The sequence below is a fragment of the Pedobacter sp. ISL-64 genome, assembly GCF_018613605.1.
Lineage (GTDB): Bacteria > Bacteroidota > Bacteroidia > Sphingobacteriales > Sphingobacteriaceae > Pedobacter.
Map to the genome: position 1 here is coordinate 115,343 of NZ_JAGGPU010000005.1, position 57,671 is coordinate 173,013.

Genomic DNA, 57,671 nt, shown 5'->3' on the forward strand with positions numbered 1-57,671 from the left:
AGTACGGCGCCACAGGTTACCGGGATTGCGCCTGCCTGGGTTAAGCGGAGCATAGCCAGGTTATGTGCTTCAGGCGTAATATCTCCACTGGCATCTGCAACTGCATAAACGGTATAGCCTTCTCCAAGGGCAGACAAGGCAGGATAGACTACACACACGCTAGTCCACATACCGGAGATAATGAGGGTCTTTTTACCTGTAGCTTTAACTGCATTAACGAATTCTTTGCTATCCCAAGCATTAATTTCTCCCTGTCGGATAACATACTTAGCATTTGGGGCATTGTCTTTTACCTCAGGCAGTGTAGGACCATTTGGTCCTGTCGGAACGGATGCAGTATAAATGGCAGGGATATGCAACAATTGGGATGCTTTTGCAAGAGCGGTAAGATTTCTTCTTAAATCACCAACCGGCATACTGTGAATGGTTTGAACCAAGCCACTCTGATGGTCGACAAATAAGAAAACAGCATCATCTGGATTGATCAGCGTCGTTTTTTTCTGCTGAGCGCTCACTACTGTAAAATTCAGGCCTAAAACGAATATGATCGATAGTACCTTTAGAACTGACGAATTCATTAATTTTTTCATAAAATTTATTTTTTAAAGTTATTGTCGTTTAATAAGTCAAAATTAGAACTTTGCATGCGTCAGTGAAATAATGTACCTTATTGAATTGACTTAACCTAGATTAAGAAATGCCTAAACTTACTCAGATGACTGGCCCCAAATTTGACACTTCTTCACTCGAAAACCATATCAAAACCTATGTGAGTTTGAGCGAGGATGAAATCTTGGCACTAAATTCCTTGGTTCAGTACAGGAAGGTAAAAAAGAATCAATACCTTCTCCATGAGGGTGGAGTAACAGCCATGAGTTGCTATATATTAAGCGGGTGCCTGAGGACTTACATTTTAGACAATAAAGGTATAGAGCATATTCTTGGATTTTCAACGCCTGGCTGGTGGACAGGAAATTTGCAGAACTTTTACAATGACAAACCAAGCCAGCTGAACATCCAGGCCATAGTTGATACTGAAATCATATTCTTTACAAAAGAGACTAAAGAAAAGTTGTTATTATCAGGTGCAGTTTTCGAAAAATACTTCCGGATTTTGACCGAACGTTCATTAATTGATTTTCAGGTACGCACGATGGAAATTCTCAGCCTCAGTGCAGAAGAGCGCTATTGGAATTTCTATAACAAATATCCAGACCTGATGCTCAAATTGCCACAAAAGTACATCGCTGGTTATATAGGCGTTACACCTGAATTCTTAAGCAAGATGAAAAGCAGTGGCTTACGAAAGCCGTAATTTTGAAATCCGGGATAAAAAAGAGGTTGTCTCACCACAGTATACTTCAAATTTAATCTTTTGATCTCTTTGGTGATTTAGCCAGTGATCCAAAAAATAAACCATAGTGTTCCTAATGGCTGCAATTAACGGTTTTCGAAAAACACAAATGTACCTAAATCACCAACAGTTAAATGGTCTAATATTCCCTGATCGATGCATAAACACCATAGGATGTTTTACTTATGCCATAAAAAGGACGTAATGTATAAACATGTTTACCATCCTTCAATTGAAACGATGCAGAATCAATTATGGATAGGTTTGTTAATAACTGCTCAGGTTTGCTCCTCAATGCGAGTTCGGTATCAGTAACGAAAGCCAACAATGTAGGCCCATAAAAAAAAGCAACTTTGTTCATGTCATCCTGCATGCGCTCGATTCTAAAACGATAGTCAAATACCAATTTAATCTGATCCTTGTTTCTCCATACCCTATCCAGTCGCACAAAAGAATTTGCAACAGCAGTTTGGGATTGCAAACGCCCATTCACATAAATCTTCAACTCATTTGCCCATGAGGGAACAAATAAGTTAACGGTTAGCCGGATATCCTTTTCAGCTGAAAAAGAAAATAAAACTTCCTTGTCTTTTGGAAAATTACCCGTTTGGTTAAGGGTAAGCTTTTTTTCACGCCAATTGAGCCTGGAAGGGATATATTGATTGATCCAAAGGCTTGATGAATCCTTGAAATAAATATTGGCATTAAGACCTGCAAATGCTTCTATTGCCGTTCCATTACAGCAGCGAAAATCGTTTTCCTTTAAAAAAAACTTTGTTCTTGGTGAACCAAGGGGAAGATGATAGACGCAGGTTCCATTCTGGTCATTCTGGGTAGGCAGTACTGCATTATAAAAAGCATTCATATAAGCATCGGCATACGTTGGCTTCCCTGTCCACGTGAACAGTTCCGCGGTAAGCTTTTGGGTATTATGGGTAACACATGATTCAGCAATCTCTTTCGTCATCGTGTTGCTCAAGTGTCCTGGAAGTCCCCAATGCTCTGCAGAGAGCGAAGTTGGCGTAGTTACATTTGGGCGTGGACCACTGCTTGATCCATTGACATAAGTATGGTCATGCTCAAGAATATTCCAAAAATTCAGTACCGCATCATGGTATGCTTGCTCACCGCTGAGCCTATATCGTTGAGCAAAGCCATTAACCAAAACCAAATGGGTATTGGCATGCAGGTCGCTAAGAATGTCATGATTTTTAGAAAGAGGCTGCAGAAACCAATCTCTGTCAAATAGCTTTGCAAGCTCAAAATGCATTGGATTCTTTGTAATTCTATATAACTTGTACAATACCTCGTTCATTGCCCCAGGTTCATTCTCGGGGTTTGCCGCTACGGTATAAAGCATTCTTTCAATGGTTTGATTATCAAGCCTTGACATCCTTAATTTTACGTATCCTGCCATACCATTAACAATCTCCAGTGCCTTTTGGTTACCAGTGTGCGTGTAAACATCTAAAAGCCCCTGCATCACTTTATGATAAGTATAATAAGGAGCCCAGACTCCAGTAAATTTTGTCTCCAGTTTCTCAAAATCAGACTCGGGAAATGCGCTGAGATACCCCTTACCAAGGGCTTGCTGGCATTTGGCAAGCTCAGTGACCATATATTCGAGCCTTTTGGAGAGAACGGGCTCATGATACCGTTCAATCACCATCGAGACAGCCGAAAGGTAGTGACCAACAAAATGACCACGTAAACCGATACTGGGACTTTCCCAACCCTCTAATGCCTTTGCCGTAGATGGAAGTCTGGCATTTATCCTAAAATTATGAAGCAACCGATCGGCATCCAGAGAACCGATATAAGTGGTATTTAAGGCTTCCCTTTCAAGGATCCAAGACGCATTTAATTTTACATCGTTTGCCTGAAAAGCAATGAGCTTAGCCGTACTTTGGGCATTTGCCAGCGTGCAGTTTACCACAAACAAAAACAGGATGGTTAAGCTTTTACCATTTAAATAGCTGTAGCCATGGGGATTATTCCTACGCAAACTATCCTTAAACAGACAACCTAAAGTTCTGCCAGCCATTATTTTCCTTAATATTTGATTCATAAAAATTATTCGTGTTCTATTATTACAATTTTAAGCATTAAGCAGCTTAGTCCTATAAAAAAATCTGCCATGTCTTTTCTGTTCGTAAAATTGCATTCTGCCTTAAATAAACCTGCAATCGGAATTAACGAATGAATTTCCATTCATCAAATAAAAAACCCGCTCCATTAAACACGAAATAGATATTCTCTACTCCTTTATCTATTTTCAGGTCTATTTTCTTTGAAAGTGTAGTCCATTCCTTCTCATCACATGTAAGGGAAACAAGAGGAGTACCTTTAAGATTATTGACATAGACATCAATTCTGCCTTTTCCTTTTACCCTGGCTTCGAATTTGGAAGGGATCTGTTTGCTAAAATCGGCTCCCCTCACCATAAGACATTGTTGATCTGCTTTTCCTTTGGCAACCATATTGCCTGGATTATCAAGAGCTTCGAACTGAACTTGCCCCGAAGTGCCTGCAGTAGTTTCTGCCTGCTGAAGAACGAACGGATTTAATGGGTTAAGTTGTGACGTACCTTTAAAAGTTGCTTTGCCCATTTGGAAATTCACATTCTTTTCATCAACCTGCATTTCTTCGATACCCACATTACGAAAACCGCCCTTGGTGCCAAAATAATCCTGTAAATACATGGCATGGTAAGCAATATAATATTTACCTTTAAACTTGAACAGGTGAGTGTGATTGTTTGTCCATGGGCCTATATTATCATCGCCAGTATTCTTAAAATAATTATCGCGATACTTCCAACTGTCCGGACTTAAGGGTGTTTTACTGGTCATATAAGACATGTTGCATTTCGTTGGTTTGTCGATATTGCTATAAGGCCATTCTGTGCGTTCTTCCCAATTTGTATTATAGGTATAAACCCAGGTTCCGTTGATGAAATTAAGATCGCTTGCCTCAAAAAAATAAGGGGCGGGTATTTTAGCAACATCGCTGGCCAAACTGATCATATCTTTTCCCAATTTAACGATTCTGGCATTATCCGGCATATATTTCGTTTTAGGCGATCCGCCTCCAAAAGTAAGCCAGCCTGTACCCTGGTCATCAATCACAACTCCGGGATCAAATGGAGCATCAACATCCACACCGGGAACAGAACGGTCAACTATATTCTTCCCTAGTGGGTCTTTCCATGGGCCAACCGGAGAGGTGGAAGTAAGCATGGCTGTGCCAATACCACTATTGGAGTAATACAGATAGAAGTGTGTCTTGCCATCTGCTTCCTTTCTGGATGTAATGGAAGGCGCCCAGGAATTCTGGCTCCATGGTGCCAGTTCGGCAGTATTGATAAGACCATGATAGGTCCAGTTAACCATATCATCGGAAGACATCATCACCAGTGTACGGATACGCTCGTATGAATTTTTCCCATCCTTTCCTACATGCTCATACTGTTGATGATCATTAGTGGCATACACATAAATTCTTCCATTGTATTCTACGGCTGTTGGATCGGCCGTAAACATAAAATCTAATAAAGGATTGGCATTATTGGAGGTAAGTTTTGGCGAAACATTTGCGAATTTTTCTGCCAGTTTTTCTCTAACCATTTTCGGTTTCGTCTGCGCTTTTGCGAATTCTCTGCCTCCTACAAAAGCCATAACAATGACTGTACTTAACAATACTTTTTTTCTAAACATGTTTTTATTTTATCTAATAAATACCCGTTAAGGGTTAATTTTCAGTTGATTAATTATTCTTTAAGGAAGATTTTATTTATCGAATCTCCACCAGTTGAAATTGAACAGATCGCCTTGACTGCCTTTAAAAACAAAGTACATATCGTGAACACCCTTTGTCTTCTTTACTTTAGTTGAAACGGTGGTCCAACTTTGCAAGCCTCCAGTCTTTTTAATCTCACAGCCCCCCAATAGTTCTCCGTCGAGGCTGTCCATATGTATTTCGATAAAACCACCTGATGCCGATGAAACATTTGCCTGAAATATTCCTGCTCCGTTCTTAAAATCAACACTTCGGACTTTGATAAAATCGCCATTGTTGATTTCGGTTACATAAACTCCCGCATTGTTGCTGCGTTCGGTTTCAATTCCCTGCTCCCAGGCTATAGTTTCCGCTTCCTGGCGGATGAATGGATTTAAATGTTCAACAGGTTTTACACCTTCGGTTGTTGGAGTTATCCTCGGAATGCTCCCATCTTTATTATACTGAAACTCATCCACACAAACGGAACGGGTAAAACCACCACCACCTGGCAATGCACCGTTATGATAAAACAAATACGATTTGCCTTTATAATCGATCACACCTGGATGATTGGTAAAAGCACCTCCCTTGCCAATTACCCGCATAGTGGTACCCCGGTAAACCCATGGTCCGGTAGGACTTGTACTGGTTGAGTAAGCCAAATGTTCAGGCACACCTCCTGCAGCATAATGCATATAGTACAGGTTTTTGCGTTTGTAAAACCATGGAGCTTCTTCGTATGCTGAAGGTCTTTTATCAACATCTTTATATCGTACATTAAAACCTTCTTTATTCAACGGCACCGTAACTACCTCTTCAGCGTAAGAAATCATATCCGGATTCAATTTTACGTATTTAAGATAAGGGTTCCCCCAATAGAGATATGCCTGACCATCGTCATCAATAAATACTGTGGGGTCGATATCTCCGTAACCGCTGTGAACCAGTGGTTTTCCAAGTGCATCTTTAAACGGACCTGTAGGACTATCAGAAACAGCCACCCCGATTGACATTCCCATCGTTTCATGGGTCATGGGTACATACCAGTAAAACTTTCCATTTCTGGCAATGCATTGCCCAGCCCAGGCATCTTGCTTCGCCCAGATGAACGTTTTAACAGACAGGGGCGATCCACGGTCTGTCCAGTTCACCATATCGGTAGATGTGAAACAGTGCCAGTTTTTCATCACAAACGTAGTCGATTTATCTTCATCGTGCCCGGTGTACAGGTAAACGGTATCTTTATGTACCATCGGCGCCGGATCGGCTGTATAAATGGTTTGTATAACCGGGTTTTGAGCCTGCGCCCCCGCTGCTGCAAAAAGAGCGGTTACCTGTAAAACTATCTTTTTGATATTCATTGTTGATCTAAATCTGTGTGTGTATTATAATTGCAATTAATTTTAGAATTATTTAATGATATAGATCGGCAGTTGTCCTGGTGCTGCAAGAGAAGGCTTCGGCACAGGAGCATTTTTGCCCTTGATCAGTAAATTATCGTAAAAAGGTATACTGAGTTTTTCCCGCCACCAGCAATCAGTCCTGCCATTCCCTGGATGTACAAACTATCTGTCACTTGTAATACCTGCTTTTCATCAACGAATGCGCTTCCATTAGATAAATGAGAGGCATATAAAGCCTCTTTGCTTATAAATCGACTGAGGTTAAGAGTCTTGTCCTACTATTTAACCGGCGTAAATTTGTACAGCGCCACTCCGTGCATCGGAACCTTCACCGAAAGAGCCTCTTTGTCTGCATAGATTGTTATAATATCTTTCTGACGCCAAAGATCACGCACCTTTTGCTTTCCTGAAATACCAAGCTTTTCCAGATCCTTGTAAGAGATATCCACTTTCTCCAGACCGAAGTTGCAAAAGCCTACTGCACGACTGCCATCCTCCAATTCTTTTACATAAATGCGCAAATCTCCGATAGTCTGAACACAGGTAGCCTGTTTGCCAAGCGCATCCTGATTAACAGCAATCACTTCATTGTTTGTCAATAAATTCAGGGTAAAGGCATCGAGCTTTTCCATATCGCAACCAATTAGCAGAGGAGCTGAGAAAAGGCTCCAAAGGCTTACGTGAAGATACTGCTCATCTGGTCTAAGCAAGCTCGGATGCGGGCTACCCCAGCCTACTGTTCCTACAACCAGCATGTCCGGATCGTTCCAGTTACCGGGTTTGGCCCAGGCTGCAGCCTGATCCTGTGCTAATGCAATCCCTTTAACGTTGGACCAGTTGTCTGTTATATCATTCGTTGTACGCCAAGAGTTTCCACCTACCGAATCGCCCCATTTCCAAACATCCGACATCCCGTACTGACACAAGCTGAAAACAATGTCGCGGGGTTGCTGACGGATATAATCTCCCATTAGTTTGTATGGCTTGACGGCGGTAGACAATTGATAACCTCCATTGTAAGATATTAAGACTACTTTGTTTGGGTCGTTATCAGGTATTCCATTTATAACTCCCCCATAGCTGCACCAATCGTATTTCAGATAATCGAAACCCCATTTGGTATAAGTTTCGATATCTTGCCGCTCATAACCATAGCTGCCGGCACCGCCATCACAGGTCCAGGGACCAGGACTGGTATAGATGCCGATCTTCAAACCGAGACCATGCACATAGTCTGTCAGGGCTTTCATATCTCCAAACCTTTTATTAGGAACTATATTACCAGCTTCGTCCCGGTACTTACCTTGCTGGGAAGGATCTTTCGAATCGCGGTTATTTTGCCAGTAGTCGTCAATATTTACGTAATTCCATCCGTAATTTACAAGTCCGCTTTTCACCATTACTTCCGCAGCACGCTTGACTTTCTTAGCAGAAACCTCTCCCGCGAAACAATTCCAACTATTCCAACCCATTGGCGGGGTAAGTGCAATTTTATCACCACAGATAATGCGTAAACTTTTTTCGGCTATCCCTTTCCCATTCTTTGCCTTCAATTGAACAACGTAAGTGCCGGCTTTTTCAAGCTTACCAGTGATAAGTCCTGTTTTTTGATTCAGCTTTAGTCCCTGAGGCAAGCCGGTAACCTGAAAGGTCATTGGGCGGTTTCCGGTGGCAGGTATCCTGAACTGAAACGGCGAGCCCGGGCGGACACCGAAAACGCTTGCGCTATTAATCTTCGGTTTTGCCGATGGCTTAGGGGTAAGAATGTAGGGCTCACTTGGGACAGGATAATAAGTAACAAAACTTGCCACACCAACCGCCTCAAATTTTGCATCTACCCAGTCTGCATGATCGCTGCTGTTACTGTTTCCTCCGTCTGTTACCCGAAGCTCAAGTTTTTTCACACCCGAAAGTTTCACATTACATAGCCGGGCAGTATCACCATCATGCATTACACCGCTCGACCAAAGCTTCGCTCCATCGCCGAATACAATAAACTCTACGGCGGGCTGACGTCCTTTCACCTCATCATCAATGCCAACCTGCGCGGTAAACGAATTTGTCTTACCATCGAGCTGAATAAAAAGAGCGCTTTCTGCGTGTGTGCCGAAGCCACGCTGAAAGGTTTTGCCTGCGATGGTCATGATGTTGCCATCAACCGTCCTGTTTTTTTTAGGTATGCCCCAGCCCTGTGTAGCTGGGCTGAGATCCAGTTGATCTAACCAAACAGTTTGTGCGGAAAGAGTGCCTATGCTTACTAAACTTAAGACAATAGCGAAGACAAGCGTAAATATGCTTTTACTTGCTGCATTCATTTTTAATTTATAATTGATAGGATGCGCTGGATCGGCTGTATAAATGGTTTGTATAGTCGGGTTTTGAGCCTGTGCCCCCGCTGCAAAAAGAGCTGTTACCTGTAAAACTATCTTTCTGATATTCATTGTTAATCTAAATCTGTGTGTGTAAGTTTCAATTTTCGTTTTTTTTTAGAACATAAGTTTAATACTAAACTTGTTTCCTTTTTTAAGAATTAGTAATTCCTGCTTAGTTTCATTGTACTTCCATTCATCTGCGTTAATCACTTTAATGGGTTTTTTAGCAACTTGTTGAATTAAAAATGCATATGGAAGTTTATTTTTACCTTCTACAATTAATTCATTTAATTGACCATCATGAGTAATCCGTATAGAATCAAACTCAATACCCTCTCCTAACGGTCGATAATATTGATATACAGTTTTCTCTCTGTTTGGAACAATGTATATAGCTTGTTTGCCAGTTAAAGTTGAATCGCCGATACCCGAATAGCTATTTGTGATATTCATTGGAATAATTGACCCTTGCTTAATAAATAAAGGAAATTGGTTAAGTGGATATGTTTTACTAATATTTGTACCTCCGTCAATAATAGTTCTTGCCCAAAAATCCATCCATTTACCTTCCTTTGGAAGACTAAAATTTACAGAATCGTTTGCCGATGTAATAGCTTTTGTAAATAAATAATTACCAACCGTGTGGCTTTCTTGTTTGTACGATACATTTTTAATTAACGAACCACTTGTTTTATGTACATCTACTATGGTGCTGAATAAATAAGGAATTAACTGACTATGCAACCACACCGCCTGTTGGTAACATAAAGTTGCCTCATTGCCATGATACCAGGGTAAATGATTTGTAAACGCACCATTTTCGCCTCCATTTATCATGCTGGCAGTTAAAGCACCAAACTGGGCATAACGTATCAGTTCTTTTTTATCGGCACGGGCTCCAAAAAAGCCACCTATTTCGCATCCGGGAGCACCGTATCCGAGTTCTGCACTTTTATATATATTGTTTATCTGAAGTTTTAAACCTGCCCAAGAACCTTCGAAATCGCCACACCATCCAAGGCTTAATTTTTCTACCGATGCTTCTACACCTCCCTGATGTGAGAATGGTCGTCCAACTATTGCTCCTTCAGCTTTGCGACTAGTAATGTATTGAAACATACTATTGTAATAATATGGACGAAATTCAGTGTTCGTTAACTTCCCAATTGATGTTTGAATGGTATCGCCAAAATATATTTCACCTTGATCCACTTTAAATCCATACACTCCATCAATTAAAACTTTATCAAGTTGCGAATTCCACCATTTTACGGCATCCTTGTTTGTAAAATCTATGTGCAAGCCATCACCTTTCCACCAATGTGATATTTTGCCATTGTTTACTGCATATTTTTTTTCAACAACCTCATCAAATGAAGGGTGTTTTTGAATCGGCATATCTGTAGCTGTACTATTTACACATCCGGTTAACCACAGTATCACTTTTACATTGCGTTTATTGAAGCCATGGATCATCTCTGTTGAATTTGGATAACGTTTTGTATTCCAATCAAAGTTATTATATGCTGTTGACCACGGACTATCAATAATAATAGCCCCCACGGGCATTTTATGCGCTAAATATAAGTTTACAAGTCTTTCCGAGGAAACTTGGTTGTTGGCACTATCCTCCCAAACAATATGTTCCAATGCCCACCTTGGAGTAATAGGCGCAAATTTTAAGTTTTGAGAAAATAAATTTGTTTGGATAAAAAGACAAATACTAAAACACAAGATGATTTTTTTCATAAAATAGTTAAGTAAGAAATTATTTATTACAATTAATTTTAAGTTTAAATTCATGGTTTCAGTAACATTACCTATATGTAGTAAATCTGTGACTCCTAAAAGTCACAGATTTTTTAAATTCAATCCTATACATAAACCTCTACAAAACTGTATTCTATTTAGTTATAACCTGAGTTCGATAATTATTTGCTGAAAATCATATCTTATGTACGCCTAATCTTGCTTTATCGTCCTGCTGAATTTATTTCAGCATCTTTTTAGTGTGAAAGACCCTGAAATAAATTCAGGGTGACGCCCCCTTAACAGAAAACTTGATTAAAACGTCACAAAATGAGATTTAATAATCGAACTCAGGTTTATAGTATCTCTTACTATTTACTTACCTCCTGCAATAAGGGCATCTAACATAGGTTGGTCCTTTACCACATTATTAGCTCTGTCTAACATAAAACCTATCTCCCAATAGAATGGCAGAATACCATTCGCTTTAGCCTGTTTGGTTAGATAATATGTCCAGTCATTTACAGACTTGTTGTGCATAGCCAGATCTTTAGGAAGATAATTCGGGTTGTTAATCGCATTCCTTCTCCAGGCTGCATATTCACCCAACATCACAGGGATTCCTTTATCAACAAACTTCTGTTTAATATTTTTGAATTCAGTATCGATCACATCCTCTTCTCCATAGGTAGCGTTGCGTTCTGGCTCAATAGTAGAGTGATTCCCTTTCCCCCAGTAGTAAACCATTTTGCCCCAACTTACATCTCCATCTGTTAGTATCGTAAATGTAGAAGGCGTGTAGTCATGCACCTCGACCATCAACTTATTAGGAATTTCGTCTTTTGGCATCGTATTCATCAAAGTAAAAGTTTTGGTAGGGTCAGTGCTGGGGCCCTGCACAACCAGCACCCGGTAACTGTTCCTGCCTCCTGTAGAACGAACCGCCTTGATGAATGTTTCGTGATAACTATTGAGTATGGCCATCTGCTCAGCATTTTCAACCGCAGGTTCATTCGTGCCGGCAAAAATAAGGTGCTCGTCAAAATCACGCATGGTTGTAGCAATCTGCTCCCAAAGTGCTTTTAGTCTCGCATTAATTTCCTCTTGCTTGGCCGCATTGACATTATTTTCGAGCCAGCCATTATCTCCGTGCGTATTTAGCATCACATACATATCGTTAGCTACACACCATCCAACTACTTCTTTCACACGGTTAAGCCATGCGGGGTCAATTTCTACTTTATCGGGATTACTTAAATGAGTCCAATTCCAGTTACAGGGAATCCGCACCGTATTGAATCCCTTTTGCTTTACAAATTTCACATACGATTCGGTCAGTTTACTATTCTGCCACTCACCTTCTTTTGGGGATTCCATGGTATTGCCAAAATTTATTCCCAAATGCATTTTTGCCGCCAGTTGTACAGCCGTACTGCTCATCCCGGTTGCATCGGGTGCTTTTGGCGATAAATTATATGTTGGATATAAATTACCTACTTGTGTAATCTTAATTCTCCTGGCCTGGCCATTACCGGATGTAACCGTAACCACACCATAGCGCGATGCACCTGTACCATTACCGGAAAATTTTAGCTGTAACTGTGTAGCACCTGCTCCGCCCGCTGTGCGACCTATCTCTATCCAAGGCACCGCATCATTGATAGCTGCTGTCCATGCGTCGTTGCTGGTAATCGTCACTTCTGTACGCTCGCCATCTGCCTGCGCTTTAATATCCAATGCAGAAACTTCCAGTTCTGCTGCAACCTCCGACTTCTTACAGGATGAGGAGAATAAGGCGATAACGATCAGGAAACCTAAAAATATCCCGTAACTTCTATTTTTCATATTTATAATATTGTTCATTTTGGTTAGATTATAATTTATTTTTTCACGACCCTCAAATTGTCGAAGGCTTTTTTTATTACCAGTCTTTTGAAAATTTATTTCAACTCACGTATTGTCAAAAACCTGATTTCTTTTCACTTCATGCTGAAGCGCTGCCGTATTGCTGTTGGCCATATAGATCCCAGGAGCAAGGAATTCGAATGGTGTTGAAACCACTTTCTTTAGCCAGATTGACATATGCCTGGGTAACCAGCATTCACTGCTTTTGCAATAGATTGTTTCCCGGCCGGACTTCCGAGTTCTTGTTTTTGGCACCTCGTAAACATAGGGATGACTACGATGCCGAAAGGATAATTTACTATTCTCATATAGGTATATAATTGGTTTCTATTAAAAAATCGATCAACAGAGGGGTACTTGCTACAATTTTCTTAACCAGATATTGCGATAGCTGATCGGTTCACTTTTATCTCCATGACTCTGTAATTTAATTGGTGAGGCGCCATGTTTTCTGTAGGTTGGCTGGCCAATATAAGGGGTGTCCCCTTTGAGTATGGTCGCATTCTGCACGAGAATGCCATTTTGAAAAACTGTTGCTACAGCTGGTGACTTTACAGAACCGTCCTCATTAAAACGGGGAGCTGTCCAGGCTACATCATAGGTTTGCCACTCTCCTGGTTTTAAACAGGCATTTACCATCGGCGGCGATTGTTTGTAGAGACTACCAGCCTGCCCGTTTACATAGGTTTTATTGTCGTAATTGTCCAGCACCTGCAATTCGTATCCGCCAGCACCCCAGGGAAGAGCAGCCAGAAAAATACCGCTGTTACCTCGGCCCTGACCACTTCCGCTTATATTTTCTGGTATCCTGTATTCAATGTGAAGCTGAAAATCCATGAACTTCTCTTTTGTCTGGATATCACCCACGGATTTATCTACTGTCATGATCCCATCAGATAACTTCCATTTTTTTGCTGAAGCAGTATCGCCGGAATTTACCCACTGATCCAAATCTTTTCCGTCAAAAAGAAGTATGGCATCTGAAGGTGCTCCTCCAGACACTTTAGCCGGACTTACCTTTGCGGGTACCGGGGTCCATACTTCCGTATCTTCTGGCTTAGCAGGTTGCTGTGCCTGAACGAGCAGTGCATTTGTTATGAGTATCCCAACAATTAATATTGATCGTTTCATATTATTGATTGATTTTCTTTAGCTATTGATGTATTATTTATTTAATGATTTGATCCAGTTCGCAATTTTTGCAACCTCATCTTTTGGAACATTGGTCATTGGCGGCATCGGTGTGGAATAACCCGGCCAATGCTCTGGTTTAGGCGTATAAATCAGGCTTATTAGTTCCCCAACCGTATACTTTTTGGTGGAAATCTCTTTAAAAGAGGGGCCAACTTGTCGTTTATCCGGATTGTGGCAGGCCAGACAAGTATTTTTAGTTAGCAGCCCTTTCACCTGCTCATAAGTTGGAATTTTCACTACCGATGTTTTTCCACCTGATGAAGACTTTTTGCTTTGTGCCAAAGGCAGCGTTTTAGTTGAGGCCGAATTTTTGGTACTTACTTCTGCAAGGCTAAGCGCTTTGCCTTCCGGAATATTATTTAAAGTATAATATGCTGTTGGATGTACCAGACTATAGTAGTTCTCTTGTGATCGAATACCATCCAAAGTAATGTTGTGAATATATCCTTTGCGCAGGTTGGCTACGATAATTCGGGCAGTGAGGCCATCAGCTGAAACGCGAACGCCCTTTACATTGCATTTTTGACTATTTACCGGCGGACTTCCATACACACTATGGTATTTATAAATAAAGCTTTCCACTGAATAAGAAGCAAGATCTAAGGCGTATTTCTTATCAACAGGTTTGGTGAACGCTATTTCAAACCCATCAGGCATGGCTTTGATGCTGCGCATTTCAAAAGGAATTTTATTGTTCCACACCAGCCGCTGAATCCCTTCTGTGGCCTCACCGGCCGAACCCCATCCCCTGTTGGTCTCGCCGGCGAACAATGATCCATCCTTCCCCCAAGCCAGACGCACAATACCCGACTGAAATCCGCTTCTGAAGGGCCATGCGGCCCCTTGATATTCTCCGTTTATCTTTTCCATAAACAAGCGGCTAACCATACTCTGTCCCTGATCACCCACCAGAAGCTGGCCAGCAAAAGGGCCAAAGGAGCCTTGAGGAATTTTTACTATCTCAGAATTTGAAATACCCAGAATTCCGTGAGGCAGCCACACCGCGGGTATTTGCAGTTCAGGAAAGTTCTTCTTCATATCCATCTCAGTTACCACCTTTGCATTCACATCGTTCTCTGGCTTTACACTGTTTCCCTTGCTGTCGTAAATCATCTTTGTCTCATTCTTAGCAAAGAACTGTTCTGTGGTCAATTTTATTGGAGACTGTGGCAGATTAGCCCACACCAAGCTGGCCGGATGCCCCATAAATGCGCCCTTTTTCACTTGCATAATACTTCCAGAGCCAACCCAATCGCCTTGATTATCAGTATAAAAAAGCTGATCATCAATCATACTAATTCCGCAGGGTGAGCGCATACCTGCAGCCCAAGGCTCTACTCTTCCATCTTCAAAAATATGGAGTGCCCAGCCTCTCCATGGAACCATACTTGTCGGGTTCCACCAGGTTGGCGGAAATCCAAGATTCAGGGTTACAAAAAAAGATCCATCTGCAGCTAGCTTAGGGCCAAAACTATACTCATGGTAATTTCCAGACAACGGCCAGGCATAAACGGTCTCAAAATCGTCAGCCATGCCGTCGTTGTCCGTATCTGTCATTTTGGTCAGCTCCCCACGCTGAACACAGTACAGTGATCCGTCTTTATAGGCAAGTCCCAGTACTTCATGAAGGCCCGAAGCAAACTTTTGAAATGTTGGTTTCAGTGAAGACGGATTTTTCACAATGAAAACATCTCCCCTCCTGGTGGTGACACCCAGATCGCCGTTAGGCAACGTACAGAGTCCGCCCACTTCGAGGATTGCTCCTTCGGGTGCGGGGACTTTCATGATCTTAAAATAATCTTCTTCCTTTGGCGATTCTGCCTGGGCAAAGCAGCATATTGACATCAATATAGCTGTCATTGTCAACAGGCACGAAATACCGTTTTTATAATAATTGAAATAAATACTCATCTGGCTATTGGTTAAAAAGAATGGAGTAGATGATTTTACGTTGAAATGGAACCAGGAGTTCCTGAGTTCCCTGTACGGTTCTGATGACAGGTTTCAATGCTGTTTCCTCCTCAACTGTAATGGAATAAGCTTTATCTACAATAACATATTTACCATTCTCCTTCGGCTCGATTCTATCTGCCTTGGCGAGACATAGGTATAAATCATTGGCATTTCCCCCTAGCTCAATTTCACGTCGAATGCCCTGGCCACCATCAATGACCCTCGTCGCATCCTTAACAGTCAATCCATAGGTGCGGTATTTAAATACTGGCAGACCCGACGCATCAAGCGTATAACCCTTCGGTTTGAAGCCTGACCCGGTTGTGTCTTTTTTAAACTCACTTTGTAGTGTTGCCAACTGCTGAATCTGGGGCATGGCATCGCCGACCTGGATTGCCTTTCCGAGTGGCCGCGAAGAACCGTCGCCCCTATCATGCCACATTGGTGTCGCATCCAGAAATCCTCCTTTCCACAATAGCACCAATTGGCCATTGTCGGCATCGTAGGTATAGTGCACTTGCAACGGACTACCTATGCTAATGGCATGCGTAACCCGTTTACCACCATTAAGATCAATAAAGCTCCTGAGCAGGATATTGCGTTCAGCCTTAATGATTATTGGCTCAACTTTGGTCTCCTGTGCAATAGCCGACCCGCCCGTCAAACAAAAGGCCGATGCACAGGCAATAAAAAAATAAGAATATAAATTCATGCTTATCTGTATAATATTTGGTTAATTAAGTGTGTTGTGTTGGTTTCGCATTATCTTTAAAATTGGGCTACTGACTGGTTCATAACTTATCAACAGTATACCCGTTTCTTTCCTTTTATCGCCATGCACTATTTAACAGCGATCTTCGGCTTTTGAGAAATATGGCCTGCGGAGTTTCACTGTCGAAACATAAAGTCTCCTGCCTAGATGTTCCAGTCTTTTCCCCGTCATCATATAAGCAAAATCAGCAACTTTTACGTCTAACTCAACCGTCTTCGTTTCTTCTGGCTTGGCCATTACCGGATTTAACCGTAACCACACCATAACGCGATGCACCTGTACCATTACCGGAAAATTTTAGCCTTTTGTGTGGATATCACCTTACTCCTTTTCTTTGTATTTCTCATATAAATAAGAGGCCTGAATGAGCTTCTTTTGGATAATTGGTTATTAACATCGAAGTTAAGTCAGAGATACGTTTTAGAATAGATCAGATCTTTCAATTTCCGCTAAAAATGTTGCAAAAGCTTTATATCGGCAGCTCAAAACCCTTTTTTGCTAAATAATAGCATTGAATTGGAAATATTTGTATCCGATTTTTTTCCTTGATCCGTAAAATTGGTAAGCACTAATTGGCGCGTTTTTTTATGGTAAACCCAGACAGATGCAGGCCTACAAAACAATGTGAAGTTGTAAAAAAATACTGGGCAGAATGCAATACCGGTAGGCGACATTAGACAACCATCGGGCATAGGTAAAATAGCGGTTTTTCTGGCTTCTGAGGATGCTCAGTTGATGATTGGTATAATCTTATTGTCGTCAGCTAAATAATTGACTCTACGCTGGCGCAAGTCGTAACAAAAACATGTGTCTTTCGAGAGGCTATCAATGATAGATATTAAAGGGATCGTCATTGCGAGGAGGAACGACGAAGCAATCTTTCATGCTAGTGATCCTTGCCATAAAGATTGCTTCGTCGGCTGAAAAAGCCTTCTCGCAATGACGATTCCTACCATTGACAGATTCCTAAAGAAAGGTCGTCATCTCGACTGGAGCACAGCGAAACGGAGAGATCTTTGGACTAAAGATTTCTCCACTACGGTCGAAAGGACGATACTTCGAGACCATTTATTATACTTAAAATACCCTGTCATTTATATTGTTTTTTATACAATAAATTAACCTTACCATTGACAGGTTCCAATACAAGCGTCGTCATCTCGACTGAAGTGCAATCCCGAACTTTCGGGAGAGAGATCTTTGAAGCAAATTATTGAAACCAAATTTAAAAGATCTCTCCACTAAGGTCGAGATGACGATACTTCGAGATCATTTAACGTGCTTTTATTTGGTTTTACAGTTCAAATACGGTAAAGGAATAAGGTTTTAGTTCGAGAGATTTAAGATTCGAAAAATCCATAGCTGTTTTTATAGGTTGGATTTTGTAATCGCCTGGAAGACCTGATATTTCTTTTTTAATTACTTGTTTGTTTACTGAACTTAACTTGGACAGATCAATATTAGTCTTAACTGCGACTGGAAGCATATTTACAATTTTGATGAATAATTTTCCTGATTTTTGGTCGCGGGTAATTGAGTACGCCACCCGCTTAATTACATCTTCTCTCTTCACTGAAAAATCAACTTGTGCAGGAATGAATTCATCTCCAACGTTTTGACCGTAAAGCTGTTGCACGTAATATCCAATGGTGGGCTTAACTTCTGTATTATTAAAATAGATCAGATCAGGATTCCATTGTGTATGTTTTTCCTTTGCCAACAATGGCGCATAAGAGGCCATAGATACTACATCTCCATTGCGCTCCAGGGAGGTGAGATACAGCGCTTCAGATAAAGCGGTTTCCAGGTTTGTCCTATTTCCCACAGGGAGGCTTGCCGCATACTCTCCCAGATATACCTTTGATTTACTGCGGTCATATTTGTCATAAAAATCCTGATTGTTTATAAACCAGCCTGGTGGACGATAATAATGTTCGTCTATCATGTCAATCTTCATTTCGTTGGCAAAGGCCCAACCTTCTTCATAATCTGTGCCTTCAAAAAATGGCCCTGAAGTTCCAATAATGGTTATTTCAGGATGCGCTTTTTTAAGCGCTTTATAGATCATGGCGAAATGCTCACGAAAGACGTCTGTTATCTGGTCTTCATTGCCGATACCGATATATTTTAAATTAAATGGTTTCGGATGCCCTGCTGCCGCACGTTCCTTACCCCATTTTGTATTTGTGGCTCCATTACAGTATTCAACTAAATCAATAATATCCTGAATATATGCAGGCATATCTGCCATCGGGATTCCACCCTGTTGCCCTCCCCCATTGGCTCCTGAGTTTTGGCAGGGCACCCCAGCGGCGATAACAGGCACTGGTGCTGCGCCAATATCTTCACAAAACTGAAGGTACTCAAAGTATCCCAAGCCCATACTCTGGTGATAGCCCCACAAATTGCGGTCAGGAACCCGGGCCTGTAAGGCCCCAATTGTATTTTTCCATCTGTAAATGTTATGGATTCCATCTCCGTGGGCCACACATCCCCCGGGAAAACGCACAAAACGCGGTTTTATCGCTGCAATTGTATCTGCAAGATCTGCTCTAAGGCCATTTCGGCGATTTTTGAAGGTATTTTGGGGAAATAGTGAAATCATGTCGAGATCGATACGGCCATTTTGTAATGGCCACAATTGCAAGCTCACATCCGAGGCTGAAACCGATGATTTGAGCGTTGTTTTTATTTCCTTCCAGGATTTTGAACTGCAACTGATCAATCCTTTCGAAAGCAAGCCATATTTTTCACTAACAAGCCTTACTTCAAACGATTTCTTTCCTTCTGGAACCCGGACAAAAGTGGAGAACAGGTAGTTTTCCCCCTTTTTTAGTGCAATGCCGTCATAACCAGAATTCGATAATGAACTACCATCGACCGTTAAATTTAGTGCCGCATAATGTGGGTTGTTCGGATGTAGTGGCTGCGCTGTTCGAATTGCAAAATCCCCTTCTTTGCCTTTGAATGTCCAGGAATGATTGCTGTTCCATTTTGTATCATGGTTTTCTTTATCTGATGGCTGATATTCGAAGTCACGATTTTGGATCAGTTCACCATAAAGTCCGCCATCTGCTGCATAGTTGATATCTTCGAAAAATATCCCTGTTAACAGCTTACTGATTGCTTTAGCTTTTTCAGGCTCGGCCGAAATATACAGCTCCGGCTTTGTTAAGTTTGCAAAACGTACCGGATCTTCTTTGGTTGTCTCCGCATCTTGCCGCGCCTTGAAATTCCTGAGCTCTGCAGTTTTATTCAACTCTTCAACCACCGCCCATTTAACACGATGTAACTGCCCACTCACCGGATTGTTTTGAATGGTAGTGGTGATGGTATTGCTTTTGTAGGCAGAGCGGGGTACCTCCTTTGCCGGACTATAGGTTTTGAAGTCTTTTGTTTCTGTCTGAAAATAGGCGCCCTCACTATCTGTGTATACAATCTGATAAATGTCGAGATCTTTACGGTAACTAATCACAGGACGAAGGATATTCTTGCCTTTTTCAAAAAAGGGATAACCTTGCGGTCCCCAGTCAATCAGATTTCTTGTTTGAGCATGGGCAAACTGCCTTACCCGATCATTTAAGCTCCATACACATTGCCAAACTCCTCCACGCCCCTGAATCACATATGGAGCAAACATTTTTTTATCTGATCCCCAGCGGCCAAAGTCCGAGCGAAGATAAACCTGTCCTGTTCCAACAGGTGTCCAATTATTTCGGTCATCGCTCCATGCAAACCGTAATCCATCAGTCGCGTATGAAAACAGGTAAACAGAATCTGTTGCAGCATGTTGCGTTGGTTCTGTTGCAAATGAGTTTCTGCTAAACAACAGAAACACCAGCACTATAGATAGCTTACTTAATTTCATACAAAACGCAGCTATGAGGTTTAAGATTTACGGTTATTTGTTTTCCATCATTCTGAACAATTTTCCCTGTCCAGCTATCTGTAACTTTAGCTATTTTAGTTATTCCTAAATCTGAGCATTTTACAGAAATTTCCTTTAGATCTGGTTCATCAGAAAGATTGAACAGGGCGAGATAGTGTTGTCCGGTTTTAGCATTCGTTGAGGTTACCGCAACTTTCTTGCGATCGTTAAAAAGAAATTTTACATCCGTACTTTCTCTATGCATCTTAAGCACAGCTTTATTGGTAAGCAGCGAAGTGGTAAAGGGATCCAAACTCGGCATATCACCACCAAACATCAAGGGCGAGCGGAATATGGTGAAGAAGGTCATCAGCACTTGCTGCTCATCCTTGGTCAATCTGCTCGCACGGTCGCCGCCTCTTTCTCCGCGAATGGAAATTCTACCCAAAGGAATCATATCGCAATCAGGCCAGGTTCCGGGCTTAATATAAGGCGCCCATGGTTGGGCAACATTAATCAGGTGAGTAATATGTGGCCAGGTATCCCATACATCATCCACCATTCTCCACATATTTGCATGTTGTTGAACGTGTTCTGCTTTTTCTATCGGCGTTTCGCCTGGTGAGGTGCTCAGCACAATCGGGCGACCGGTTTTATCGATTGCTTTTCTGATGAGCTCTATTTCTCCCTGATGATAAGGACGGGAGAGATCATCTATTTTAATAAAGTCGACACCCCAACTGGCGTAAAGTTCCATTATTGAATCATAATATTCCTGTGCACCGGGTTTTGTAGCATCTATCGTATAATTATCAGTAAGCCATTTGCATTGCAAAGCAGTGCTATAGATCTGATCGGCAGTGTATTTTGTACCCTTAATTGGCATCTTTTCTTTAACGGCAAGCGTAGGGATGCCGCGCATAATATGAATACCAAATTTTAATCCCTTAGCATGTATATATTTTGCCAGGTTTTTAAAGCCCTGTCCGTCTGCTGCCGACGGGAACCGGTTCAAAGCAGGCAGATAACGGCCAAATTTATCAATTACATATTTTGGATCCGTTTGGTTATACCCTCCTGCTTTATCATTTTCCACAAACCAGCGGATATCTACAACGATATATTCCCATCCGAAAGATTTCAATTTGGAAGCCATGTAATCTGTATTGGCTTTTACTTCGGCTTCTGTAACTGAAGAGCCGTAACAGTCCCAGCTATTCCAACCCATTGGAGGAGTCTTCGCCCAATTCTTAAAATTCTGTTGTGCGTAAGTTTGATCAATTGTGAACATTGAACAAAGTAAAAGCAACACTAATGCTATTCTTTTCATGCGTTTTATATTTGGTCTTTCACAAATATAAATAATAAACGTTAAAACAACGATTATCATCGGGTCATTTAGAGCGTATCAAGAATAATATTACTCAAGTCGCAACACCGATATCGTTAAGTTAAGGCTTTTAACTACAGATGCACAGAGATAAACACGGATCTTCATACCTGTGTGCATCCTTTCTACCTGTGATTAAATTATTTTTGCTTGTGCCGAATGGCTTAACTTAATGACATTTTGGTAACGCTACAACCGGGGCTAAGCAGCTCAAACAATGTTTCTTTTTTTGGCTTGCAGGGTGCACCTGCCTTTGTGCTTAAACCCGACAGCAGCGGCAGTCCCGATTTAAGCACTTTTTTTTTATTTTTTTATGGTGTGCTTGCTTGTTTCACAGGTTCTATCGGGGCTATAGCGAATGGCGGGACTGAGAGCCCCCAAGAACCACTGGTCATTCATTTCCTAATAAGAATATCTTTTATTTCGGTCGGTAAGACACCAACCAATAGGATAAATGTCGTTAAGTTAAGGGCTTTTAACCACAGATGCACACAGATAACGGATTTTCATATCTGTGTACATCCTTTCTATCTCCCGAAAATCGGGACAAGTCGTGGTTAAATTATTTTGCTTGTACCTAATGAATTAACTTAATAACATTGAGCAGCAACACAGCTGTGTTTTTATTTAATTCAACACCATCAATCAATTATCCTTTCCGAAAGGCACAAAGAGCTGTTTTTAATCCGAATCCTTTTTTTTCGCTCTATATTCTGAAGGAAGTAACTGGTATTTTTCCCTGAATGCCTTTGCAAAATAGTTAGGGGTGCTAAAACCGACCATATAACAGATTTCAGAAATGGTTTTACTACTTTTCTCCAATAAAACCGCGGCTTTCTCGAGCTTAACAGACCTGATAAAATCAACAGGGGTTTTACCGGTAACCCGTAAACACCTTCTGTACAACGATACCCTACTGATCATCATATGTTTGCTTAGATCTTCCACTGATAATTGAGGCTTATGGAGATTGTCTTCAATGTAAAGCAATGCGGTATTCAGGAATTTCACATCATCGGATTCTATTTCCATTTCTGGCGACGCCATGCTCACCTGCCTGGAATAGGTTTTTTTAAAGGTTTGGTGCAGCGTGAGGAGATTTTTGATCTTTGAATGTAAAATTTCGAAATTGAAAGGCTTGGTCATATAATCGTTTGCTCCCGTTTCCAATCCTTTCAGTTGCTCCTCCTCGGCAGTTAAAGCTGTTAACAGGATAATCGGAATATGTTTTGTCCGCTCGTCTGATTTTAATTTCGTGCACAGTTCTGTACCGCTCATTTCGGGCATACTGATATCGGAAACGATCAAATGCGGATGCAACGCCAGTGCTTTTTGCCAACCTTCCTTGCCGTTTGAGGCCTCTACTATCTTATAATAAATGCTCAGGTTATCTTTAAGATAAAATCTAAAATCCTCATTATCTTCTACCAACAAAATCACAGGTACATTTTTTGTCGTCACATGTTTATCGGCTGGCTCTTTTCCTGTTTTTTCTTTGTCATCAATATCGTATTGAACAGACAGATCTTCAGCACTGCTCCGAACCAGATCTTCTTCTACAACAGGCGATAACAGGAGTTGTAGTGTAAAACAGGTTCCCTGACCAGGTTCACTTTCTACAGCTATTTCACCACCCTGCATTTTCACAAATTCTTTGGTAATTGAAAGACCAATTCCAGATCCCTGATTAAGAATGGATGCGGAAGTTTCATGTTGAAAAAAGCGATCAAAAATTTGTGCCTGTTTATCTGCCGGAATGCCTATTCCGGAATCCTGAATCTTTAATTCCAATAAAATTTTACCATCTTCAGTTTTGTTTAACCGCTTATGTAGCATAACATCTACTTTTCCGCCAGGTGGAGTAAATTTAAATGCGTTCGAGAGTAGATTAAATATGATACGCTCCACTTTATCCTGATCGAAATAAGCATACAAACTTTCGATCGGGCTGGCGAAAGTCAGTTTTATCTGTTTACGTTCGGCCAGGTCATAGAAAGAATCTGTGGCATCCTTAATAAAAGATACCACTTCGCCCTCGGTATTGTTTAATCGCAATTCCTGTTCCTCCATTTTACGGAAATCGAGTAACTGATTTACCATGTTTAATAAACGCCTTGCATTTCTTTTAATCATCGCCAACTGCCCATACCGCTCATTTTCTTTAGCAGCAATTAACAGCTTATCAACCGGGGCAAGAATTAAGGAAATGGGCGTCCTGAATTCATGACTGAGGTTGGTTAAAAATTTAATCTTTAGTAAATCAAGTTCCCGTAATCTTTCTGCCTCTTTACGGTCTTGCTCCCGCAGTTGTTTTGCCTCAGCCCTTTCCTGTGCCAATGCAAACTCCTGTTTAAGTTTATTAATGCCTCGGCTACGTATATACAGTAATGCAAATCCTATTATTGCCAGGTATAGGATGTATGCCCAGATGGTTCTCCAGAAAGGGGGAGAAATGGTGATATTTAACTGCGACTCTGCGATGGGAGCCGAATCATTTTCGTAAAAAGCTCTTACATGAAGGATATATTTTCCTGGATCAAGATTGGTAAAAGTAGCTTTCCGCAGTTCAGACGAAACAGTAAGCCAGCGTTTATCAAACCCTTCGAGGTTATATTTATAGATTATCTTGCTTGGATTAAAATAATTAAGCAATGCAAACTGGATTGAAAAGATATTTTCCTTGTAAGTGAGATTTAAGTTCTTGAGCGAGGTGATGGCTTCTGGCAAAACAATGTGCCCATTGATAGGCTCTCCTACACGAACTTTATGGTAAAACACTTCCAGGTCTGTCATTACTAAGGCAGCAGGGAACTTGCTGTTTTTAATTTCGCTGGCCTTGAATACATTAAACCCGCTTGGGCCGCCAAAAATCAGTTCACCCGCTTTAGTTTTGCCTGCAGCATTGATATTAAACTGTGTACTTTCAAGACCATCCGATTGACTGTATTTGCTATATCTGAATTGATACTTTTTTCCGTTAGGGATTACAGAAATCTTATAAAGGCCTTTCCGTGAACTATACCATATATGGTGATCTTCATCTTCCAGTAGTTCAAACACCATATCTTCAGGGAGGCCAACAGTTTCGTTCAGGTTATTAAATATGCCGGTAACCGGATCGTATATACTGATTCCTTCTTTTGTACCAATCCACATCCATCCGCGCACATCTTGCAATATCGAACTTACATCATTCAGTATGAGGCTGTTGCTATCTGTAGATTTGCTTGTGAGATATTTAAAGGTAGCGCTTTTATGATCAAATATATTTACGCCCCCAGTAGTGCCAATCCAGATATTTTTATTTCTATCTTCATACAAACAGGAAACAACAAAAGAATTCAGTGTATTTTTAACATTTGGATTAAAATGTTTAAATGTTCCGGTCTGGCGGTCCAATAAATCGAGTCCGCCATTTAAGGTGCCAACCCAAAGTCTGTTATAAGAATCTTCTAACAATGCATAAATACGGTTATCAGACAAACTTGCAGGATCGCGACTCGGCTTAAAATGCCTGAAATTTTTTCCATCAAAAGCATCGAGACCACCCAAATAAGTGCCAATCCACAATATACCTTCATGGTCTATCTCAAGACTGACCACAATGTCACTACTTAAAGAAGTATTGTTGTCGGGGTTATTGCGGTAAGTTGTAATCTCGCCAGTTGTTTTGTTTAAACACAACAAGCCTTCCCCATTGGTACCAAACCATAGATTGCCATAGTTATCTTCTGCAAAACAATTAACATCCTTCTTTATTGGTTTTTTTCCGGCCAGATACTGGTTAGCGGGAAACTTATAAACACTTTTATGATAGAAACAGATTCCTTTTTTAAAGGTGCCGATCCAGATAATATTATTGTTATCCTTGTACAATGCAGAAATACTGTTATCGCTTAAGCTTCGTGGATCGCTCTCTTTGTTTAATATATAGGTTAATCGTTTGGTTTTTTTATCCAGGATATTAATCCCCCCGTGATCGGTACCAATCCAAATATTTCCATCTTCCCCTTCAATTACGCGGCTTACATTTTTGGAGCTTAAACCTGTATGGTCTTGTTTTTTTCCAAAATAATGAAACTCCCCACTTGCTACGTGGAGATAAAACAGGCCAAAGGGATTTGGCGCACTAAAAATATAGATATCACCTACAGCATCATGACTGAGGCTGTACACGCTTGTTTGGCCAGAAAAGCGCTCATTCACCGCATTAAACCGATGGGTTACCCGATGTTGTTTTAAATCAAACTTATCCAGTACACCATTAGCGTAAATAATCCATACATTACCCTTTAAATCATCAATAAAATCACTTATATCATTATTCCTCAGCGCACTAATCTGCTCGCCCTTTAACTCATATTTTAGAGTTGTATTCGTTTTCGAATCATAACAATAAATACCCTGGTTTTGAATGTTAAAATATAACTTTCCCCGACCATCTGTTTTTACTTCCCGAATGTACCCGCCGGGAATTTTGTATTTCTTAAAATGTTTTTGCTGAAAGCGCTCAAACTTTTCGCAGGTATGGTCATAAATACTAAAACCTTCGTTTGATTTAATCCACAACTCCTGCTGTGGTCCTTCAAAGATACCGATAACGTTACCATTTGGCAGACTTGAACTATCTTTTGAATTGTGCCTGAAAATTTTAAAATCATGCCCGTCGAATCTACTCAGTCCGGACATCGTTCCAAACCACATAAATCCTTTATGATCTTTATATATCGCATTTATTTGGTTATCTGATAAACCATTAGTAATATCAATACGGGAAAACCGATAACTATCATCTTGGGCATAAAGCGCATTACACCATATCAACGCACAGATCAGGGCTAAAAACCTAAACATATTTTTTTATTAAATCGGGTATGTCTATTTAGAAGGAATTACTTACAACTAAAAACACAAGTTCATAATCGTTTGGTTAACGTTAATATTGCTAATTTACAATAAAATCGGGGATATACTTAGCATTCCTGCATGTTTATTCGGTCCAAACCAGTATACCTGCCGGCCCCAGGGTTTTCTTTCCGATAATAAGCTGTGCAGTTTTAGGGAGATTAAAAGTATAATCAGTTGAAGAATAATTAACAGCGATATAATATCCATCTCTCCAATATACGTAAATCCCTTTGGGATAATTTTCAGTTGTAGCTCCTCCATCGGTGTAAGTGCGGGCTAAAATATCTTTTTCCAATTCAAAATCTGCTGTAGCCACCCCGATATAAGTTACTTCTCCTTTGCCAATTTTATGCTTCACTACAGCTGATTTACCTTTGTAAAACTGGTCCTGATAAGTGCCGATAACCGCTGAATTTTCTCCAGTCTGAAGCAGGTCTGCCCAACTGTTCCAGTTGTAATGCTTTGAACCGATCTGAACGTCACCTTTGGCATGCCCCGAAAGCATGTCTGTCGCCAGGATTTCAGCCCCGATAAGACCAGCTATTGGCGCAGCAGTTTTGCCCTCCCAGAAATGCCCCATCCTATTTTTGGTTGCGGTACGGCAGGTGATAATTAAGTGCCCTCCGCTAGCAACGTAGTTCTCCCACTTTTTAACCAAAGCAGCATCTGCCATTTCATAGGCAGGTACAATTACAACCTTATATTTAGAAAAATCAGTTTTTTCATTGATGATATCGACCGGAGCTCCCAGCGATTTTGCGATCTCCATAAATTTAACGGGATAACCCCAGGTATCCCATTGGTTGGTTTGCTTTTGCCTGTCGATGGTCCAGTAATTTTCCAGGTTCCAGAGAATGGCTGTAGATCGCCCTGCCAGTTTTTCGGGCATTGCTGTACCAGGTTTATATAATTTACGTAATAACTTAATCTCTTTATTAAACTGAATATAATCCTCTCCCCCTTGTGAAGGTGTTACACCATCAGTTTGTATAACGCCCGAATGGTATTGTTCTGCACTATATAATATCTGTCTGAAACGGTAAGAACAGGCCAGTTTCCCGCCTGCGGCAAAGGTATGGTATAACCACATGCGCACTGTTCCGGGTAAAAGCAGCGGATTATAGTTTCCCCAGTTTACAGGGCCGGGTTGAATCTCCATCACTCCTGACATTCCTCCTAACTGTTGATAGTATGCTGATGCAAATAATAATACCCGGCTATCACCCAGCCTGAAGCCAAGCTCGCCGATATTATCGCTACCTCCGTTAGGATAGGCTGTGTATGCTGCAAAATCAACTTTTTTCGTTCTGCCAGGATCAGCCCCGGTAGAAACAGCAGTGTAGTTGGTGGTAATGTATTGTACTTTCGAAATGTTTTCTCTTAACAGCCCGGCCTGGAAATCAAGAAAATCTGCCTGTGCATCGGCGCAATAGCGTTTAAAATCGAGCAATGCATGTGGGTTATTCCCCCACCATCCCACCAGGTTGGTATTGTGGATCATAACCTGGTCAAAATTGTTATACCATTGACTCCAGAAAGCTGTTCCCCAGGCGTCGTTTAAGGCGTTAATCGTTTTATATTTGTTTTTTAACCAGTTTCTGAATGCTTGCTGCGATGACGGACTATAATCGGGTTTGGCATCCGGCTCATTATCAAGCTGCCATCCTGTTACCTGACTATTCTTCCCATAACGTTTTCCCATTTCACGAACTATTTTTCCAACAAACAAGCGGTATTTCTGATTAACAATTGATGCCAATCCGCGTGTACCATGCTCAGCACGGATATAGTGCCCATCCATAATAAAAGTCTCGGGGTAATTTACGCGCATCCATGCTGGTGTTGTTGCCGATGGGGTACACATCACAACTTTAAGCTTATATTTTGAACATAAACCTACCACCTTATCGAGCCAGGCAAAATCAAACCGCCCTTCTTCTGGTTCCATTTTAAACCAGGCAAATTCTGCAAGGTGCACAAACTCGTAACCCATATCCGAAATCTTTTTGATATCCCGCTCCCATTGGCTTTCTTTCCAGTGTTCGGGATAATAGTATATTCCTGTGGTGATCAGGTCTTTTTCAGGAAAATATGGATTGGCATTTTGAGATTTCGCGGTAGTTCCGTAGATCACAATTAACATAAATGCCATTAAATACTTCTTCATAATTTTATGTTTGTTATTTTTTTACTTTAAAGAATCAAACGATTAGTAACTTGTTTAATCCATCAGTTAACCTTTATTTGAAAATATGTTGAACAAAAAGGTATAAGTTATTGGCCCACTCCGCATCATCATGAGCATTTGTATCCACATGCCATACATGTGGTACCCCTTGCAATTTGAAGTGTTCGTGTACGCGCTGACTGACATTAAACAGCCCATCTTTGCTACCGCAGGCCAGCCATAATATTTTAAGTTTGTCTTTAGCTGCCGATAAATCGGGTAAAAGTTTAGTATCAGAAAGACCGCCGAACTGATTAGTATTAGGCGCCGATGAGAACCCTCCTACATAGGCAAAAGTATTAATGTTAGCGAGCCCTATGTTCAGTGATTGACCACCACCCATAGATAAGCCCGCAAGCGCACGGTGCTTGCGGTCGGTATATACTGCATAATGGGATTCAATAAAAGGAATGATTTCCTGGAGCAAATCGTTCTGGAAAGATATCCCATACCCTTTATAGCCCCCTTTTCGCTCATCTTGCTCATCTGGTTTTGGATGATTTACAGTGACGTTGGTATTGCCGTTTGGAAAAACCATGATCATTGGCTTAATTTTACCCTCGCTTATCAGGTTATCGATAATATTATCGGCATGAACCCAATATGGCCATTGGCCGTTACCTGAATTAAGTCCGTGCAACAGGTAAATTACCGGGTAACGCTTCGAAGGAGAATACCCTGGAGGTGTATACACCAACATTTCGCGCGATTCCCCCAGTGCTTTAGAGGTGTATTGAACTGAACTGACATTGCCATGTGGTATGTTGTCGTGTTTATTTCTAAAACCCGCTGGTGGATCGTTAAACGCAGGTTTATCGTCGGTCCCTGGTTTGGCAGCTTTATCAAAAATACCTTTTTCTTCTCCCTGCTCCTTGATGTATCCCCTCATCTCCATCCATTTTCGGCAGGCATCCGGCCATAATGATTCCGTATTTTTAGAATGTGCAAGTCCGTAACCATGCCCGCCTGACTGATACACATGAAGTTCGCAGGCAACGTTGTTTTTCTCCATAGCGAGTGCATAAGCAACACTGTTTTGCACCGGAACCGCTTTATCATCCATAGAATGCACCAGGAATGCAGGTGGTGTTTGATCGTTAACCTGTAGTTCGTTTGAAAAATAGTTTACTCTTTCTGCAGCTGGATTTTCGCCCAATAAATTTATTTTTGAACCTTTATGGGTAATATTTTCCTGCATGGATATAACCGGATAAATCAGTATCGAAAAATCGGGCCGCAGGCTGGTCGTATCGGTAGTTACGGATACTTTTTTCGCAAAATGGGTTGATACTGTAGCTGCAAGATGTCCTCCTGCCGAAAATCCCATAATCCCGATTTTTCCGGGATTGATTCCCCACGTTTTAGCATTGCTTCTCACTAAGCGAACGGCTTGCTGCCCATCCTGTAGCGGGCCAATAGCTTTATCAATCATGATGGCATCGTTTGGCAAGCGGTATTTTAATACGAAAGCCGTAATTCCGAGGCTATTTAACCACCTGGCCACTTCATTTCCTTCGTGGGCAATGGCCAGCCCAGAATAACCACCTCCGGGGCATATAATTACTGCTGTACCATTTGCTGTTTCCGACGGGGCAGGATACATCTCAAGTAAGGGTTTTGTAATAAAAGTCATCCAACTATTTACTGAATCTACTTGCGGTTTATAATTGGCATTGGCTATTGCGCCAGGAACTTCCCCATCCCAAAGATTGATCTGTTTACTTTGGCCAAAAACGTTGAGGGTGCCCATCAAACAGCTCAAAACCAATAGGTTTTTTCTTATATGTATAAGTTTCATTTGCTTTTATAATATTGTTCCATAATATACCAGGCCATTTTCCTTTCACCCTTTCTGATAACAAACCTTTTCTGTTATATCCTTTCTGATAAACGGGGTGCATTCTGCCCAACGAGCGATAATCAAACAAGAGCCACGGGGCAATCTCCTCTCTCCAAATGCTATTTTGTGTCATTTTAATTAAAGCATGTAACCTTTACTCCTGCTCAACGGTTTTAATGGTTAAAATTTGCGCGAGTAAATCAGGCGAGGTAACCGTTAGTTTGATATTGCCAGCTTCATGTTTGCTCTTTATCACAACTAAAGCCTTACCTTTCCATGCCTTACGCGCATTACCCACATACTGTTCAAAATCTTTCAGATCAGCATTATCCACTCCTGCAATTACGCCTGGGCCTTCGATCTTGAAATGCAAACGGTTGGTAGCATTAGGCTGAACTGTTCCCTCTTTATCGGTTAGCTCGATCGTGATGTACGATAAATCCTGCCCGTTGGCCAAGATCTCTTTCCTGTCTGCCCTTAGATTTATTTTTGCAGCATCGCCAGCAGTTTTCAGGATGGCTGATCCCGTTTCTTTATCATCTTCTACCCCTACAGCTTTAATCAAACCCGCAGCATACGGCACCTGAAAAGTAGCTTTAAACTGTTGTTCGCGTGCAGTTGCCTGTTCACCGATCAGTTTCTCATTAAGGTAAAGCCTCACTTTCGGATATTTGGAATACACTTCAACCTGAACTGTTTTTCCTTCAAAACCTGGCCATGTCCAGCTTTCCCATGTTGGCCATACCGACCACCAGGTTTCTTTGATTTCTAAAGGTTCAGGAGCAGGTTCACGAACGGCCATATAGAGTTTTTCGTTATTATTGTACAACATGCTTCGGTAATGGGAAATAGGTTTTCTCCATCCGGTCAGATCGATATCACCACAATAAGCGCCATGCCATGGAAAAAAATTATTTTCCCAGTGTTCACCAGGTGTATCCCCGGAATAATACCAACGACCGATGCCTGACTCGCCCAGATAATCCATCGCTGTCCAAACAAAATCACCGATTACGTAATTGTTTTCCTGTACCAGTTTCCAATTATTAAAAGCATCTTTCGGATAGGATTCGGTCTGAACGATGATACGGGAAGGCACTCTTTTATGATCGTCTGGCGCAGTATGCAGGTTGTAATTATAACCGGCAATATCGTGTACACCTATCAAAGAATCCAGGTTTTCCCATTTGTTTAAATTCACAACTGCAGAAGTTACAGGCCTTGTAGTGTCTATTTTTTTTACTTCCTGCAAAAGCATTTTAGCCGTTTCAACAGCCTCGGGTTTCCCCCGTTCTACAATTTCATTACCTATGCTCCACATGAAAACCGAAGGGTGGTTGCGATCTCTCAAAATCATTGCCTGCAAATCTTTTTTCCACCACTGGTTGAAATATTTTGCATAATCGTTACTATTTTTTCCAATTTTCCAGCAGTCGAAAGATTCATCCATTACGAGAAGACCTAGTCTGTCGCATGCTTCAAGAAATGCTTCGGAAGGTGGATTGTGAGAAGTTCTCACCGCATTGAACCCACCGGCTTTGAGCAGTTCAACTTTACGCTCTTCGGCACGGTCAAAAGCAGCAGCGCCCAGGCAGCCATTATCATGATGCACGCAACCGCCGTTTATTTTTACTGTTTTCCCATTCAATTGAAACCCATTTTCGGTAGTAAATTTTAGGGAACGGATACCAAAATTGGTTTTTGTACCGTCCAGTACTTTTTTATCTTTTACTACCTGAACTTGCGCCTGATATAAATACGGTGTTTCAGGTGTCCAGAGCATAGGATCTGGCACCTGTATGGTCTGGCTGATTTCCTTTTCGCTATTAGCAGGAAGTACAACTTCCATCTGGCCATTACCAGTATTTTTAGAATTTTTATTCCAAAGAAGGGTTTTTACGGTAATTTTCCGGGCAGATGCTGTTTCGTTTTTCACCTTGGTTTTCACCAGTACAGTTGCTTTTTTTGAAGATACGTCAGGAGTTGAAATATCAACACCCCAATGTGCAACATGTATAGGATCGGTAACCATCATCCAAACATGGCGATAGATTCCCGAACCACTGTACCAGCGACTGTTCATCTGTTGTGAATTATCAACACGTACGGCAATAACATTCTCTTTTCCGAAATTCAGGTAAGGTGTAAGGTCATAACTGAACGAGGTGTAACCATAAGGATATACACCCAGCGATTTTCCGTTGATAAAAACTTCGGAATTCATATAAATACCTTCAAAATAAATAGCTGTTTTTCTTACCTTCCAGCTATCAGGCACCTGAAAGGTTTTTCGATACCAGCCCATCCCTGACGGAAAAAATCCGCCACCTCCGCCTGCAGCATTTTTAGGATGAGTTTTTCCTTCGATACTCCAATCGTGCGGCAGATCAAGTTTACGCCAACCTGAATCATTAAAATCCTTTGCTGTAGCTTCTGGCGTATCACCTAAAAAAAATTTCCAGTTATAATCAAATAACTGTATGCGCTCGCCATTATCCTTACCCTGAGCATTTCCCAGCGTGCAGTTTACAAAAACCAAAAACAGCATGGTTAAAATCCCAGGAGATAAGCTGATATCATTCCGGGTATTATTCTTACTAAAATTGTTTCTATACAGGATCCTTGATCTCCTGCCAATTATTGGCGTTCTAAATATTTGGCACATAAAAAATGCTAATGTTTTATCATTTATCATCGAATTCAGAATTGCTGTCTGGCAGGTGCCTAAACACCCTATTTTACCGGGGTATATTTAAAATTTTTAAACGTTACCTTTCCTTCTCCTATTGAGCAAAGGCCGATCCGTAAGCTCAAAAATCCGCTAAGTACATTATGGTGCATGCCCGAAACCTCAAAGGAATTTTCAATTTTGTTCCATTTCACACCATCTTTACTGTAATAGAGATCTACCGTGTTTTCTATATTTTTGAGACGTAGGAACACATGGTTGTTCACTACATTTTTTTCAGCCGGAGCTCGCCAGCCACGCAAATCGGCAACGATGTCTTCATTGTTGGCAAGTATCCCGGAAGATGCAGTGCTGTTATAAAAAAGAGCCAGCCCGGCAGTTGCTTTTCCTTCAATTAATACCTCAACATCAACGGTGTAGGAATGGTCTTCGGGGATGCATAATAAGGGAGAACTATTGCCTATAGCATTTCCTTTTGCTTTTACTGACAAGCTGTTATTGGCCAATTTAAACCTGTTGGTATCCAGTTCTTCAAAGAATTGCCATTGAGATTTTAACTTATTACCTGCAAAATTGTCGTTCAAGTTAAAATTGGTTTTTGAGGGGGTTAAATCCGGCTTTTTAATCGGTTTACTGTCGATTACACCTGTGGGTACTTTGTACCAGCCGTCTTTTGTCCATTCTATGGGCAGCAGCATGGTTTGGCGGCCTTTATTGTAAAAATCTTTTTCATAAGCGTGAAACACCATCCACCAGTTTCCTTTTACATCATCGATTATGGTAGCATGCCCTTTTGATCTCCATTTTTCAGATTTTTCTGTTGTTCTGACAATCGGGTTATAAGGTGAATTTTCCCATGGGCCTAACAGCGATTTTGACCTTGCAGATACGACCATGTGACCGGTTATCGGGCCTGCTGTTCCGCCTTCGGCCACAGTAATATAGTAATATTCTCCCCTTTTTATCAATTTAGGGCCCTCCAGGCAAAAACACTCAATAGACCAGTTTCTAGGGATGGGCCAGCCTTTGTATGAACTCTTTTGGTTTCCTGTGGTGGAAAGGCCATCATCAGATAAAGGCACAAATCCTCCGTCGCTGAAGAATAAATACCTTTTGCCCTGCTCATCTGTAATGTGTCCGGGGTCGATGTTGCCGATTTTCAGGTCAACCGGTTCACTCCATTGACCACCGATCGAATCTGCGGTTACCACATAATTGGTACCGTTTGCTGGGAAATAGATATAAAACTTATTTTTATACTTCACCAGATCGGGTGCATACACCGAACCCACTTTTTTGTGCAAAGCGTGAGCTAGGGGTTTCCAGTTGATCAGATCTTTTGAATGCCAGATCAATAAACCTGGATAATATTCGAAAGATGAATGGACCATGTAATAATTGTCCCCATCGCGTAATATACTAGGGTCGGGATAATCCCCCGCGAAAATTGGATTCGTATAGAAGCCCGGCGTCTTCGGGTTCTGAGCTACCTGGTATTGCGCTGTTGCGCAAATGCTAAACTGCAGCAAAAAAATTGTGATTATAAATTTATTCATATATTTTATGTGGTAAAAAGTATTGTTAACCTGTTATTATAGGCTGATGATTTATTATTTTTGTGTAATTCCTTTCCAATTATCTGTTCTGAAAGGGATGGCAGGCAAACCTTCAGCATTTATCAGGTTACATTCTGGATTATCAGCCCAGGCATAACGTACAGCTTGCGGATCCCGCACCTGATCAGCATAAACCACCACATATTTTCCCTTTATGGTGGCTTTAGCCCAGTAAAACTGTTGATCATTACCCGCTATCGAGAACCCTGTTATTTCTTTGGCATCTTTGGTTTGAAGGCCAGCTGAAATATTGGCAAAACTGATGTAGATACGGTTTGCTTCTTTCCGGTAACTTTTATACAAAGGCCCCGATGCTGTGAGGTTTTGTTTATACACCAGTTTATTGGCATTTAATGCCAGGCGTCGGCCAACCTCCTGTTTGTTCACTGGATGGATATTATCTGCTTCACCGATATCGATGATACAGGCCATACCAGTATTGGGTTGCGATAATGTTAACGTTTGAGCTTCCCTTAATTCGGCCCATTCACTTTCGAAAGGAAGCGGCTTTGTTTTTTTGAAATTTGCAAGCTGAACATACAGAAATGGCAGATCGCCTTGTTTCCAACGTTTTCGCCAGTCGTCAATCAGCATGGGAAATAACTTTCGGTAGTTATAGGCCTCGGCCCCATTGGCTTCTCCCTGATACCAGAGAAATCCTTTGATACCAAAAGGAATAACCGGATTGATCATTGCATTGAACAGCAATGAGGGATAATTTTGATAATTCTTTATTTTGGGCAAGCCTGGTTCAAGGTCTTTTTGATACCGCCATATTCCGGCTAAGGAAACTTTAACAGTACCATCAGTGATATTAATTCCCTCTGTAGGAGGATTTAAGCCACCGCCACCCCATAACATTGCTATCCTGAGGCTAATCGTATTTTCGCCTTTTCTAATTAATTTAGCTGGAATAGTATAGGATTGTTTCGGATCACTGTTCCATATGGTTTTACAGATTTCTTCGCCATTGAAATACATCGAATAGTTTATCTCCGGGTGCCCGAGATGCAGGGTTAAATCTTTTCCGAAAAAGGATTCGGGCAAGATTATCTTTTTACGCAGCCATACCATCCCTTCATAAGGCCCGATGCCAAAATCTTTGATCAGTCGGGGCATTTCTACAGTGGGCCAGCCAGAATCATCATATCCGGTTGCTGGTATTGTTTTATCTGTATTATTTTGCGGATGATATACGATATCCCAGAAACGGATCAGACTAAGGCTATCATTTACAAAACTTTGTTCACTTAACGTATCGTTGGCAGCGATATTTGTTTTGGTAATCGGCGAAGTTAGCAATTGCTCCCGGCTTGTCCACGATTCTATAGGCGTGCCTCCCCAGGTGCTTTGGATAATACCAATGGGAACATGCTGACCACGATGTATTTTTCGGGAAAAATAATAGGCAACAGCCGAAAACTGCGGCACATTTACAGGATTACAAACTGCCCATGTTCCCCCAGGGATATTGTACTGTGGTGTTAATTTCTTATCGTGCCCTACCTGAAGGAAACGTATTTGTGAAAAATCGGCATTTGCAATTTCCTTAGTAGCATCCTGAGACTGCTGTACCGACCATTCCATATTGGATTGCCCGGAAGCCAGCCATACATCGCCGATAAGGATTCCTTTCAGTTTAATTTCGGCATTTGGTTTTCCTACTTCAGAAATGCTGAGCTCGTATGGGCCCCCTGCTTTTAATACCGGAAAGAGAAGTTTCCATTGCCCTGCATGATCTGCTATTGCAGTTGCTCTGAATTTCCCAAGTGCTGCTATGATATGCTGCCCAGGTGCAGCGCTTCCCCAAACGGGAATTTTAATACCTCGCTGTAAAACCATGCTATCTCCAAACACTTTTGGCAGTGTAATCTGAGCATGCCCCTCATGGATAAAAAAGAACAGCATAAAAAATATAAACCAGGCTTGTATCTGTATTCTCATCATTTGTGTGTATTGTTATTCTCTCGGAGATGGAGGTTTTCCATCCATCAATAGCTAAGCTTCCATTTAACCGAGAGATCTTCTATATTTACCAAAATCTACGATCCATAAAAGAACCGTAGATTTACTTACTTTTTACGGTATAAACCGCATTTGCTTTTACTTAGATCCAGCAATAAGGGCATTTACAACCCCTTGATCGAGGACTTTATTATTTCTGCGGTCTAAAACAGTACCCTGTTCCCAAAAGAAGGGCTTAAGGCCAAATTTAATGGCCTGTTGGGTTGAGTAAGCTGTCCAATAATCTATCGACTCATTGTGTTTTGCCACATCCGAAGGCAGATAATTGGGATTTGCTCTCCTGAAAGCTGCATATTCACCCATGATTACCGGGATGCCTTTGTCTACAAATTTAGCTTTCATCAATCCGTATATCCTCAGTATTTCGCTTTCTTCTCCCCAGGTCGCATTTCGGCCCGGATCGGTAACCGAATGATGACCCATTCCCCAGTAGTAGAACATTTTACCCCAGTTGGCATCACCATCCATCAATATTGTAAATTGAGATGGGGTATAATTATGCACTTCAACCATCATTCGATTGGCAACCTGATCTGTAGGAAGGGTATTCATCAGATTATTTGTTTTTTCGAAATCGGTACCCGGCCCCTGAACAACCAGCACCCGGTAGCTGTTTCTGCCACCTGTAGCGCGAACGGCATTTATAAATGTTTGGTGGTAACTGTTTAATATTGCCATCTGTTCTGCATTTTCGGCTGGAGGTTCATTCGCGCTGGCAAACATCAGGTGCTCATCAAAATCTCTCATGGTTGTAGCAATCTGCTCCCATAATGCTTTTTGCTTAGCATTAACAGCGTCTTTCTTTGTTGAATTAATGTTTTTATCAAGCCAACCGCCATCCCAGTGGATATTCAGCAGTACGTACATATCGTTGTCAACGCAATATTTAACTACTTCTTTAACACGGTTAAGCCATGCAGGATCAATTGTAGCCTTTTGCTCGTCGCTCAAATGTTTCCAGTCCCAGGCGCAGGGAATGCGTATTGCATTAAAACCTGTCTGTTTTACAAATTTCACGTACGATTCGGTAATCTGGGGATTACCCCAGCCACTTTCACCACCCGGCGATTCCATTGTATTACCGATGTTTATGCCCAAATTCATTTTGGCAGCCAGTTGCACAGCCGTGCTGCCCATACCTGTTTGGTCTGGTGCTTTTGGCGATGTATTATACGATGGATATAAAGCACTTACTTCAGGTAAAGAAACGCTGAGCTGAGACTGAACATCCTCCTTTTTTTTGCAAAAAGCAGTAAGCAGTGTAAATATCAACAGTACTAAGATGTAATGTTGTCTTCTAATTTTTATATTTCTGAACAGATCCATTAATTTTATATATCAGCTGTGCTATAACCCCCGTTATATATTATCACTTGTCATTAATATGGAAGTAATCAAAGTCTGCATAACCTCCAATGTTTTTAGTCGCATAATTAAACAGCGCAAAACGATAGCCCATGAAATGTGGAATGTCGTATTTCATCTTTAAAGGTTGCCCTATTGCTTTCCAAACTTTTCCATCAAGACTGTAAAAGAAATTCGCTTCATCTTTCCCATTAAGCGCGTAAAGGTTATTAGCTTCATCGTTCTTGCCGGTAAAATCGCAATCGATTCTGAAGTAAATTTGGTTTTGATCCAATGGAATTCGCTTTACTTCGACAGGCTTATCATGATCAGTAGTGATCATTACTATCGACTTTTGCCCCGCATCAATTTTAACGCCCACTGATCCATACTTTTTTTGGAAAGCTGAAAACCCGGCAAAATCGCCGTCTTTCATTTTGGAAACATCCAGGGCAACAGATGCTGAGCTGGTTGGTCCAATAGTACGTTGTGTAAGTGTGTTTCTGGCCTGAAAAAAATCAGTGTCGATTCTTCCTGTTTTGAGGCGTAGAAATCCTTTTCTTTCAGTTACAGACCACAGCGCATTATCCGGATTATGATTCCATTGCCAAGCCAGCGGCAAAGCAGGTTCGCCTTTTTTACGGGTAAATTCATCAGAAGACACAATGCCCGGAATTAAACCTTTACTGGCTGGCAGGTCTAGGTGTTCCGGGACTTTACCATTTTCTCCTAATACAGGCCATCCATCTTCCCACTTTACAGGAACCAGATAGGGTGTACGGCCCACCGCGCCATAATCACGAAAAAGATAAGAGAACCAACGTCCATCGGGAGTATTGATCAGTCCGCCTTGAGCAATTCCTCTATCCAGTAAGCCAACTTTTCCTTCCCAAGGGCCGTTAATATGATCTGCCCTATGTATAATTACAGTACGCATTCCACCGCGTGGTGCGCAAATATTAAATAAATAATATTTGCCTTTTACTTTAAATAATTGAGATCCTTCAGCGCCAAGGCCTACTTCTTTTCCTGTTGGTGCGCTGGCGTGCTCGATGAGCACTCGCTCCGGAACGCCTTGTTTAATTCCTGTTAGATCATCATTTAATTCAACAATTTTAAGCCGCTCTGCGTCATAAATTAAATATACCTTGCCATCATCATCAAAGAACAAAGAATGGTCATGATACGCTGGTTTAAAGGAAATTCTTTGCCAATTTCCTTTTTCTATATCTTTTGTTTTAAAAATATAGGTTTCACCTGTGGTTTGTGCAAAAGTGGTTACATAATACGTCCCGTTGTGGTAGCGCAAGCTACTTGCCCATGAACCTTTACTATAGGTATTTTTTCCTTCTGTCAAATTTAGCTCCGGCATATCTGCCAAAGTATCATAGGCATAGTTGATCAGCTTCCAATTGACGAGATCTGTAGATTTCATAATGGGCACACCAGGGTTCATGTGCATTGTTGTACTGCTCATGTAATAGCTATTGCCTACACGTATTATTGAAATATCCGGTACATCTGCATAAATAATGGGATTGGTGGCTTTTTGTGCGTATAAACACGGCACTATAAGGGTGATCATTAAGGCTATCATGCATAACCTGTAAATCGCATTTTTCATATTTTCATTTGGCTTTTTCATTCTTAACCGATTTTAATTTATAATTAGCATCAATAAACCTGCAGCCAGAATTAACGAATGAATTTCCATTCATCGAACAAAAAACCCGCTCCATTAAACACGAAATAGATATTCTCTACTCCTTTATCTATTTTCAGGTCTATTTTCTTTGAAAGTGTAGTCCATTCCTTCTCATCACATGTAAGGGAAACAAGAGGAGTACCTTTAAGATTATTGACATAGACATCAATTCTGCCTTTTCCTTTTGCCCTGGCTTCGAATTTGGAAGGGATCTGTTTGCTAAAATCGGCTCCCCTCACCATAAGACATTGTTGATCTGCTTTTCCTTTGGCGACCATATTGCCCGGATTACCAACAGCTTCGAACTGGACTTGCCCTGAAGTACTTGCAGTGGTTTCTGCCTGCTGAAGAACGAATGGATTTAATGGGTTAAGTTGTGAAGTACCTTTAAAGGTTGCGTTGACCATGGGGATATTTACATTCTTTTCATCTACCTCTATTGGTTCTATACCCACATTACGAAAACCACCCTTAGTACCAAAATAATCCTGTAAATACATGGCATGGTAAGCAAGATAATATTTCTCTTTAAATTTGAACAGGTGAGTGTGATTGTTTGTCAAAGGCCCCACGTTAACATCGCCAGTATTCTTAAAATAATTATCGCGATACTTCCAGCTATCCGGATCTAACGGTGTTTTACTCGTCATATAAGATATGTTGCATTTGGTTGGTTTGTCGATATTGCTATAAGGCCATTCCGTGCGTTCATCCCAACTCGTACAATAGCTATAAACCCAGGTTCCATTGATAAAGTTAAGATCGCTGGCCTCATTAAAATAAGGAGCGGGTATCTTAGCTATATTGCTGGCCAAACTGATCATATCTGCTCCTAATTTGACGATTCTGGCATTATCTGGCATATATTTCGTTTTAGGCGTTCCGGCTCCAAAACTCAGCCAGCCTGTACCCTGGTCGTCAATAAGAACACCGGGATCGAATGGAGATCCGACATCCACACCGGGGACAGAACGGTCGACTATGTTCTTTCCCAGTGGGTCTTTCCATGGGCCAACCGGAGAGGTGGAAGTAAGCATGGCTGAGCCACCACCGCCATTGGAGTAATACAGATAGAAGTGTGTCTTACCATCTTCTTCCAGCCTGGATGTAATGGAAGGTGCCCAGGAATTCTGGCTCCATGGTGCCAGCTCGGCAGTATTGATGAGACCATGATAGGTCCAGTTTACCATATCATCGGAAGACATCATCACCAGTGTACGGATATGCTCGTATGTATTTTTCCCATCTTTTCCTACCTTCTCATACTGTTGATGATCATTAGTGGCATACACATAAATTCTTCCATTGTATTCTACAGCTGTTGGATCGGCCGTAAACATAAAATCTAATAAAGGATTGGCATTATTGGAGGTAAGTTTTGGCGAAACATTTGCGAATTTTTCTGCCAGTTTTTCATTAACTACTTTCGGTTTACCCACCTTAATCTGGGCTTCTACAACTTGTTTACATCCTAGAAAAGAGATAACAAGGGCCGTACTTAACAACACTTTTTTTTTAAACATGCTTTTTTATTTTCCTTAAAAAATGGATAGTCTTTAAGGGTTTTTTTCAATTGGTTAATTATTCTTTAAGCTAAGCAACAAAAGGTGAACCCTTCCGCGGGAATGGCGAACGTTAATCCATCTCAGGGAGGGAATAACCTTATGCTATAATTGACACTATATTATTTACTTATAATCCTGCAAGAGCACACACTGTATTAATAAATGTCTGGTGGTTACTATTGAGTATGGCCATCTGCTAGGCATTATCAGCAGCAGGTACATTCGCACTGGCAAATTTTAATCAGTAAAGCCCTACGGCAGCATACTGCCGTAGGGCTTTAGTTTATTTAATTTTTACAACTCTCAAATTATCAACAGCGCCATAAAAGCTGGCTGCCGAAAGCGTGTAGTTATGTATATACATGATGCATGAGGTATTTCCGGATGCACCTGTTAAATCGGCAATTTTGGTTAGTGGATCCCCCATCCCCTCGCCAAGCTCAGGATGTGATGCACGGAAAGATGTTAATGGAATAGTTACGGTTACCCATCCTTTTGTACTGTACGGTACCGTGGTCGTGGCGTTTATTCGCCATGGCTCCCATCGGGCTACATGGCCATTTACTCCACTTACAATATCAACTGTAGTACCCTTCCAAGCTTTTGGGATATTTACTTCAAATTTAAATGCCCAATCGCTAGCCGCATCTGCAATATTGGTTTGAGGTACCCATTGTGCTGCATTCATGGGTATGTTTGTAGACCAAGGCCATCCGTCGCTACTGGACAAGCCATTAATATCCAACACAAAATAGGTGCTTGAATTGCCAGTGAAATTAGAATCGCCTTTAGTTTGTTTACCAGCGCCCCAGTATTGCCAGTTAAAATTACTGTCCCAGTTTGATATAGAGCCTGTTACTACATCATTAACCTGGTACACAGTAGTAGCCGTGCCAAACGGTGTAGTAACTGAAACCGGTCCGCTTTGCGTTAGTGTTGGCAAAATGAATCCAACAGAACTCCCATTCTTGGATGATACAAATGAAGTAACCGGGGTACCTGCAAACGTCAGCGTTTGAATATCTTTAAGATAGACACCATAAACATACACCGAATCACCTGGGTTTGCATTTTCATTGGTAATACCTGCTATAACCGGGGTCGCAATTATTTTATGATTCAACGTACCGCTTTTGGTGATGATTGATATCTGATCGTTGGTCGTTACAGCCGGCATCAAAAATCCAATAGAATTCCCCGCAGTGTCTAATTTAAAGGATTGGATTGGGGTGCCCCTATACGAAAAGCGTTGAATGAAAAATAAGCCTGAGCCATAAACATAAACAGAATCGCCTGGGTTGGCATATAAATTGGAAATTCCGGCAAAGGTAGGTGCTGCCGGACCTAATTTAAAAGAAAACCTTGTGGAACCTGCTTTTGTAGTATACTCTACCATATAGAGTTTAGCAGTATCAATTTTTGAAAACTGCATGTCGGGTATTCGCACCACGGCGCTGTTAGGCGCAAATAAAGCGCTGTTAAAAGAAGCAGGCACACCATTAAAACTTATTTGTGTAGCATTCTGCAAATTATCTCCGGTTATCACCACATATTGCCCGTTTGGCGCAGCACTATGCAAAACGGTATCATTAGGTGAGGCTGCATAATTCTTGATACTCAGAATAACTGGAGCAGAACTGTTTTCTCTATCTTTTTTACACGCAGGTAATACAGCCGCTATCATTAAGAAAAGCAGCAAAGAGTAGAAGGTTAGATATGATTTTATTTTCATTACAATATCTTTTAATTTTTTTAATTAATAATATGGTACCGGTGGTTCTGCCAATTTAGGGGCGGTGGTTAGCTCAGATGACGGAATTGGCAATGTAAATGAAGAGATAGTTGCCGGAAGCGTAAGTGGTGGAGCAATAGTATCCCTTGTTGCTATCTTCGTTACAGGATCATAAGTAAACGAAATCCGACCGTGAGTAACATCCTGATCATTAAGAAACTTCACAGCATTAGCCGGATCATAATAAGAATACCTCACCAGATCTGTCCAGTATTGTCCTTCAAAAGCAAGTTCAACCCTTCTTTCCGTGCGCAGTAAAGCCGGAGTTATCGCAGTTACAATATCCACGCCGGCCCTTGTCCGCACAGCATTGAAATACTTTAGCGCATCAGCATCGCTCGTAGTACTATTATTGCCCAAAATGGCTTCGGCATATACCAAATACACATCGGCCAATCTAAGCATTGCATTATGTTCAGGAGATGACCACATATCCATTGTTGGCGAATTGTTGTCTTTTTCGTTCCCGATAATGTGCTTTTTCAGGCCGGTACCGGTCGCCTTATAACCACCGGAGGCTTGAAGTAATTCGGGATAAAGATCTCCTCTGAGCATAATAGTGGCCTTGCGCCTTACCGTATCCTTAGCAGAATACATCCGGTATAAATCATAAGTTGGTTGTAAGCTTTGCCATCCACCTTGCTGTTGAGGAACAAGAGTGTTGCTTGGTGAAAAATAACCCTGTAAAGCATTGCCATTTCCATAACCTACTCCTGCGGCCCATTGAAGCGCGAACAATGACTCAGGGTTATCGTTGTTTTGCACCTTGAAAAGGTCATAATAGCTAGGAAACAATGCCAGCGCGCTATTTTTACACACATTGCCCGCATACTTTTTGGCACTGTCAAGCAAGGCCTGGTCGCGTACACCGCCACTTTTGCCTACACCCGCCATCGTCAAATATACCTTGCCCAACATTCCTTGCGCCGACCATGTAGTTACCCGGCCTTTTTGATCTGTTTTGGGAAGGTGTTGAGCTGCGTAAGTCAGGTCTTTAGCAACGAATTTATACACATCCGAAACAATGTTGCGGTTAAGCAGCGGATCTTTTATCAGTTTACTGTTATCTTCAATAATTGGCACGGCACCCCAATATATCGCCAAATTATAATAAGCCATGGCACGAACAAATTTTGCCTCGGCTGTGGCAGCATTTTTATCTGCTTCCGAAATAGACGGATCAGCCTGCTGTTGTATGGCACTGATAACCGTATTGCATTGTGCTACAGTATTGTATAACCCAACCCAACCATTTGTCACAAGACCATTTTGTGGGGTAACGGTGCGTGTAAAAAGCTGTACTATATCGCCGCTATACTGAAAGCTGCCGGTACCGCTCAATATATCGCCAAGCGGTATCAAGGCGCCATTGTTCCATTGCCACCAGTGTGCACCGCCGTAAAGGCTTGCCGTAGCCAATCGTACATCAGCGGTGGTTTTATAAAAATTGTTAGAACTTATCTGTGAGTTGGACGGACGGTCCAAAAAACTCTTTTTACATCCGACAATTGCTGCTGCACATAGCAGGATGATGAAAATTTTGTTAATTAATTTCATAAACATATATTTTTAATCGCTGATCGTTTTATTATCTCAAGGCTATGTTTGCACCAATAGTAAATACTCTTGGCTGCGGATAATAACCGCTGTCCCAACCTGCCTGAAGTGGATCCCATGAACCAATTTCAGGATCCATACCTTTATATTTTGTAATTATAAATGCATTGGATACATTGGCATACACCCTAACAGAACGCACAGATATTTTTGATAAAAATTTTTCTGACAAACGGTAACCTAAAGTGATATTTTTACACCTCAGGAATGAACCATCCTCAATCATTAAACTATTAGGACGGTTATTACCGTTGGTATTATCGTTTCTCAACCCAGCAATAGTTGTATTAGGGTTGGTAACGTATACGTTGTTAACATCGGATGAAGAGCCTTTAGGATCTACCAGAGCCAAGTTTGCATAATCTAATACCGATGTAAAATAGGCAGCCCCATTTTGCGGATTGGTTTGCTGTATAGCCATTTGATTGAATACCTTGCCGCCATAACTGCCACTGAAGAAAATATTCAGGTCAAAATTTTTGTAGTTAAATGTATTATTGATACCAAATTGGAATTTGGGGATCGGGGAACCCAAAAAGGTTTGATCTTTTGAATCGATAATACCGTCGCCATTCAAATCCTTGAACATACGGTCACCGTACCAAATACCACCGCCTGCTGGAGAGATCGGATAAGGTTTACCGCTTGGATCAGCAGGCCGTGCATGGTTTTTAAAATCTGCTGGAGTTGAGAAAATACCATCAAATACATAGCCATAAAATTCGCCAATGGGCCGGCCCACCGTCGTTTTTTGAATGATATCGTTAATCACATAAGATTTCTTACTTAAGTTAGCATCAGCTCCACCTGCACCTAAGTAGGTCACTTTATTAATATTCCGCGATACAGTAAAACTAGTTTTCCAACCGAAATTTTTAGCATTAATATTGGTAGAATTGATTTGAATATCAAACCCTTTGTTGGTTAACGAGCCAACATTGGCAAAAGGCGCTTGCATAGATCCTGGCCCATAACCCGCTACAGAACCAGAGTATCCTGGAAGCGGCACCTGTAATAAAAGGCCTTTTGTTAAGCGGCTGTAAGCTTCTAACGTAAAACTTAAGCGCCCCTTAAAAAGCGTTCCGTCAAGCCCTGCACTGTAATAATCAGTTTTTTCCCAGGTCACATCTGCATTTGCCAAATTGACTTGAAACTGAGCTATACCTGATAGACCATTGGCTATTGTTTGAAGCTGGGTTACAAATGTATTGCCCGGTATGCCCTGGTTGTTGGTAAGCCCGTAACCGAGCCTCAGCTTCAAGTCATTTATAGCTTTTATATCTTTTAAAAATGCCTCGTTTTTAATTTTCCAGGCAAATCCACCCGAGTAGGTAGTCACCCAACGGTTGTAGGACGGAAAATTTGAAGAACCATCGTTACGTATATTGCCGGTGAGCAGATATTTATCATTCCATGAAAAATTGACACGGCCGAAATAAGATTCCTGTGCAGAGCCTCCCGTAGGGTCTGATAATGAATTGTTGCCGAAGTTTGTGGCCGTGGTAGCATCCCCGCCACTAATCGCCTGCACATTGTCTGAAGCAAAATTCCTTCGCGCACCGCCAAGATTCTGAAAAGTGCTTTCTTGCGATTCATGCCCTGCTAAAGCATCAAAACGAAATTTTTTGAAATTATGGTTATAAGTTAGAAAATTGCGTATTACTATATTAAAATTTTGACCGGCGCTAGAGGAACCGGAGTTAGGGTTTACATTACCTTTGCCAAAACTATAAATTGGCGAATACCTATCTTCTGTATTAAAATCGAAATTACCAGATAGCTCATTTCGCAGCGATAACCCCTTAGCCAATTGTATTTCGGCATACACATTGCCAAATACTTGATTTCGCTTTCTTAAGTGTTTGATAATTTCTGCCAATGCCACCGGGTTGGCAACAGGTGGCACCCAACCGTTGGGATCGATAACCCCTCCCCAGGAGCCATCAGAGTTGGTTACCGGAACATCAGGAGTAAGGCTTAGTGCAGTAGCAATTACATTACTGGAGGTTGAGTTTACTTTTTCATCAATATGCGACAACTGAAGGCTCGTCCCTATTTTTAGCCAATTAGTGGTTTTATTGTCTAAATTCAGCCTTAACGAGTATCTGCTAAAATCAGATCCAATGGCTATCCCTTCCTGGTTAAAATACGAGGTTGACAATAAATATTGGGTTCTGTCATCCCCACCGCTTACAGTAAGTGTGTGATTCATCTGCGGGGCTTTCCTAAATAATTCTTCTTGCCAGTTAGTGCCCTTACCTAAATATTGAGGATTGGCAAATAGGGGCCTTTTATCAAAGGACCAGCCCGAAGCAGCAGACCGGGCATTAATAAAAGTAGCAAATTGTTGCAAATCTACTGTGGGAAGTCGCTTAAGTATTTCCTGGTAACCGGCATAGAAATCATAAGTTATCTGCGGTGCCCCGGCTTTCCCCCTTTTTGTAGTGATTACAACAACTCCATTGGTTGCCTGCGAACCGTATATGGCTGTTGCCGAAGCATCTTTCAATACATCTATTGATTCAATTTCGGCAGGATTGATGGCATTTAACGGATTAGAACCACTCCCGGGGTCGTTTACCGGTGGGATAATAATCCCGTCTATAACGAACAGTGGCGAATTAGAGCCACTTATTGAAGATACGCCACGGATTTGGATAGATACACCACCACCTGGCTGGCCCGATACCTGTTGAACCACTACCCCAGCAACTTTGCCTTGCAGGGCCTGGTCAAAAGTAGTTGGCTGGGTTTGGCGTAAATCGTCTCCTTTGATTGAGCTTATTGAGCCTGTAACATCTTTTCTTGCTACCTTAGCATAGCCAATAACAACAACTTCATCTAATTTTGTAGTTTCGATCTTTAAGGTAACATTGATGACACTGCCATCACCGATCGTTATTTCCTGTGGTTGGAAACCGACCATTTTGAAAGCAAGTACATCCCCGGTATTTCCCTTTATAGAATACTGTCCCTGTTCATTTGTTGATACAACCGTGTTCTTGGGATTGTTCTTAGCCTTGAGTAGCACGATTACTCCGCGCAGCGGTGCGGGGTTGTCGCTCCCCACAACCTTTCCTGTAATCTGCCTCTCCTGGGCATAACCTTTTAAGTGCAGGAGCACTAAGAAAATTACCACCAGCAAAAAAGCCGGTAATTTCCGAATAGAAATTGTTTGGTTCATATTTGGTTTATTTTGGTTTGTTTAGCCCTTAATTAACGACACCTCCAGGAGCAGCGAGAAATAAGAGTTTATTCTTCCCTAACACTGACCCTAGTTGTTTGCCATTAATTATTGGCTTTGAATATTCAAATATAGTTTCAAGTCAAACTGACGAATGCCTCAAATGATACAAAGAAGGATATTTTTGTTACATGGCTATCGGTTGCATTTTGATTAGAAAGCTAAACAAAACACCTGTTAAGCACTGAAAAACAGACAAATAACTAAAAAACAACATAATTTTGCCTTATAAAAACATCTCTCCCTTATGTAACATTTTATCAATTTTTAGGCTTTATCTTGAAATGATTATGTTAACTAAAGTCACATAAATCCCCTAAAAACCATTTATGTTTTAACGGATAATTGTAAGCAACCCTTGCCTGTAAAATACTAAAATTAACAGGCAACATTTGTTACCTATTTAGTAACATATATACCCCGTGTACAAATTACCTATAGTTACTTTTAATTGTTGGCATGCAGATCCTATAACCCATGGACCGGCCTTACTTTTTATAATCAGCGTGATTGCTGGTTCGAATCAGTATTACCGTCTATTGCAGGTTTATCAGTTTCAGCCTGCTAATAATAACTATATCTAACCAAAAAAAATTATGAGCATGAAAATCATCAATCTAACAAGGCTGTTAGAACCAACAAGACTGTGGCTCCGGCTAATGTCGGGAAGTGCATGGCCCGTCAGCATACAAGCAATCGAAAACCGAAAAAACACAACATCAACTGATGGTAACAAACCGTTTTCCTGTATTAACTCAATAAAAAGGAAAACAAACCACATTACCTGCATCAATGGTTTCCCTATCCGATCAATAAAAAAAACTATCTGTAAAAAGCTAGTCATTTAACCTATTATTAGCTGTTATTAGATCAAATATCAATCTAATACAGTTTACTAACCAAATCATCTACAACAATATGAGAACCTTAAAATATTTTATGGGCATCTTCCTGTTCCTTTTGGTAACAAGATGCCAAAAACCGGAAGTTGCCCTTCCAGAATCGGACACAACTAATAAAACAACTGCCAGAACGTTAACCGCAACCAGTTATCCAAGTTATAACCTATCACCTCTTCCACCCGATCAATCGGGAGTAAACAGCACGGCGATGCAGCTCTCGGCAAAATTCACACTGGGCTGGAATATAGGCAACACACTTGAGGCAATTGGCGGTGAAACAAACTGGGGCAATCCTATGGTGAGCCAGGCGCTTATCGATCAGGTTAAAAGAAGCGGTTTTACTGCAGTTCGGATCCCTTGCTCATGGAACCAATATATGGCCAACAGTGCTACGGCAGAGCTTCAGCAATCATGGCTAAACAGGGTAAAGCAGGTTGTGCAATACTGTGTTAACGATGGCCTGTATGTAATCTTAAATATCCATTGGGACGGAGGCTGGCTGGAGAACAACTGCACCACAGCTCAACAGGCCGCGGTTAACGCCATGCAAAAAGCTTTTTGGGAGCAGATTGCTACACAGATGCGTGATTTTGACGAACATGTTATGTTTGCCAGTGCTAATGAACCTGCGGTATCAGATGCAACCGGAATGGGTGTTCTGCTTTCCTATCATCAAACCTTTGTGAATGCCGTCAGATCAACTGGTGGCCGAAATAGTTACAGGGTGTTGGTTATTCAGGGACCCACAACCAGCATTGAATACACCAATAATTTAATGAATACCTTACCCACCGATCCTGCAGCCAATCGCCTGATGGTTGAAGTACACCATTATACTCCCTTTAATTTTGCCGGTCTAACCCAGGATGTAAGTTGGGGCAATATGTTTTATTATTGGGGCGATGGATATCATTCTACTACTGATGCTTCACGGAATGCCACTTATGGTGAGGAATCAAATGCTGGAGCAGATTTTTCGCTGATGAAGACCAAGTATATTGATAAGGGCATTCCGGTTATATTGGGAGAATATGGAGCAATCCGGCGGTCGACAACGCTTTCTGGAGATGCGTTGACACTCCATCTGGCCAGCAGGGCATACTATATAAATCATGTTACCCATCAGGCACTCTTAAATGGCTTACTTCCATTTTATTTCGATGATGGGTCAAGTGGAAACAATGCATTTAGAATCATTGACAGGCAGACAAACGGAGTTGCTGATCAGCAAGGCCTTGCTGCATTGGTACAGGGCGCACAAAATAATACCACTTCAACCATCCAGGTGGGACAAGTTTACCAGATTGTAAACAGATACAGTTTTAAGGCATTGGAAATTGGAGGATGGGGTACTGCCAATCAAACACCCGCTCAGCAATGGGCTTATGTAGCGGGGGCAAACCAGCAGTTCAAAGTGGAAGATGCGGGAGGTGGATATTACAGGTTAACACCAATGCATGCTACCGGAAAGTGTTTAGAAATTAATGGCTGGAGCACCGCTGATGGCGGCCAGGTAGCTTTATGGGATTACAGTGGTGGTGCAAATCAAAAATGGTCAATTCAGATTACCACTAACGGATATTATAGGATCATTAATGTAAATAGCGGAAAGGCTTTGGATATTAATGGATCTTCACTCAACAATGGCGGCACTGCTATTCAATGGTCTTATACCGGTGGGCGTAACCAGCAGTGGGCATTTTTGAAAATATAGACATTACAAATCAATAATCTAATACCGTTGCTCCGCAATGGTGCCTGTTTACCATGCGCTATATGATGAAACGGGGCAGGCAACAGGATATTGGCTAACTAATATGCTATTCCAAGAGGAAGCCAAAGCGGTCGCCAGAAAGATCGAAATCCAATAAAAAATGCCGCATACAGCGGCATTTTTTTTTACATAATCTCGATCAATAGACTTAAAAAAAGAGCTGATGGCAGCTGGAAGATCAATGCATTACCCCCTAAGCTGGAAAAGAGTTTTAACATCCTGACCAATTAACCAGTTAATAAATGTGCGAGAATAAAAGATACATCTGCCGGCTTTCGTACTAAAAGCGCTTTGCTGGATTAATTAATGGTAAACTGAAATAAAAAACCGAGCCCTTTGTTAACTGGCTTTCTGCCCATATCTTTCCGCCATGTCTCTGTATAATCTCGGCAGATAGATAAAGTCCTATTCCAAAACCGGCAACAGTACTCATCCGATTGTTTTCTACCCGGTAAAACCGTTCGAATAGTTTTGGGATATCGTTTTCATCTATTCCCATGCCATGATCCATTATGCGGAATACAGCTGTACCGTTCTCAAGATAACTGTCAATAGTTATTTCACTATCGGCCGGCGAATATTTCACCGCATTGCTGATCAGATTATTGACCACATGGCCAAGTTTGTCTCTGTCTGCGTTCACAAAAAAACCTGGCTGGAATGTGAACTTTATATTATGGTTGTTTACCGTTGCAATATATTCCTCTACCACTTCCTTAAGCAGGACAGACATTTCTATGGGCTGAAAATCCGTCAGCATTTTTCCCGATTCCAAACGCGAGAGGTTGAGAAAACCATTGATCATGCCAGTCATTTTATTGATCTGACGCTCAGCGCCCTGGAGGGCCTTGTCTGCAAAGCCGTTCATTGTACCCTTGGCTTTCAGCTGCATAACCTGAATATAACCTTTCATGGAAGTAAGCGGTGTCTTGAGTTCGTGACTGACCATTGCAATAAAATCATTCTTCCGCTGTTCATCCCTTTTCTGATCTGTCACGTCCATTAAAACAGCATAAAAGCTATCAAAATCGCCATAGCTGCCTTTTTTTAACTTGCCTACGATCCTCATCCAACGGTTCTCACCAGAAATAAGATGTTTGATCGGATAGGTATAATCCAGAGGCTTTCCAAGATTGATACAGTCATGAACGACCCCTTGGAGCGCTGATAGGTATTCGGCACCAACACTGCTCAGCACCATTGCCCAGCTTATCTCCCCCTCAAAGGGCAGACCACAGAGTTTCCTGAACCGCTCTGATACTTCAACCCGTCCTGTTTTGATATCCAGGTTACAACTACCCAGCTCTGCGGCGTCGAAGGCCGACTGTAAGTTATCTTCGCTCTCCCTCAGCGCATCGAGTGCGTCTTTAAGCTGAGCGTTCACTTCTTTCTGAAGATCATTGACCGCTGCGAGTTTTTCATTGATAGTTTCGAGCTCCTGTGTTCTTAGCCTGACTATATTTTCAAGGTTTTCATTGAGTTCATCTGCATTTTTTCTTGCCGCTTCAAGTTCCCTGTGCCTGGTTTCCAAAAGCAACTGGTTTTTCTTCAGCTCGCTCAGATCGGTAATAATGACGCTTAGTGAAGTGCCTTCATCAAGGTTAAGCGCCTTTAGAGAGAGCTGAGCCGCCAAGGAAGTTCCCGAGCTGTTCATGATATCGACTTCTGCCCTGGTGTCCACTTCCCAAGCGCCATCGATTGTCTCTCTGACAAAGGCCTGATCTTCTGTTGAAAAAAATGCCAAAAAGTTTAGACCGATAACTTTTTCTAAAGGTAGCCCCAAAAGCCGTGCGAGTTGTGAGTTGCAATACAGTACCCTATAGGATTCATCGAGCGTAAGTGCGCTTTCGGTCATCTGTTCGATAAAGATCCTGTAGGTATGATCAGCACTCTTAAGCGTAAAAAGCTGATGACCATCCTGACCATTTACAATCAGGGCATCAACTTCTCCAGAGCGGATTGCATGGATAATATCGTTGGCTTCCTCGAGCTGGATACGAAGTTCTTCATAGGCCCGCTCGAGCCTGATATGTTCACTTGACTTCTGCATAACTTAATAACTGATACCCAAACCTTTCAATACTTTCGCACGGTCAGAGCAGTCTCCTATCAGTTTTTTGATAGGAACTGGCGATTTTTTGATCAACATCGGGATGGCCGTCACATCTTCCTGCTGCACTAATAAGGGCTGCTGATGTGCATCAATGATATCCAGCTCGTACCTGCCAGCAATAAATTCCTCACATATTGCACGGATGTTGACAACTGCCCTTGCGGAAACTGGTGATGCACCTGCAATAAAAAGCCTAAGCGAAAAAAAATCAGCGCTTTGAGTACTATCTGGATGATCGGGGTTTCCTATAGGCATAACTAATTATTAATCTTTGTACGTATGTCCAGCCCCACAAGAACTTTTTCCTCATTTGAAAGGTCGCCTATAATTTTACGGACCGGTTCAGGCACCTTTTTTACCAGTGTCGGAATGGCAAATATCTGATCACCTTCAGCCAGCTGTGGTTTTTCCAAAAGATCGATCACCTCAATACTATATTCTCCTTTCAGATGCTCCTCGCAGAGTTTTTTCAGGTTTTCCAGTGCGACTACCGATTTATTGGTTTTACCGGCCACATATAGCCGGAGTTCATATGCTTTCCCCACTATTTATTTTTTTTGTTTACATTTTTTTCTTTCCCACTTTCATCTCCCCTGCGCAGATCAGCAATTTTGTTTATCGTTTCGCCCATGATCTGTTTTTTTAAGGCCTCTTCAACATAAACTTTATTGAGTTCCTCTTCTGCTGATTCATATTCGGATCTTAAACTTTCGATCTTTGATTCTAAAATTTTCCGTTTTCGCTCAAGTTCACGGTCCTTACGGCTGACAGCTTGGGCATGGATGACCTCGCCAGTCTGCGCCATAAGCATCCTTGCCTCCCGCGCCGAGCCGGTTAGCACGCCATCCTCGGTCAGATATACATCCACCAGATCTAATCCCTTATCGGTAATCACAAATTCGCGTATCTGGTTTGAATGTTTCATTCCTCTTGACTTCATGATATACATTCCACGATTCCGCTCACCGTTGCTCTCTATATCACGGATTAAAAGCCAGGCATCAACAAGCGAAGAAACCCCTTCATCGGTCTGTTCATTAACTATATTATTAAGGGTGAGAGCTGTAAACATTACCGTAATCTGTTCAGCCTGCAGAAAATCGATCAGGCGCACGAGCATGGTTTTCACATCACTGACCGATCCTATCGTGATCAGATTGGTGATCGGATCAAGTATAACAACAGATGGCTTGGACTTTCTAATTGCCTTATGGATCGCTACCAGATGCATCTCCAGTCCGTACAAAGTAGGGCGTGAGGCGTAAAATTCAAGCGTTCCTTCCTTAAGGTGTTTTTGAAGATCTAAGCCTATAGAACGCATATTTCTGATGATCTGTTTTGGGGATTCTTCGAAAGCAAAAAAAAGGCATTTCTCTCCCCTCAGGCAGGCCGCATTGGCAAATGTTGCTGCTATACTGGTCTTACCCGTGCCGGCCGTCCCTGAAACCAGGATACTGCTCCCTTTATAAAAGCCAGAATTTCCCAGCATTTTGTCCAGCGCGGCAATACCTGAGGGCAAGCTTTTTGTGGAGACCTCATGATTCAGCTCCAGGGAGGTAACGGGAAGCACAGAGATGCCCTCATCGTCGATCAGAAAGGGATATTCATTGGTTCCATGGACCGATCCCCGGTATTTTACAACCCTGAGCCTCCTAGTGGAGATCTGGTTGATAATCCTGTGATCAAGTAAAATTACACAATCTGACACGTACTCTTCAAGGCCCTGGCGGGTAAGGCCATTCCCTCCACGTTCACCTGTTATGACGGCTGTAACGCCTTTCGATTTTAAAAACTGAAAAAGTCTCCTGATCTCTGCCCGCAGCACTGCTGTATTATTTAAGCCCGCGAAAAGGTTTTCGATGGTATCAAGTGCTACCCTTTTTGCGCCTATACTGTCAATTGCATAGCCAAGCCGGATAAAAAGCCCCTCTAGGTCATACTCTCCGGTCTCCTCAATTTCTGAGCGGTCAATATGCACGTAATCCAACCTTATCTTCTTATCCTTTTCTAATTGTTCCAGATCAAATCCAAGTGATGCTACGTTCGCTTTAAGTTCTTCGGCCTTTTCCTCAAAAGCCATAAATACTCCTGGTTCACCGTAATCCATGGCTCCTTTTACAATGAACTCTATGGAAAAAAGTGTTTTTCCAGAACCGGCCTCACCACAAACAAGTGTGGGTCTTCCCGAGGGCAGCCCGCCTAATGTAATCTCATCAAGTCCGGAAATACCAGTAAGTGTTTTAGGAATTGTACCAGTTGAGCGCCTTTCCAGCTGATTTTTTGATTTAGCCATTTATCTTTTTTTAACGCTTAAACCTTTTATAATAATATCGATCGTTCTTTCTAAACAAACAGGGAATATTAAAAAATGTTTGCAATAAGCGCATATATCAATGCCAGAATTCACTTTATTTAACTTGAACAACAGCCATACATCCGTTGCAGGCCAACAAAAAAACAGAGAAACATCTTACCCCCATCCGTTCATCCAACATCAAAGGTCATTCCGCATCTATCCGGCAGAACATATAAAAAGCGGGCATCCCATACCGCTGCCCGCTTTTAAAGTGCTAGGCATTTCCGCCCGCATTTCCGGCAAGATCTCCCCCAACATCATCTTCATCATCAGTTTCACCGGTAAGCCCCCGTTGAACCTCGTTATCATCAGCTTCTTTTTCTTCGTTGGGACTTATCCTCGACTGTTCATTGCCATTTTCATCTTCGTGGTCTTCTTCTTTTGGATCGATGTAATTTTTCATAGTATCTGTTTTTATTGTAAAACAGATACTTTATACTATAGTTTCAAAAAATTAACAAAGTGGCACTAAATGGTTGCCTGTTCAATAACTGGTCGGGATAGGAAGATTCGAACTTCCGACCTCCAGCACCCCATGCTGGCGCGATACCTGGCTACGCTATATCCCGTTCGCCGGATTCCCTTTAGGGAACACGAAAATTGGTACAAAGATATATCACATTGCGCTTTTGACAGAAAAATTTTTAAAAAAGGTTGAAGGATTATTGAATTTTCAACAGAAAATGAACAGCTCTTTACCTTAAACTTTTTAACAATGCGAATGTTATATAAAAATGGAAAACATCGAACAACTCATTATACCTGCCGCAAGAAAAGGCGATACAGAAGTTTTAAAAGAACTAATACGCAGAGGAGCGGATATAAATTTTCAGGACGATAAAGGTTATACCGCTTTGATTATTGCCTGCTACAACAACCAGCTGGAAGCGGCAGCATACCTGATTGCTTCGGGAGCAGACCTAAATCTTGGAGATCAGGGAGGCAACACAGCTTTAATGGGTGCAGCATTTAAAGGCTATACCGATATTGCAAAACTATTGATCGAAAGTGGGGCAGACATTAATCTTCAGCACGGAAACGGTGGAACTGCATTGATGTTTGCTGCAATGTTTGGCCGCAATGAGGTATTAAAACTACTTTTAACGCATGGCGCAAAAACTGGACTCCGGGATATCAGGGGGCAGCACGCATTAGATTTAGCCATTTTACAGGGGAACGAAGCTGGAGCAGAACTGCTTGAATTATACAGCAAAAATGTTAATCTTGCAAAAGCGCCTTAACCAGCCCTTTCCACTGCGGATATGAAAAACCCAGTTTGGCGGCCATACCCACCATAAAATTCCTTCCCTTATCATAAAGACTGCCATTATCCGTATTTGGAACTTCATTTCTGGCATGTTCTTCTGCACTAACACATCTTCTAATCTGCGTAATGATAAAGCTTGATGTAGCCTCACTTTTTAAAAAGTGGGCAGTTTCCTTTTTTCGCGACAAAGGGTGTGCACAGGGCCTTACTCTCATGGATAATGTTTGCTTTTTATCGTCGCTTTCAGTTGTGATCTCCTCGATTTGAACCCAATCATAGCCCATTCCGGCCTGCGTTCCAGGACCGGGGATATCGATCCTGATATAATCATTTAATTGCGCCAGCCTATCTGCACGGATGCCTTGAGGATCGATTAATTGGAAAGCAGATATACCTGCATAACGTCCCCATTCGTTTACTGACAATAATCTGGTACACGCTCGTTCAAAAACCTTTACCGCTTCTGCCAGGGTGCTACAGTTCCTGCGCTCTATTACATCCATCTCGCTACCGGTATATTGGGTAGGCACGGTTTCTAAGTTGTTTTTATTTTCCATAGCCAATAAATTTGGTGAAGGCCAACAGCCTTCACCTGGTTTGTACCTTAAACTATGCTGGTATTTTTCTTTGAATTTCACGGTCCCAAAAGCGGTGCAGCGCAATCATTTCTGTAAAAGTCTTTGTAAGGGCATCAATATCCTCAGTAATCAAAATCCCTTCACGTATTGCGGTACCGTCGGCGTATTCTGCCGGTAGCTTTTTAGCGAAATAAGTAGATTCCAATACTTGGAGCGCCTGTTTGTCGGCAGCAATTGCCTTACAATGCTTAAAAGCCTCATTTAAGAAATGAATGGCATTGGCTTCTCCACTAAGTGCATTAACTGAATCGACTCCTCCAGGCACGTATACTGCATCGTAAAGAACGGATGCTGCTGTTAGAAGACTTT

General features: G+C 41.6%; 35 protein-coding genes and 1 tRNA gene (2 of these 36 running past the window's edge). 3 read left to right on the top strand and 33 right to left on the bottom strand.

Annotated elements, in window-relative coordinates; all coding sequences use genetic code 11:
• Positions 1-590, bottom strand: the 5' portion of a protein-coding gene (locus tag J7E57_RS06910; protein WP_215126417.1) for a hydrolase. The gene continues 136 nt to the left of window position 1, outside the view; only the first 590 of its 726 coding nucleotides appear in the window; it begins with the start codon at positions 588-590; the stop codon falls past the left edge of the window.
• 125 nt (positions 591-715) lie between these two features.
• Here J7E57_RS06910 and J7E57_RS06915 point away from each other — a divergent pair, with 125 nt between their 5' ends.
• A complete protein-coding gene (locus J7E57_RS06915; RefSeq protein WP_215126419.1) occupies positions 716-1,315 on the top strand; it encodes a Crp/Fnr family transcriptional regulator in 600 nt (199 codons plus the stop codon).
• Between the two features lie 178 nt (positions 1,316-1,493).
• On the opposite strand, the gene J7E57_RS06920 is transcribed toward J7E57_RS06915, so the two are convergent.
• The 24 genes from J7E57_RS06920 to J7E57_RS07035 form a co-directional block, all read right to left on the bottom strand.
• Positions 1,494-3,422, bottom strand: coding sequence for a beta-L-arabinofuranosidase domain-containing protein (locus J7E57_RS06920; RefSeq protein ID WP_215126421.1), 1,929 nt, complete (start codon positions 3,420-3,422; stop codon positions 1,494-1,496).
• A gap of 124 nt (positions 3,423-3,546) precedes the next feature.
• The gene (locus J7E57_RS06925) at positions 3,547-5,070 is read right to left on the bottom strand and encodes a glycoside hydrolase family 43 protein (RefSeq protein WP_215126423.1); all 1,524 of its coding nucleotides are present in this window, start codon (positions 5,068-5,070) and stop codon (positions 3,547-3,549) included.
• A 72-nt stretch (positions 5,071-5,142) separates the two neighbouring features.
• Entirely contained in the window at positions 5,143-6,495 is a 1,353-nt protein-coding gene (locus tag J7E57_RS06930) for a glycoside hydrolase family 43 protein (RefSeq protein ID WP_215126425.1), read from the bottom strand.
• A gap of 320 nt (positions 6,496-6,815) precedes the next feature.
• Positions 6,816-8,978: an NPCBM/NEW2 domain-containing protein gene (locus J7E57_RS06935; RefSeq protein ID WP_251029829.1), complete on the bottom strand. Its 2,163-nt coding sequence runs from the start codon at positions 8,976-8,978 to the stop codon at positions 6,816-6,818.
• Between the two features lie 45 nt (positions 8,979-9,023).
• Positions 9,024-10,658: a TIM-barrel domain-containing protein gene (locus J7E57_RS06940; protein WP_215126428.1), complete on the bottom strand. Its 1,635-nt coding sequence runs from the start codon at positions 10,656-10,658 to the stop codon at positions 9,024-9,026.
• Between the two features lie 375 nt (positions 10,659-11,033).
• The gene (locus tag J7E57_RS06945; RefSeq protein WP_251029830.1) at positions 11,034-12,521 is read right to left on the bottom strand and encodes a cellulase family glycosylhydrolase; all 1,488 of its coding nucleotides are present in this window, start codon (positions 12,519-12,521) and stop codon (positions 11,034-11,036) included.
• Between the two features lie 402 nt (positions 12,522-12,923).
• The gene (locus J7E57_RS06950; RefSeq protein WP_215126430.1) at positions 12,924-13,694 is read right to left on the bottom strand and encodes a DUF1080 domain-containing protein; all 771 of its coding nucleotides are present in this window, start codon (positions 13,692-13,694) and stop codon (positions 12,924-12,926) included.
• A gap of 33 nt (positions 13,695-13,727) precedes the next feature.
• Positions 13,728-15,668, bottom strand: a complete 1,941-nt coding sequence (locus J7E57_RS06955) for a c-type cytochrome (RefSeq protein WP_215126432.1) — start codon at positions 15,666-15,668, stop codon at positions 13,728-13,730.
• Positions 15,669-15,672: 4 nt separating this feature from the next.
• The gene (locus tag J7E57_RS06960) at positions 15,673-16,422 is read right to left on the bottom strand and encodes a hypothetical protein (protein WP_215126434.1); all 750 of its coding nucleotides are present in this window, start codon (positions 16,420-16,422) and stop codon (positions 15,673-15,675) included.
• Between the two features lie 132 nt (positions 16,423-16,554).
• Entirely contained in the window at positions 16,555-16,767 is a 213-nt protein-coding gene (locus tag J7E57_RS06965) for a hypothetical protein (RefSeq protein WP_215126437.1), read from the bottom strand.
• 1,009 nt (positions 16,768-17,776) lie between these two features.
• Positions 17,777-20,350, bottom strand: coding sequence for an alpha-L-arabinofuranosidase C-terminal domain-containing protein (locus J7E57_RS06970; protein WP_215126439.1), 2,574 nt, complete (start codon positions 20,348-20,350; stop codon positions 17,777-17,779).
• Positions 20,337-21,680: a glycoside hydrolase family 27 protein gene (locus J7E57_RS06975; RefSeq protein WP_251029831.1), complete on the bottom strand. Its 1,344-nt coding sequence runs from the start codon at positions 21,678-21,680 to the stop codon at positions 20,337-20,339. The genes J7E57_RS06970 and J7E57_RS06975 overlap by 14 nt, the downstream gene beginning before the upstream one ends.
• Before the next feature lie 741 nt (positions 21,681-22,421).
• Positions 22,422-26,594: a hybrid sensor histidine kinase/response regulator transcription factor gene (locus tag J7E57_RS06980; protein WP_215126443.1), complete on the bottom strand. Its 4,173-nt coding sequence runs from the start codon at positions 26,592-26,594 to the stop codon at positions 22,422-22,424.
• A 136-nt stretch (positions 26,595-26,730) separates the two neighbouring features.
• Complete coding sequence (locus tag J7E57_RS06985) at positions 26,731-28,815, bottom strand: beta-galactosidase (protein ID WP_251029832.1); 2,085 nt, start codon at positions 28,813-28,815, stop codon at positions 26,731-26,733.
• Between the two features lie 73 nt (positions 28,816-28,888).
• Positions 28,889-30,673 carry an alpha/beta hydrolase-fold protein gene (locus tag J7E57_RS06990; RefSeq protein ID WP_215126445.1) on the bottom strand — a complete coding sequence of 595 codons (1,785 nt, stop codon included), beginning with the start codon at positions 30,671-30,673 and terminating at the stop codon, positions 28,889-28,891.
• 196 nt (positions 30,674-30,869) lie between these two features.
• Complete coding sequence (locus tag J7E57_RS06995) at positions 30,870-33,380, bottom strand: sugar-binding domain-containing protein (protein ID WP_215126447.1); 2,511 nt, start codon at positions 33,378-33,380, stop codon at positions 30,870-30,872.
• 68 nt (positions 33,381-33,448) lie between these two features.
• Positions 33,449-34,960, bottom strand: coding sequence for a family 43 glycosylhydrolase (locus tag J7E57_RS07000; RefSeq protein ID WP_215126449.1), 1,512 nt, complete (start codon positions 34,958-34,960; stop codon positions 33,449-33,451).
• A gap of 54 nt (positions 34,961-35,014) precedes the next feature.
• Positions 35,015-36,967, bottom strand: coding sequence for a sialate O-acetylesterase (locus tag J7E57_RS07005; protein WP_215126451.1), 1,953 nt, complete (start codon positions 36,965-36,967; stop codon positions 35,015-35,017).
• A 156-nt stretch (positions 36,968-37,123) separates the two neighbouring features.
• A complete protein-coding gene (locus J7E57_RS07010) occupies positions 37,124-38,371 on the bottom strand; it encodes a glycoside hydrolase family 5 protein (protein ID WP_215126453.1) in 1,248 nt (415 codons plus the stop codon).
• Between the two features lie 43 nt (positions 38,372-38,414).
• On the bottom strand, positions 38,415-40,034 hold the full coding sequence (locus J7E57_RS07015) for a glycoside hydrolase 43 family protein (protein ID WP_251029833.1): 1,620 nt from the start codon (positions 40,032-40,034) through the stop codon (positions 38,415-38,417).
• A 50-nt stretch (positions 40,035-40,084) separates the two neighbouring features.
• Entirely contained in the window at positions 40,085-41,617 is a 1,533-nt protein-coding gene (locus J7E57_RS07020; RefSeq protein WP_215126455.1) for a glycoside hydrolase family 43 protein, read from the bottom strand.
• Between the two features lie 325 nt (positions 41,618-41,942).
• The gene (locus J7E57_RS07025) at positions 41,943-43,391 is read right to left on the bottom strand and encodes a glycan-binding surface protein (RefSeq protein ID WP_215126457.1); all 1,449 of its coding nucleotides are present in this window, start codon (positions 43,389-43,391) and stop codon (positions 41,943-41,945) included.
• Positions 43,392-43,415: 24 nt separating this feature from the next.
• Positions 43,416-45,008: a RagB/SusD family nutrient uptake outer membrane protein gene (locus J7E57_RS07030; RefSeq protein WP_215126459.1), complete on the bottom strand. Its 1,593-nt coding sequence runs from the start codon at positions 45,006-45,008 to the stop codon at positions 43,416-43,418.
• A gap of 31 nt (positions 45,009-45,039) precedes the next feature.
• Entirely contained in the window at positions 45,040-48,252 is a 3,213-nt protein-coding gene (locus tag J7E57_RS07035; protein ID WP_215126462.1) for a SusC/RagA family TonB-linked outer membrane protein, read from the bottom strand.
• A 978-nt stretch (positions 48,253-49,230) separates the two neighbouring features.
• On the opposite strand from J7E57_RS07035, the gene J7E57_RS07040 reads away from it, so the two are divergent.
• Positions 49,231-50,928: a cellulase family glycosylhydrolase gene (locus J7E57_RS07040; RefSeq protein WP_215126464.1), complete on the top strand. Its 1,698-nt coding sequence runs from the start codon at positions 49,231-49,233 to the stop codon at positions 50,926-50,928.
• 340 nt (positions 50,929-51,268) lie between these two features.
• On the opposite strand, the gene J7E57_RS07045 is transcribed toward J7E57_RS07040, so the two are convergent.
• From J7E57_RS07045 to J7E57_RS07070, 6 genes are all read right to left on the bottom strand, one after another.
• The gene (locus tag J7E57_RS07045; RefSeq protein WP_215126466.1) at positions 51,269-53,038 is read right to left on the bottom strand and encodes an ATP-binding protein; all 1,770 of its coding nucleotides are present in this window, start codon (positions 53,036-53,038) and stop codon (positions 51,269-51,271) included.
• A gap of 3 nt (positions 53,039-53,041) precedes the next feature.
• The gene (locus J7E57_RS07050) at positions 53,042-53,356 is read right to left on the bottom strand and encodes a circadian clock KaiB family protein (RefSeq protein ID WP_215126468.1); all 315 of its coding nucleotides are present in this window, start codon (positions 53,354-53,356) and stop codon (positions 53,042-53,044) included.
• Between the two features lie 2 nt (positions 53,357-53,358).
• A complete protein-coding gene (gene kaiB / locus J7E57_RS07055) occupies positions 53,359-53,646 on the bottom strand; it encodes a circadian clock protein KaiB (RefSeq protein ID WP_215126470.1) in 288 nt (95 codons plus the stop codon).
• A complete protein-coding gene (gene kaiC / locus J7E57_RS07060) occupies positions 53,646-55,394 on the bottom strand; it encodes a circadian clock protein KaiC (RefSeq protein ID WP_215126472.1) in 1,749 nt (582 codons plus the stop codon). The genes kaiB and kaiC overlap by 1 nt, the downstream gene beginning before the upstream one ends.
• A 277-nt stretch (positions 55,395-55,671) precedes the next feature.
• Positions 55,672-55,860: a hypothetical protein gene (locus J7E57_RS07065; RefSeq protein WP_215126474.1), complete on the bottom strand. Its 189-nt coding sequence runs from the start codon at positions 55,858-55,860 to the stop codon at positions 55,672-55,674.
• A gap of 89 nt (positions 55,861-55,949) precedes the next feature.
• Positions 55,950-56,026 (bottom strand) — tRNA-Pro (locus tag J7E57_RS07070).
• A 165-nt stretch (positions 56,027-56,191) separates the two neighbouring features.
• Between J7E57_RS07070 and J7E57_RS07075 the strand changes: the two genes are divergently transcribed.
• A complete protein-coding gene (locus J7E57_RS07075; RefSeq protein ID WP_215126476.1) occupies positions 56,192-56,698 on the top strand; it encodes an ankyrin repeat domain-containing protein in 507 nt (168 codons plus the stop codon).
• On the opposite strand, the gene J7E57_RS07080 is transcribed toward J7E57_RS07075, so the two are convergent.
• Both J7E57_RS07080 and J7E57_RS07085 read right to left on the bottom strand, forming a co-directional pair.
• Complete coding sequence (locus J7E57_RS07080) at positions 56,676-57,281, bottom strand: hypothetical protein (RefSeq protein ID WP_215126478.1); 606 nt, start codon at positions 57,279-57,281, stop codon at positions 56,676-56,678. The two genes, J7E57_RS07075 and J7E57_RS07080, sit on opposite strands and share 23 nt — an antisense overlap.
• Before the next feature lie 52 nt (positions 57,282-57,333).
• On the bottom strand, positions 57,334-57,671 hold the end of the coding sequence (locus tag J7E57_RS07085) for a catalase (RefSeq protein ID WP_215126480.1). The gene runs 1,855 nt beyond the window's last position; 338 of the gene's 2,193 nt are visible here — the last part of the coding sequence; the start codon falls outside the window, past its right edge; its stop codon occupies positions 57,334-57,336.

Coding starts and splice junctions, on each gene's coding strand:
- J7E57_RS06995 (WP_215126447.1), bottom strand. CDS start 33,380: ATGTGCCAAATATTTAGAACGCCAATAATTGGCAGGAGATCAAGGATC.
- J7E57_RS07045 (WP_215126466.1), bottom strand. CDS start 53,038: ATGCAGAAGTCAAGTGAACATATCAGGCTCGAGCGGGCCTATGAAGAA.
- J7E57_RS06915 (WP_215126419.1), top strand. CDS start 716: ATGACTGGCCCCAAATTTGACACTTCTTCACTCGAAAACCATATCAAA.
- J7E57_RS07015 (WP_251029833.1), bottom strand. CDS start 40,034: ATGAAAAAGCCAAATGAAAATATGAAAAATGCGATTTACAGGTTATGC.
- J7E57_RS06935 (WP_251029829.1), bottom strand. CDS start 8,978: ATGAATATCAGAAAGATAGTTTTACAGGTAACAGCTCTTTTTGCAGCG.
- J7E57_RS06955 (WP_215126432.1), bottom strand. CDS start 15,668: ATGAGTATTTATTTCAATTATTATAAAAACGGTATTTCGTGCCTGTTG.
- J7E57_RS06965 (WP_215126437.1), bottom strand. CDS start 16,767: ATGGTACAGGTGCATCGCGTTATGGTGTGGTTACGGTTAAATCCGGTA.
- J7E57_RS06930 (WP_215126425.1), bottom strand. CDS start 6,495: ATGAATATCAAAAAGATAGTTTTACAGGTAACCGCTCTTTTTGCAGCA.
- J7E57_RS06975 (WP_251029831.1), bottom strand. CDS start 21,680: ATGAAAAGAATAGCATTAGTGTTGCTTTTACTTTGTTCAATGTTCACA.
- J7E57_RS06990 (WP_215126445.1), bottom strand. CDS start 30,673: ATGAAACTTATACATATAAGAAAAAACCTATTGGTTTTGAGCTGTTTG.
- J7E57_RS07035 (WP_215126462.1), bottom strand. CDS start 48,252: ATGAACCAAACAATTTCTATTCGGAAATTACCGGCTTTTTTGCTGGTG.
- J7E57_RS06920 (WP_215126421.1), bottom strand. CDS start 3,422: ATGAATCAAATATTAAGGAAAATAATGGCTGGCAGAACTTTAGGTTGT.
- J7E57_RS06980 (WP_215126443.1), bottom strand. CDS start 26,594: ATGTTTAGGTTTTTAGCCCTGATCTGTGCGTTGATATGGTGTAATGCG.
- kaiC (WP_215126472.1), bottom strand. CDS start 55,394: ATGGCTAAATCAAAAAATCAGCTGGAAAGGCGCTCAACTGGTACAATT.
- J7E57_RS06950 (WP_215126430.1), bottom strand. CDS start 13,694: ATGAAACGATCAATATTAATTGTTGGGATACTCATAACAAATGCACTG.
- J7E57_RS07020 (WP_215126455.1), bottom strand. CDS start 41,617: ATGTTTAAAAAAAAAGTGTTGTTAAGTACGGCCCTTGTTATCTCTTTT.
- J7E57_RS07030 (WP_215126459.1), bottom strand. CDS start 45,008: ATGAAATTAATTAACAAAATTTTCATCATCCTGCTATGTGCAGCAGCA.
- J7E57_RS06970 (WP_215126439.1), bottom strand. CDS start 20,350: ATGAAATTAAGTAAGCTATCTATAGTGCTGGTGTTTCTGTTGTTTAGC.
- J7E57_RS06925 (WP_215126423.1), bottom strand. CDS start 5,070: ATGTTTAGAAAAAAAGTATTGTTAAGTACAGTCATTGTTATGGCTTTT.
- J7E57_RS07040 (WP_215126464.1), top strand. CDS start 49,231: ATGAGAACCTTAAAATATTTTATGGGCATCTTCCTGTTCCTTTTGGTA.
- J7E57_RS07065 (WP_215126474.1), bottom strand. CDS start 55,860: ATGAAAAATTACATCGATCCAAAAGAAGAAGACCACGAAGATGAAAAT.
- J7E57_RS07000 (WP_215126449.1), bottom strand. CDS start 34,960: ATGAATAAATTTATAATCACAATTTTTTTGCTGCAGTTTAGCATTTGC.
- J7E57_RS07025 (WP_215126457.1), bottom strand. CDS start 43,391: ATGAAAATAAAATCATATCTAACCTTCTACTCTTTGCTGCTTTTCTTA.
- J7E57_RS06945 (WP_251029830.1), bottom strand. CDS start 12,521: ATGAACAATATTATAAATATGAAAAATAGAAGTTACGGGATATTTTTA.
- J7E57_RS06985 (WP_251029832.1), bottom strand. CDS start 28,815: ATGAAGAAGTATTTAATGGCATTTATGTTAATTGTGATCTACGGAACT.
- J7E57_RS07080 (WP_215126478.1), bottom strand. CDS start 57,281: ATGGAAAATAAAAACAACTTAGAAACCGTGCCTACCCAATATACCGGT.
- J7E57_RS07075 (WP_215126476.1), top strand. CDS start 56,192: ATGGAAAACATCGAACAACTCATTATACCTGCCGCAAGAAAAGGCGAT.
- J7E57_RS07005 (WP_215126451.1), bottom strand. CDS start 36,967: ATGATGAGAATACAGATACAAGCCTGGTTTATATTTTTTATGCTGTTC.
- J7E57_RS06940 (WP_215126428.1), bottom strand. CDS start 10,658: ATGAAAAAAATCATCTTGTGTTTTAGTATTTGTCTTTTTATCCAAACA.
- J7E57_RS07010 (WP_215126453.1), bottom strand. CDS start 38,371: ATGGATCTGTTCAGAAATATAAAAATTAGAAGACAACATTACATCTTA.
- J7E57_RS07050 (WP_215126468.1), bottom strand. CDS start 53,356: ATGCCTATAGGAAACCCCGATCATCCAGATAGTACTCAAAGCGCTGAT.
- J7E57_RS06960 (WP_215126434.1), bottom strand. CDS start 16,422: ATGAATTTATATTCTTATTTTTTTATTGCCTGTGCATCGGCCTTTTGT.